General features: G+C 37.6%; 51 protein-coding genes and 4 other annotated features (1 of these 55 running past the window's edge). Of the genes, 7 read left to right on the plus strand and 44 right to left on the minus strand.

Annotated elements, in window-relative coordinates; all coding sequences use genetic code 11:
- Window positions 1–358: 358 nt before the first annotated feature.
- From JOC49_RS08965 to JOC49_RS08990, 6 genes are all read right to left on the minus strand, one after another.
- Window positions 359–937: an indolepyruvate oxidoreductase subunit beta gene (locus JOC49_RS08965; RefSeq protein WP_204664503.1), complete on the minus strand. Its 579-nt coding sequence runs from the start codon at window positions 935–937 to the stop codon at window positions 359–361.
- A 2-nt stretch (window positions 938–939) separates the two neighbouring features.
- The gene (gene iorA / locus JOC49_RS08970) at window positions 940–2,718 is read right to left on the minus strand and encodes an indolepyruvate ferredoxin oxidoreductase subunit alpha (RefSeq protein WP_204664505.1); all 1,779 of its coding nucleotides are present in this window, start codon (window positions 2,716–2,718) and stop codon (window positions 940–942) included.
- A 29-nt stretch (window positions 2,719–2,747) separates the two neighbouring features.
- Window positions 2,748–3,659 carry a bifunctional enoyl-CoA hydratase/phosphate acetyltransferase gene (locus JOC49_RS08975; protein WP_204664507.1) on the minus strand — a complete coding sequence of 304 codons (912 nt, stop codon included), beginning with the start codon at window positions 3,657–3,659 and terminating at the stop codon, window positions 2,748–2,750.
- Between the two features lie 163 nt (window positions 3,660–3,822).
- Window positions 3,823–4,944, minus strand: coding sequence for a tetratricopeptide repeat protein (locus JOC49_RS08980; RefSeq protein ID WP_204664509.1), 1,122 nt, complete (start codon window positions 4,942–4,944; stop codon window positions 3,823–3,825).
- Window positions 4,945–4,955: 11 nt separating this feature from the next.
- Window positions 4,956–5,777: an NAD(+)/NADH kinase gene (locus JOC49_RS08985; RefSeq protein ID WP_204664511.1), complete on the minus strand. Its 822-nt coding sequence runs from the start codon at window positions 5,775–5,777 to the stop codon at window positions 4,956–4,958.
- Window positions 5,774–7,549, minus strand: a complete 1,776-nt coding sequence (locus JOC49_RS08990) for a B12-binding domain-containing radical SAM protein (protein WP_204664513.1) — start codon at window positions 7,547–7,549, stop codon at window positions 5,774–5,776. Before JOC49_RS08990 ends, JOC49_RS08985 begins: the two co-directional genes overlap by 4 nt.
- Before the next feature lie 119 nt (window positions 7,550–7,668).
- On the opposite strand from JOC49_RS08990, the gene JOC49_RS08995 reads away from it, so the two are divergent.
- Window positions 7,669–8,172 (plus strand): hypothetical protein, encoded by a 504-nt coding sequence (locus JOC49_RS08995; RefSeq protein WP_204664515.1) that lies wholly within the window; start codon window positions 7,669–7,671, stop codon window positions 8,170–8,172.
- Window positions 8,173–8,187: 15 nt separating this feature from the next.
- A complete protein-coding gene (locus JOC49_RS09000) occupies window positions 8,188–8,541 on the plus strand; it encodes a response regulator (protein ID WP_204664517.1) in 354 nt (117 codons plus the stop codon).
- Window positions 8,542–8,583: 42 nt separating this feature from the next.
- On the opposite strand, the gene argS is transcribed toward JOC49_RS09000, so the two are convergent.
- Entirely contained in the window at window positions 8,584–10,281 is a 1,698-nt protein-coding gene (gene argS / locus JOC49_RS09005; protein WP_341534672.1) for an arginine--tRNA ligase, read from the minus strand.
- A 46-nt stretch (window positions 10,282–10,327) separates the two neighbouring features.
- Window positions 10,328–10,527 (minus strand) — a binding site (T-box leader).
- A gap of 129 nt (window positions 10,528–10,656) precedes the next feature.
- On the opposite strand from argS, the gene JOC49_RS09010 reads away from it, so the two are divergent.
- A complete protein-coding gene (locus JOC49_RS09010; RefSeq protein ID WP_204664521.1) occupies window positions 10,657–11,475 on the plus strand; it encodes a rhomboid family intramembrane serine protease in 819 nt (272 codons plus the stop codon).
- A 2-nt stretch (window positions 11,476–11,477) separates the two neighbouring features.
- Here JOC49_RS09010 and JOC49_RS09015 read toward each other — a convergent pair whose 3' ends face one another.
- The 28 genes from JOC49_RS09015 to hpt all read right to left on the minus strand — a co-directional run bounded on the left by JOC49_RS09015 (window position 11,478) and on the right by hpt (window position 41,011).
- The gene (locus JOC49_RS09015) at window positions 11,478–12,488 is read right to left on the minus strand and encodes a 5-oxoprolinase subunit C family protein (RefSeq protein ID WP_204664523.1); all 1,011 of its coding nucleotides are present in this window, start codon (window positions 12,486–12,488) and stop codon (window positions 11,478–11,480) included.
- A 19-nt stretch (window positions 12,489–12,507) separates the two neighbouring features.
- Window positions 12,508–13,146, minus strand: coding sequence for a 5-oxoprolinase subunit PxpB (gene pxpB, locus JOC49_RS09020; protein WP_204664525.1), 639 nt, complete (start codon window positions 13,144–13,146; stop codon window positions 12,508–12,510).
- Window positions 13,143–13,877 (minus strand): 5-oxoprolinase subunit PxpA, encoded by a 735-nt coding sequence (locus JOC49_RS09025; RefSeq protein ID WP_204664527.1) that lies wholly within the window; start codon window positions 13,875–13,877, stop codon window positions 13,143–13,145. The genes pxpB and JOC49_RS09025 overlap by 4 nt, the downstream gene beginning before the upstream one ends.
- A gap of 9 nt (window positions 13,878–13,886) precedes the next feature.
- Window positions 13,887–16,256 (minus strand): endonuclease MutS2, encoded by a 2,370-nt coding sequence (locus tag JOC49_RS09030; protein ID WP_204664530.1) that lies wholly within the window; start codon window positions 16,254–16,256, stop codon window positions 13,887–13,889.
- A gap of 75 nt (window positions 16,257–16,331) precedes the next feature.
- Window positions 16,332–16,877, minus strand: a complete 546-nt coding sequence (locus tag JOC49_RS09035) for a cell division protein ZapA (protein ID WP_204664532.1) — start codon at window positions 16,875–16,877, stop codon at window positions 16,332–16,334.
- A 79-nt stretch (window positions 16,878–16,956) separates the two neighbouring features.
- A complete protein-coding gene (locus JOC49_RS09040; protein ID WP_204664534.1) occupies window positions 16,957–17,793 on the minus strand; it encodes a CvfB family protein in 837 nt (278 codons plus the stop codon).
- Between the two features lie 62 nt (window positions 17,794–17,855).
- Window positions 17,856–18,056 carry a cold shock domain-containing protein gene (locus tag JOC49_RS09045; RefSeq protein ID WP_279381208.1) on the minus strand — a complete coding sequence of 67 codons (201 nt, stop codon included), beginning with the start codon at window positions 18,054–18,056 and terminating at the stop codon, window positions 17,856–17,858.
- Between the two features lie 183 nt (window positions 18,057–18,239).
- Entirely contained in the window at window positions 18,240–19,862 is a 1,623-nt protein-coding gene (locus tag JOC49_RS09050) for an ATP-binding cassette domain-containing protein (protein ID WP_204664536.1), read from the minus strand.
- A 92-nt stretch (window positions 19,863–19,954) separates the two neighbouring features.
- Complete coding sequence (locus tag JOC49_RS09055; protein WP_204664537.1) at window positions 19,955–21,298, minus strand: MATE family efflux transporter; 1,344 nt, start codon at window positions 21,296–21,298, stop codon at window positions 19,955–19,957.
- A gap of 97 nt (window positions 21,299–21,395) precedes the next feature.
- The gene (gene pheT / locus JOC49_RS09060) at window positions 21,396–23,777 is read right to left on the minus strand and encodes a phenylalanine--tRNA ligase subunit beta (RefSeq protein ID WP_204664538.1); all 2,382 of its coding nucleotides are present in this window, start codon (window positions 23,775–23,777) and stop codon (window positions 21,396–21,398) included.
- Window positions 23,778–23,786: 9 nt separating this feature from the next.
- Complete coding sequence (pheS, locus tag JOC49_RS09065; protein WP_204664539.1) at window positions 23,787–24,806, minus strand: phenylalanine--tRNA ligase subunit alpha; 1,020 nt, start codon at window positions 24,804–24,806, stop codon at window positions 23,787–23,789.
- Between the two features lie 44 nt (window positions 24,807–24,850).
- Window positions 24,851–25,053: a binding site (T-box leader), on the minus strand.
- A 20-nt stretch (window positions 25,054–25,073) separates the two neighbouring features.
- The gene (locus JOC49_RS09070) at window positions 25,074–25,892 is read right to left on the minus strand and encodes a TrmH family RNA methyltransferase (RefSeq protein WP_204664540.1); all 819 of its coding nucleotides are present in this window, start codon (window positions 25,890–25,892) and stop codon (window positions 25,074–25,076) included.
- Window positions 25,893–25,894: 2 nt separating this feature from the next.
- Entirely contained in the window at window positions 25,895–26,545 is a 651-nt protein-coding gene (locus JOC49_RS09075) for a potassium channel family protein (RefSeq protein WP_204664541.1), read from the minus strand.
- 10 nt (window positions 26,546–26,555) lie between these two features.
- On the minus strand, window positions 26,556–27,908 hold the full coding sequence (locus JOC49_RS09080; RefSeq protein WP_204664543.1) for a TrkH family potassium uptake protein: 1,353 nt from the start codon (window positions 27,906–27,908) through the stop codon (window positions 26,556–26,558).
- Window positions 27,909–28,006: 98 nt separating this feature from the next.
- A complete protein-coding gene (locus JOC49_RS09085) occupies window positions 28,007–28,204 on the minus strand; it encodes an ATP-binding protein (protein ID WP_204664545.1) in 198 nt (65 codons plus the stop codon).
- A 129-nt stretch (window positions 28,205–28,333) separates the two neighbouring features.
- Window positions 28,334–29,335, minus strand: a complete 1,002-nt coding sequence (pta, locus tag JOC49_RS09090) for a phosphate acetyltransferase (RefSeq protein WP_204664547.1) — start codon at window positions 29,333–29,335, stop codon at window positions 28,334–28,336.
- 73 nt (window positions 29,336–29,408) lie between these two features.
- Window positions 29,409–30,875, minus strand: coding sequence for a TrkH family potassium uptake protein (locus JOC49_RS09095; RefSeq protein ID WP_243423669.1), 1,467 nt, complete (start codon window positions 30,873–30,875; stop codon window positions 29,409–29,411).
- Window positions 30,829–32,208 carry a Trk system potassium transporter TrkA gene (trkA, locus tag JOC49_RS09100; RefSeq protein ID WP_204664549.1) on the minus strand — a complete coding sequence of 460 codons (1,380 nt, stop codon included), beginning with the start codon at window positions 32,206–32,208 and terminating at the stop codon, window positions 30,829–30,831. The genes JOC49_RS09095 and trkA overlap by 47 nt, the downstream gene beginning before the upstream one ends.
- Before the next feature lie 123 nt (window positions 32,209–32,331).
- Window positions 32,332–32,685 carry a 50S ribosomal protein L20 gene (gene rplT, locus JOC49_RS09105; protein WP_204664551.1) on the minus strand — a complete coding sequence of 118 codons (354 nt, stop codon included), beginning with the start codon at window positions 32,683–32,685 and terminating at the stop codon, window positions 32,332–32,334.
- Window positions 32,686–32,710: 25 nt separating this feature from the next.
- Window positions 32,711–32,908 (minus strand): 50S ribosomal protein L35, encoded by a 198-nt coding sequence (gene rpmI, locus JOC49_RS09110; protein ID WP_204664553.1) that lies wholly within the window; start codon window positions 32,906–32,908, stop codon window positions 32,711–32,713.
- Window positions 32,909–32,938: 30 nt separating this feature from the next.
- Entirely contained in the window at window positions 32,939–33,499 is a 561-nt protein-coding gene (infC, locus tag JOC49_RS09115; protein WP_204664555.1) for a translation initiation factor IF-3, read from the minus strand.
- A 152-nt stretch (window positions 33,500–33,651) separates the two neighbouring features.
- The gene (thrS, locus tag JOC49_RS09120; protein WP_204664557.1) at window positions 33,652–35,595 is read right to left on the minus strand and encodes a threonine--tRNA ligase; all 1,944 of its coding nucleotides are present in this window, start codon (window positions 35,593–35,595) and stop codon (window positions 33,652–33,654) included.
- Between the two features lie 50 nt (window positions 35,596–35,645).
- Window positions 35,646–35,855: a binding site (T-box leader), on the minus strand.
- Between the two features lie 65 nt (window positions 35,856–35,920).
- Window positions 35,921–36,517: a DUF445 domain-containing protein gene (locus JOC49_RS09125; RefSeq protein ID WP_204664559.1), complete on the minus strand. Its 597-nt coding sequence runs from the start codon at window positions 36,515–36,517 to the stop codon at window positions 35,921–35,923.
- A gap of 5 nt (window positions 36,518–36,522) precedes the next feature.
- On the minus strand, window positions 36,523–37,404 hold the full coding sequence (gene hslO, locus JOC49_RS09130) for an Hsp33 family molecular chaperone HslO (protein ID WP_204664561.1): 882 nt from the start codon (window positions 37,402–37,404) through the stop codon (window positions 36,523–36,525).
- Entirely contained in the window at window positions 37,404–38,156 is a 753-nt protein-coding gene (locus tag JOC49_RS09135; protein WP_204664563.1) for a class I SAM-dependent DNA methyltransferase, read from the minus strand. The genes hslO and JOC49_RS09135 overlap by 1 nt, the downstream gene beginning before the upstream one ends.
- 1 nt (window position 38,157) lies before the next feature.
- Window positions 38,158–39,255 (minus strand): CPBP family glutamic-type intramembrane protease, encoded by a 1,098-nt coding sequence (locus tag JOC49_RS09140; RefSeq protein ID WP_204664565.1) that lies wholly within the window; start codon window positions 39,253–39,255, stop codon window positions 38,158–38,160.
- 8 nt (window positions 39,256–39,263) lie between these two features.
- On the minus strand, window positions 39,264–40,421 hold the full coding sequence (locus JOC49_RS09145; RefSeq protein ID WP_204664567.1) for a M20 metallopeptidase family protein: 1,158 nt from the start codon (window positions 40,419–40,421) through the stop codon (window positions 39,264–39,266).
- A gap of 65 nt (window positions 40,422–40,486) precedes the next feature.
- On the minus strand, window positions 40,487–41,011 hold the full coding sequence (hpt, locus tag JOC49_RS09150) for a hypoxanthine phosphoribosyltransferase (protein ID WP_341534673.1): 525 nt from the start codon (window positions 41,009–41,011) through the stop codon (window positions 40,487–40,489).
- Between the two features lie 188 nt (window positions 41,012–41,199).
- Here hpt and JOC49_RS09155 point away from each other — a divergent pair, with 188 nt between their 5' ends.
- Window positions 41,200–42,375, plus strand: coding sequence for a CD0519/CD1768 family membrane protein (locus JOC49_RS09155; RefSeq protein WP_204664571.1), 1,176 nt, complete (start codon window positions 41,200–41,202; stop codon window positions 42,373–42,375).
- Between the two features lie 55 nt (window positions 42,376–42,430).
- On the opposite strand, the gene JOC49_RS13380 is transcribed toward JOC49_RS09155, so the two are convergent.
- Together JOC49_RS13380 and JOC49_RS09160 are read right to left on the minus strand one after the other, a co-directional pair.
- Window positions 42,431–42,562 (minus strand): hypothetical protein, encoded by a 132-nt coding sequence (locus tag JOC49_RS13380; RefSeq protein WP_279381207.1) that lies wholly within the window; start codon window positions 42,560–42,562, stop codon window positions 42,431–42,433.
- Between the two features lie 9 nt (window positions 42,563–42,571).
- Window positions 42,572–43,672: a polysaccharide deacetylase family protein gene (locus tag JOC49_RS09160; protein WP_204664573.1), complete on the minus strand. Its 1,101-nt coding sequence runs from the start codon at window positions 43,670–43,672 to the stop codon at window positions 42,572–42,574.
- A 158-nt stretch (window positions 43,673–43,830) separates the two neighbouring features.
- Here JOC49_RS09160 and JOC49_RS09165 point away from each other — a divergent pair, with 158 nt between their 5' ends.
- Window positions 43,831–44,364 carry a DUF4364 family protein gene (locus tag JOC49_RS09165; RefSeq protein ID WP_204664575.1) on the plus strand — a complete coding sequence of 178 codons (534 nt, stop codon included), beginning with the start codon at window positions 43,831–43,833 and terminating at the stop codon, window positions 44,362–44,364.
- Window positions 44,365–44,376: 12 nt separating this feature from the next.
- Entirely contained in the window at window positions 44,377–45,588 is a 1,212-nt protein-coding gene (locus tag JOC49_RS09170) for a lectin like domain-containing protein (RefSeq protein ID WP_204664577.1), read from the plus strand.
- 38 nt (window positions 45,589–45,626) lie between these two features.
- Here JOC49_RS09170 and JOC49_RS09175 read toward each other — a convergent pair whose 3' ends face one another.
- A complete protein-coding gene (locus tag JOC49_RS09175; protein ID WP_204664589.1) occupies window positions 45,627–46,913 on the minus strand; it encodes a bifunctional folylpolyglutamate synthase/dihydrofolate synthase in 1,287 nt (428 codons plus the stop codon).
- A gap of 10 nt (window positions 46,914–46,923) precedes the next feature.
- Window positions 46,924–49,563: a valine--tRNA ligase gene (locus tag JOC49_RS09180; protein ID WP_204664597.1), complete on the minus strand. Its 2,640-nt coding sequence runs from the start codon at window positions 49,561–49,563 to the stop codon at window positions 46,924–46,926.
- 44 nt (window positions 49,564–49,607) lie between these two features.
- Window positions 49,608–49,833: a binding site (T-box leader), on the minus strand.
- Between the two features lie 150 nt (window positions 49,834–49,983).
- On the opposite strand from JOC49_RS09180, the gene JOC49_RS09185 reads away from it, so the two are divergent.
- A complete protein-coding gene (locus JOC49_RS09185; RefSeq protein WP_204664599.1) occupies window positions 49,984–50,529 on the plus strand; it encodes a LiaF transmembrane domain-containing protein in 546 nt (181 codons plus the stop codon).
- Window positions 50,530–50,569: 40 nt separating this feature from the next.
- Here the strand turns inward: JOC49_RS09185 and JOC49_RS09190 are convergent, their stop codons facing one another.
- The 5 genes from JOC49_RS09190 to JOC49_RS09210 form a co-directional block, all read right to left on the minus strand.
- Entirely contained in the window at window positions 50,570–52,171 is a 1,602-nt protein-coding gene (locus JOC49_RS09190; RefSeq protein ID WP_204664601.1) for an ATP-binding cassette domain-containing protein, read from the minus strand.
- A gap of 196 nt (window positions 52,172–52,367) precedes the next feature.
- Window positions 52,368–53,594, minus strand: a complete 1,227-nt coding sequence (gene pepT / locus JOC49_RS09195) for a peptidase T (RefSeq protein WP_204664603.1) — start codon at window positions 53,592–53,594, stop codon at window positions 52,368–52,370.
- Window positions 53,587–54,408, minus strand: a complete 822-nt coding sequence (locus JOC49_RS09200) for an aminotransferase class IV (protein ID WP_204664605.1) — start codon at window positions 54,406–54,408, stop codon at window positions 53,587–53,589. Before JOC49_RS09200 ends, pepT begins: the two co-directional genes overlap by 8 nt.
- Before the next feature lie 89 nt (window positions 54,409–54,497).
- Window positions 54,498–55,823 carry an ABC transporter permease gene (locus tag JOC49_RS09205; protein WP_204664607.1) on the minus strand — a complete coding sequence of 442 codons (1,326 nt, stop codon included), beginning with the start codon at window positions 55,821–55,823 and terminating at the stop codon, window positions 54,498–54,500.
- Window positions 55,816–57,671, minus strand: partial view of a COG1361 S-layer family protein gene (locus tag JOC49_RS09210; protein WP_204664609.1) — the 3' portion only. It continues 181 nt past the right edge of the window; only the last 1,856 of its 2,037 coding nucleotides appear in the window; its start codon lies off the right edge, out of view; the stop codon is at window positions 55,816–55,818. Before JOC49_RS09210 ends, JOC49_RS09205 begins: the two co-directional genes overlap by 8 nt.

Genomic DNA, 57,671 nt, shown 5'->3' on the forward strand with positions numbered 1-57,671 from the left:
CGAAACCCGTTATCACTTTTCTTTTGAAGTTTCCCTCAACTGAATTGCGTTTGGTTTTTTTCATTTAAGCTGTTCAATTTTCAAGGTTCTCTTTTTGAAAATACAATCGCCTCATATGTGTTGCGGCGACTCATTTATAATACCACCATTCATTTTCAATGTCAAGATGTTTTAAACGTCTTAACCAAACTTTTTTCACATTGTTTTTACAAGAAGTTTACTTGGAAACGTATGGTGCTTTAAGATAATAACACCCTTCTTTCATCAAGTCAATACTTCTTAAAAAAGTAATATTATTCTGATAATTCACCTAAAAAAAAAAACGCGCCCTAATCCGGACGCGGTGATTTTTTCAACATTAAACTTGAGCCATACCTAATTTTAACGCTTTTATATTAATGTCAATAAACTTCTCTTTAACCGTTTCTTTAATGACTTCTTCCCAGTTTACAACATCTTGAAGATCCATAGCCTTTAACAATGCACCAACAACTATAACATTCATTGTTTTAACATTTCCAAGTTCTTCAGCAAGTTCTGCTGCTTTAAAGACAGTTGTTTTTAATTTCCCTGAAATATCCTCAATCACACCTTTTGGATAATTCACAGCTCCAGTTAAAATTGGCGCTGATGGAATCTGATATGCATTCATTACAACATGACCTTCCGGTTTAATATATTCAAGCCATCTAGATGTTTCCATTGTTTCAAACGAAACAAGTACATCTGCTTGTCCCTTACCTATAATAGGTGAGTGTACTTTTTCGCCATACCTAACCTGAGTCGTAACACTTCCACCTCTTTGCGCCATACCATGAACTTCACTCATTTTTACATCGTATCCCGCTTTAATTAAACCTGTTGCCAATATTTTAGAAGCCAAAATAATACCTTGACCCCCTACGCCGCACAATAAAATGTTCTTATTATCACTCATCTTTATTCACCAACCCTTTCGATTGCATCAAACGGACAAGCTTGAAGACAAACTTCACATCCAACGCACATATACTTATCGATTTTCGCTTTTTTTGTTTCATTGTCAAAACTAATCGCTGGACAACCTGTTTTTGTGCAAATTTTGCATCCGCGACATTTGTCTTCGACAACATGACAAAGTTTTTTCGATAAATCAAATTCTTTTAAGTCTTCTGGTGAAAATGATTTTAGAACACATGGCCAACGTGTAATGATCACAGAAGGACCTTCAAACTCAAAGGCATCATCTATCGCTTGGTTCATTTCATCTAATTTAAGCGGATTTACTGTCACCACATGTTTGATTCCAATCGCTTTAACAAGTGCTGGAATATCAATTGGATTTGTAGCGTCTCCTTCCAATGTATATCCAGAACCTGGGTTTTCCTGATGTCCTGTCATGCCAGTAATTCTATTATCTAAAATCACATTGACAGTATTTCCACCGTTATAGGCGGTATTGATCAGAGAATTTACGCCAGTATGGAAAAATGTTGAATCTCCAATTACAGAAACCACACGTTTGTCCACGTTATGGCGTTCAAATGCTTTTTTAGCACCATGCCCCATTGAAATGGAGGCACCCATACAAATAACAGAATCTGTTGCATTTAAAGGTTCTGATGAGCCCAAAGTATAACATCCGATATCACCGGTGATAACAACATTTTTCTTTTTACTCAGTGTAAAGAAAAAGCCTCGATGTGGACAACCCGCACACAAAGTAGGTGGTCTTCCCACAATCAAATCGTCGTTTGGATGAACTGTTTCACGTTCTTCACCTAGAAGTGCTTTAGCAACAATATCTGGATTAAGTTCGCCAACTCTTGGCACTTTATCTTTACCGATACAAGAAATCCCAGCTGCTTTCATTTGCTCTTCAATGTAAGGTTCGAGTTCTTCAATTACATAAAGTGTTTCAACCTCTTTTGCAAATGACCTAATTTTATCCATTGGCAATGGATGCGTAAAGCCAAGTTTCAAGTAGGACGCACTTTCACCAAACACTTCACGTGCATAAGTATAAGCAACACCAGATGTTACAATACCAATTTTTTTACTGCCCCATTCAATTCGATTTAGTGGTGTCTCATTTGAAAATGCTTCCATTGCTTTCAATTTATCTTCAACAATAGGATGAAGAATTCTAGCATGGGCAGGCGCTGCTATAAATTTTTGTGGTTTTTTTACATAAGGTATAATCGGTACCTCTTGACGTTCTTCAAAATCCACAAGGCCTTTAGAGTGACAAACACGTGTGGTCATTCTAAACAATACTGGAACGTCAAATTTTTCGGATATTTCAAAAGCCGACTTCATGAAATCTTTTGATTCTTGAGAGTCACTAGGCTCCACACATGCAATTTTTGCAAATTTAGCATAGTATCTGTTGTCTTGCTCATTTTGTGAGCTGTGGCATCCTGGATCATCAGCAGAAACCAAAACTAGGCCTCCCGTAATACCTGTATAACCAATTGTAAACAGCGGATCTGCAGCAACATTCACCCCAACATGCTTCATAGCAGCCAAAGTTCTTACACCTGCCATTGATGCCCCAATTGCCGTTTCTAGGGCAACTTTTTCATTATTCGCCCATTCCGCAGTCAATACATCTTTGTATTGAGCCATATTTTCCAAAATCTCTGTACTTGGCGTTCCAGGATATGCACTGGCATATGATACACCTGCTTCATAAGCACCTCTTGCAACCGCCTCATTCCCTGTCATTAAATGCTTCATGTTATTATTCTCCTTATCTTTTGATCCATTTACTTAGAATTCGCCGCAATCACACTGCCCAAAGCAATGGAATTCAATTTCGCTTCATAACTATCTGCTCTAGAAACCAAGACTACAGGTACCTTTGCCCCCATAATAACACCTGCAGATTCAGCCCCAGCCAAATAAGTCAAAGTTTTTCCAATACCATTGCCAACTTCAATTGTCGGTACCACCAAAACATCTGTGTCTCCAGCAATTTCACTTTTAAAATTTTTAATTTGAGCTGCTTCTCTTGACACAGCCAAATCCATTGCCAAAGGACCTTCTATAATAACACCCTCGCCAAAGTAACCTTCTCTTGAAAGATCTTGAAGTTTACGTGCATCCACTGTTGCCAGCATCTTCTCGTTAACTTTTTCTTTGGCCGCCAAAGCTGCCACCTTAACCACTTGAGTCCCCATAGCTCTACAAGCATCTATAGCATTTTGAGTGATTTTAACCTTTTCATCAAATCCCGGTTCAATATTCATGCCACCATCTGTCAAGAATAAGAGTTTATGATAGTGAGGCACTTCATAAATCATAACATGGCTTAGTAACCGGTCTGTTCTTAAGCCAATTTCCTTATCTAAAACTGCCTTTAAAAGGATAGATGTATCAATAAGGCCTTTCATTAGAAAATCGCCTACGCCATCGGAAACCAATTTTACTGATTTTCTAGCAGCCTCCACTAAATCTGGTTCGTTCAAAAGTTCATAAGAATCAATACGCAATGACTGTTCTTTTGCAATTTGCTGAATTGCCCCCGCATCTCCTACGAGTATTGGTTTGACCAACCCTTCTTCAGCTGCTTTACAAACAGCATAAAGCACATCTGCATCTTGAGCAGCTGCGACTACAAGAGTCATGGTCTCTCCGGTTTTAGCCGCGTTCAATAGATCACTGACACTTTTAATCATAGACACCACACCTTCTTAAAATATTTTGTATGTGTTCAACTTTTTTTTGAAACTCAATTCATTTTACACTATAATTAGGCACACATCAATAGATGGAGCTGTTAAAACTATGTCAAAATTTAAAATCCCAGAATCACATACCTGACTCTGGGATTATAACCCTTTAATTCAACTGACTGTTAAGGTGATTCAACCACATTTTAGCAACATCATCATTAGAATTGATTTCCAAAGCTTGATTAAACCATGCTCTTGCTGCATCTATTTCACCTATTGTAAAATCGACAATGCCTATATTCACAATAAACTCCGAACTATTTGGTGCTATACGATGTGCTTCTTCGAAATAGGATCTGGCCATTTTAAAATCACCAACTGAAAGGAAACAAATACCAACCTCATTCATACTCTGTACATGGCCAGTATTTAATGTGAGCACTTTCAAAAAGTAAGGAATTGCATCGTCATATAGTTCTTTCATGCGATAAGCAACGCCTATGAAAAAATTTAGTTCCCACCAATCATCATGATCTTCCTCAAGTGTTTTTAGGAGTTCTAACCCTTCTTCAAGCCTTTGTGCCAAAATCAAATTTCGGCCATTTTCAAATAGGGCTTTATCTCTAACACGTCCCATTGCCTCTACGATTTCAGACCGCCTATCGACGCTTATGTCGCCCCCTAATGCTTTGCGCCATGCTGCTTCAGCCTTTAAAAAAGAAGCTTCATTATAATAGCAAAATCCCAGATGATAATACGCATCGTAAAAATTTGGATGGTTATCAACTGTTTGTTCAAAATATACCTTAGCCATACGCTGGAGTTCTTCCGATTCTTTCTTGAACGATAAATCCATATAGCATCGCCCAATATTGAAAAGTGCATCTAAATTAATCGGATCAATTGCAAGCACAGCATTAAAATACATTATGGCCAATTCATACGCTTCATTTTCGGCATAGAGCACTGCATCATTTAAGATCAAACCTAAAACATTCACATCCAGTGCCTGTATTAATTTTCCATAGTAGGGTACAAATGTCTTTTCATCTTTTCCTACACCCAAATAAATAACAATCCCTTTGATGAGAGCCACAGGAGGTATCTGTTCGTATGACTGGCTTTTTATATTTGATGCTAGATCTTCAACACTAACTGGCAGCGGAATTTCTGGATCTAACATCATGGTCCCCACCTGTATATGAGAATCTGATTTTAGCTCTATGAAAACGATACGGTCAAGTTGCTTTTCTAGAAATTTTTGTTGATATGCTTTGTACGAAGCCATTTCAATCTCCTTTATTCTAAAACTCGTCTAATATTCTTATCAATAATTTTACGTTTAAAAAGATCAAAGTAATCAAACGCATCAGATTTAATAACATGAACTTTCACATCATCTGCTACTTTCACATGAATGTCTTCTATATACTCATCAGACAATTTGTTGCCATCACACGCTACGATAACTTTTCTTTTATGTGCATTTACAACCTTGATATCAATGTAAGTGTCCTCAGGAAGAATCATAGTTGAGCCCATAGGACGGTTCACGCTGTTATCATTTGGTGTTAATGGCGTAATCTGAAACACAGGTAAATCTGTGTGCATAACAGCACCACCAGCCCAAATTGCATATCCAGTTGCACCTATAGGTGTAGATATAATAAACCCATCCCCAGTAAAATAATTAAATGCCCTTGAGTTAAAATAAACTTTAGCTTCCATCAATTTAGGCTCAACATGTTTAATAATTATTTCATTAAACGCATAGTCTGTATAGACTTCACCGCTCAAAGTTCTGGAATTTACAATAAGAAGTGGGTATTCTACAACCCGATAGTTTTTCCCATCTAGCACTTCAAAAATCTGATCGATTCGATCTGGCATAATCGTTGTCAAAAATCCTAAAGTTCCTGTGTCAATACCAACAAAAGGTGTCTTAAAATGCTTATACCGTCTAATGGCACTTAACATAGTCCCATCACCGCCAATTACAACAATCACATCAGGATTCTCTCTGACAATCATTTTACCGCTTTTTTCAAGCAAAGGTACCAACTGATTCTTTACCTGTATGGATATTGGCCTACTATTTGAATGTATTAAAATTCGTTTCATGAGGCATCTCCTTTAAATAACTGAATTCCCAATTTTAAAAATGCGTAAGGTTTTTTCATGTTGAATACAACAACAGAATTCGTCTCCGGAATAAGGGATGAAGTCTCTGAAATCCATCCGACCACATCGTGTTTAAAAACGACAAACTCCAAATATTTCAGCATTTCTTTTGGCGTCACAGGGTCATCTTCATCTACAAAATGATTTTTAACGTCTTGCATATCCAATATTTCAATACGTCGTTTGTTGAATCTGGGAATATCGGGATAATGGAATAAGTCCCTCTGGCCTCTCAGTCCAGAAGCATAATAATCATATTTCAATAAGTCGTTAAATACCTGCTCATCTCCAGAATCCACCACGGATTTGTAATAAGCGTCTAGATAGAGGTATAAGTTAAATGTTGAAATAGGTACATTTAACAATCCTCTGCTAAAAAACCATTTTCTTAAAGAAAGAAAAAGTTCACTGGGTTTATTTCCCGTTTTCATTAATAACCATTTAAAAGAGACCTTAAACCGTTCAGAATTATGATACCACTCCACCAATTTTTCCACTTCTTTCAAGACAGCAAGATCATCAAAAGAAATATAGTTATTTTCCAACACTTCATAAGGTGTCTCTCTACGAACTTTGTAACCATACCTGTCTTTTTGACCATATAGAGCAGTCCCTTTAAGCACCTTTAAAAAACCAAGTTGCAGTTGATTTGCGCCTAAATTATAAGCATCATCAAAAGATTTTAAAAACCGTTTGTAAGACTCTAGAGGCAAGCCTGCAATCAAGTCCACATGAACATGTGTTTTTTGAGTTTTTATGAGTTCTTGAATATTTTCCTTCAACTGTTCAAAAGGTATATTTCTATTAATCGCTGTTAGTGTTGATGTACATGTGCTTTGAATGCCAATTTCAAATTGGAACAATCCTTTTCGGCCTTTTGAAACAAGCGCAAAATAATCAGAGTCCAACAAATTGCCATTGATCTCAAAATGAAAATTGGTAACCCCATTATCATGGTCTACGAGATACTGCATAATAGAAAGTGCATGTTTTTTATCAAGGTTAAATGTGCGATCCACAAATTTAACTTGAGGGACTTGCCACTCTAGGAACTTTTTCATATCACTGTACACACGTTCAAGCGATAACCGTCTGACCCCTTTAAGTGAAGACGATAAACAATATGAACATGAATAAGGGCATCCTCTTGTGCTTTCATAATAGACAATTCTATTTGAAAATGCATCCATACTCTCATACGGAAAAGGAAGACTGTCCAAATCAGAAACAATTACTGGTGTTGGCGCCACTACTGAATATCGAGTTGCAATACCGGGAATATGATGTAATGTATCCAGAGCATTGCCACTTAAAAAATGTCTCACTGCAGCCGTAAAACTTTCTTCACCTTCACCACAAAAGACCCCATGTATAGCGGGTAAATTAGACATTTGTTCAAAGGGATTATACGAAACTTCAGGCCCTCCCAAAAAAATCAAAGTTTCGGGATTCAATCTGTTATAGTTTTCAATTAAAACTGTCAGAAGTTCAATATTCCATATATAAGCAGAAACAAATACGACGTCATATCGCCCCCTATGCATCTCTGATAAAACTGGATCCATATCGTTGTTAATTGTAAATTCTCTCACGTCAATTGTCACATTTGAGTCAGGTTTTTTAAGGTTTTGAACCCAATATCTATAAATAGAGTGTATGGCTAAATTTGAATGTATATATTTTGAATTTAAGGTCATTAAAAGTATTTTCATATTCGCTTCCTTTCCTTAATCAAGTATAACATGAGATTCAAGTGACTGGAATTTATAATTTCATTATGACACGATAAAATAATATGTTATACTTTAAATATATAAGCAGGAGGTATTTTATGGCAATTATGTCTTCAAGACTCATCCGACACGAGATCTGCAAAGAAGAATTTCAAAAAATGGGTGCTCGAGTTATAGACATCCAGGGCATTATGTTTTTAGTGAAATTCGATCTTGGTGGCAATCGTATTACGTATGCCTACCATTTAAATGAAGACAATACCTTCTTCGTTGAGAGAATCAAACCCTATTTATTGAGTATTGGAGACTTTCAGTACGAGGAAGATATCGTCGACATTATCCGTGTTGATGTTGAACAATTTAGAAACGCAATGAATTCATCGAATTTTAAACAATTTATTGAAATAGACAATCACTTGACCAAACTGGTCAGATTGTTCGAAGACCTTTATTTGTACTACAATATTAGCAAAGAAGACTTAAAAGTCCTCGACGGCTCTGTAGACTGCGTCTTAGAGAGCATCAAAGATATTATGCGTCATTCTGACCGCGTCTACACCAAAAAAGATCCTGAAGTATTAAGAGAGGATATTGAATTTTAAAAACAGGGGGTGGAAATGAAAATACTTCATTTTGAGTACAGTGTCTTTTTTAGAAGAGTCATCCACGATATGATTACCAATCAAGGACATGACTATACCGGCACTGACACAATTGACTCATTAAAGAAACTTCTGGTTGAAAATCAATACGATGTCATATTCACTGGTATGGAATTAACAGACGGTAGTGCAGAAGAATTGCTAGAAAAGCTCAAACACCTAGCCCACCCAAAAATTCCTGTTGTCATTATTACATCAAGCGAGGTAAAAGACGTTACCCATCGCTTGAAAAATTTAGATTTTAGTGATTTTATCCTCAAAGAAAATCTAACCAAAGATACTTTGAACCGGTGTCTCAGAAGACTATAAAAAAACACCAACCTATTCCAAAATTATAGGTTGGTGTTTTTCTTACATTTGTTCAGGTGCATCAAGGCAAACCAAATGCAACGCATTCTTTAAGACAATTTTACTGCTATAAACAAGTGCCAATCTTGCATTTCTTAGTGCTTTATCTTCCACAAGTATTGAGTTGTCATGATAAAAACGGTTAAAGGCTTGAGCAAGATCCACTGCATATCGCGCCACAGTATGCGGTTCATAGTTCTTATGTGCCAGCACAACAATTTCATTGAACTTCGCCAAAATTCTAACAACTTCTTTTGAAGCAGGGTCTGACAAAACACCATACTCTATATCTGAAAGAGGATCAAACTCAGCTTTTCTCAAAACACTGCAGGCACGTGCATGTGTATATTGCACATAAGGTCCCGTTTCCCCTTCAAAAGATAACGTTTTATCTAAGCTAAACGCATAGTCTTTTGTTCTCGAAGTATACAATTCTTGGAAGACAACAGCCCCAATGCCAATAGATTTAGCCACCGATGCTTTATCAGACAAGTCTGGATTTTTTTCATTAATTATCTCAAGTGTCTTCTCAACTGCTTTGTCTAAAACATCTTCTAAAAACACAACATTTCCTTTACGTGTGGAAAGGGACCCTTCTTCTAAGGATACCATTCCAAATTCAACATGAACACAATCTTTACTCCAAGCATGTCCCATCAGTTCAACAATTTTGATCCACTGCTGAAAATGAAGTTTTTGAGCACTGCCAACCACATATATGTTTTTATCAAAATCATAAGTGTCTTTCCTATATTTTGCTGCTGCAAGGTCCCTTGTCATGTATAGGGTTGAGCCATCTTTCTTAGTAATTAAAGCTGGTGGCATACCATAGGGTTCAAGGTCAACAATTTCTGCTCCCTCTGATTTTTGAACAATTTTCTTTTCCCTAAGTTCATCCAAAATGGCCTGCATTTTATCTGAGTAAAAGCTTTCCCCAGCATAAGAGTCAAAAGTAACGCCTAGCTTATCGTAAACCCGATTGAATACTTTCAAAGACATTTCTTTAAAAAGTGTCCAAAGCTCAACAGCTTCTGGATCGTTATTCTCTAATTTTGTAAACCAACTTCTCGCTTCATCTTCAAGTTCTGGGTTTTCTTCAGCTTCCTGGTGAAACTTCACATAAATCTTAAGCAGTTCAGGAATTGGATCTTTTTCAATGGTCTCTCGATCTCCCCAAAGTTTAAAAGCGACAATTAGTTTTCCAAATTGAGTTCCATAATCTCCCAAATGATTAATGGCAACCGTATCGTATCCTAGAAAATCATAAATTCTTCTGAGCGACTCACCAATCATAGTACTTCGAATATGGCCCATATGAAATGGCTTTGCAATATTTACAGATGAATACTCAATAATTGTTTTTTTATCTTCCCCGACATCAGAACTGCCATAATACTCTTTTTGTGCCATAACCGCTTCTAAAATATTTTGTGCAAAGTGACTTGTACTTACTTTAAAATTTAAAAACCCAGAAATAGCTTCAACTGACGCCAGTGTATCTGGCAAATTAATTTGATCCACAAATGTCTGTGCAATAACTTGTGGCGCTTGTCTCATTTCCTTCGAAAGTTTAAAACAAGGAAAAGCATAGTCACCCATATCTGTGTTTTTGGGATGTTCTACTAGATTTCGAATTTCCTCCAGTGTCATACTTGGCACTAAAGGGTGTAGCAGTTCAGCAATACTCATTTTATAATCGATCATAATGTCCTCCTTTTATCAAAAAAATAAAAACGCCTCTTGATTGACAAGAGACGAATAATCCGCGGTACCACTCTAATTGAAATTAATTTCCACTTAAGACCGTATAACGTCGGTTAACCGTTCTTCAACCAGGGCCAAAGAATTCTCATGGGCTCTCTTCACAAATAAATATTATCGAACTTCCACCGTCTTCGACTCGCTATTAAGGAATTTAAGTGCTACTGTTCCAATCATAGAATACATATGAATTTGAAATTAATTTTAGCATAACAAATTAACGTTTTCAACCATTTGTGTAAAGTTTTTATGAATTTGTTATAATCGCATTCAATATCCGTTATAATACTACTATCACTTAAAAGGAGCTACTATATGGCAAATTTAAATTATTACAAATCCAAACTCAAACACTTAACATTGACAGAATGGCTCATTGGCATAAACATTTTCATGTTCTTGCTGACACAAGTCATTGATTTCACTTCAGGTGGCGCACTTATTAAATTGGGCGCAAAAGTGAACTTTCTCATTGGTATGGGCGAATTTTGGCGCTTACTTACATCCATGTTTCTTCACGCTGACTTGATGCATTTAATTTTTAACATGCTTGCGCTTTATATTCTTGGAAAGGATATTGAACGTTTCTTTGGAAAAACAAAGTTTCTAATTTTGTATTTTGTTTCAGGTCTAATTGGATCTGCATTTAGTTACCTGCTTGTAAGCAATGTTTCAGTTGGGGCTTCAGGTGCTATCTTTGGTCTAATGGGTGCAAATTTATTCCTGTATAAAATCAATCCAACTGTCTACAAGCGTATTTATGGCACTGACTTTTTAGTCCTGATTGGTCTTAATCTGATTTTAGGATTGATTAGACCAAACATAGATATGGCGGGCCATGTCGGCGGATTAATTGGCGGCTTTACAACTGCATTTGCCCTAGGGTTGCGCCATGAATCCATGAAATCTAAAAAAAGAATCCCTCTTCAAATTGCCGTCGTTCTAATTTTATTAGTGCCTGTTACCATTGCGACTGGTATTCAAAGGCGTAAACCAGAAACTTTTGCCAGCGCAGCTTATTATCATTATTCCGTTGGACACATAAAAACTGCGCATCGTTACATTGATCAAGGTATTGATAAATTTCCTGAATTAGATGACTTAAAATTAATCAAAGATGCTTTAAACCCATAAAATTATAACTTGATTTCCTCTACGCGGGTATTATACGTCATGCCATTTACTTGGATGCGCAGGTCCTCAAAGGCAATCAAGTCTTTTTTTTCGACTTCAGGAAAAGGCATCGCAAACGCATGGTCAACCCACTGGAATTGGATTTGATCGTGTGGCTTTACTTGAGCCATAATGGGCAAATCTGCTGATAGTATCGTCCCAATTTTTGTATACCCACCTGTGGTTTGTCGATCTGCCATCATAATTATGGGGTGTCCATCACCTGGAATCTGGACACTTCCAAAAGCGATGGCATCCGACAAGATGTCTGGTCCCTTTAGGTGTTTCAAAGGATCCCCTTCTAGCCTAATTCCCATTCTGTTGCTCTCATTTTTCACCGTATAAACCTGATTCACAAAAAGCTTAAGTGCCTCTACCGAAAAATAAGTGTCCTGCGGCCCTTTTATAACTCGAATCTTTTTTATTGAACTGTCCAACATTTCAAAATAGCGTCTGTATGGGTTCAATAAACGCCCCTTAAATGGATATATATTGGTATTGGTATTGGTCTCTACTTCTATTTGCATGCCTGAACTGAGCGCTTTTCCATCAATCCCACCAAGTTTTGATTTTTGATCAGTTGCACACGAGCCCAAAAACCAACTTAAATTCTGCCAAATTCCATGAATTGCAAGATAAATTCTAAGTCCAGTAATCATGCTGCCAATCGAAACCTTATCACCTCTTTTTAACGGATAGGATGTCCAACCTTTAACCGAAACCGAATTGATATATATTTCTGCATTTCCACCCGTTATCGCAATTTGAATCGGCTTGTCCGCACGAAACTCAAAGTGTCCCCCAACAACTTCAATTACTGGTGTATGGCAATCATTTCCAGCTAAACTATTGGCGGCAAAATAAGCGTATGCATCCATTACCCCTGCTTGAGAAACACCTTGATCCAACCCCTGAAAACGTCCTTCATCCTGTATCGTGCTAGAAAAACCAGGTTTAATAATCGTTATCGCCATCTTTCCACACCCCACTGCCCTATATAGAACTAAATTTTACCCATTGACCTGCTCGCAAATAAAACGGATTTTTCGACTCTGCATCGAAAAGTTTGACCTTTGTTTTCCCTATTATTTGCCATCCTCCGGGTGAATCTACTGAGTAAATCCCAGTTTGATGATCTGCAATCCCAACAGAGCCTGCAGCTACTTTTAATCTTGGCGTTTTTCGTCTAGGCGTTGCAAGTTTAGGATCCATACCACCTAGATATGGAAATCCAGGTGTAAACCCTATCATATAAATTCTATAAATCGGTGCTGTATGCTTTAAAATAATTTCTTCAACAGAAAGTCCTGTATGTTTTGACACAAATTCCATGTCCTCACCACAATAGTCAACAGGAATCTCCACAATCTCCTTGGTTGTCAAATCAATTAAATGATCTCTACTAAAAAATGAATGGACAAATGCTAGTAATTCTTCTCTCCTAAAAACAGTTGGGTAAAAAAACACACTCACTGAATGATACGTTGAAACAATTGCTCTAACCCCTTTTATATCCTGCTTTAGCAAATTATCTTTAAGCAAAACAACATGTGCATTCATCATAGGGTCTATATGATCTTCTAAATAAATTGTAAGGGCCGAATCCCCCATTAACTTCCAATACCACTTCATATGTTTTTCTCAATCAAAGCATTATTTAATCGTTTGGCTAATTCTAAGGCATGTACACCATCACCATGCAAACAGACTGTGTCTGCTTTTAATGTAATAATTTGCCCATCGACACTTTCAATTGTGCCTGTTTTTATTAAGTGTATCATTCGATTCACTGCCTCATCTACCGAGGTCACAAAAGCGCCTTCAAGTGACCTTTTAACAAGGTGGCCACTTGAATCATAGCCCCGATCCGAAAAGACTTCAGCGTAGAATTGTATGCCAATCCTTTCTGCTGCCACTTGCATTTCACTCCCTGATAACCCATACAATATTATATTCGGATCTAGCTTATGTAGGGCTATGGCAAGCGCTTTGGAAGCTTTAAAATCCCTTGCCAAATCCGTATAAAGTGCACCATGTGGTTTTACATGGGTCAATGGTACAGATAAAAACGTACAGATACCCTTTAGTGCCCCCACTTGGTACAAAACACTATTTACCATCTCGTCAATTGTTAACTGTATTTTCCGTCTACCAAAACCTTGTAAACCCATATACCCCGGGTGTGCACCAACCCGAACCCGATTTTCTTTACAAAGTTTGACCGTATGATACATTACATTTGAATCCCCTGCATGAAATCCACATGCAACATTAGCAGACGTAATAAATGGTATTAAAAGTTCATCGTTTCCCAATTGATATATACCAAAACTTTCCCCCAGATCGGCGTTTAAATCAATCATAGCGTCCCCCTATTTCAGTTCAATGACTGTAGCCCCATTTCCACCCTCATTATAAGCAGCAAATTCATAATGTTTCACATGAGGGTGTCCTCTAAAATGATCCTGCAGTCCTTTTCTCAAAACACCCGTTCCCTTACCATGTATAATACGAACATGACTTAGACTTGAAAGTGCTGCATCATCTAAATACTTGTCCACCTTTAAAATCGCATCTTCTAGATTTTCACCTCTAACATCGATCTCAGGATGAATGCTCATACTGGAAGCCCGTGCTTGTTTTAACTTATTATAAACAGAAGCGTCTTTCTTTTTCTTAGATATGAGAACCAATTGTTTTATATTGACCCCCATTTTCATCAGTCCAACTTGTACAGTCAACTCGCCCTTTTCATTTGGAAGTGTTAATACTGTTCCTTCTTGATTAATGCTGAGAACGCGCACTGAATCGCCAACAATGACATTTTCAGGCGCCATATCGCTTTCTGCATCTGCATCTATTACCTGATCTGCCACATTCCCAAGCTGATCTTGTAGCCTTTTTCGCATGCGCTCTATCTCTTTATTTTTGTCATTTGCATTGGTTTTTTTAATTTCACGCATACTTTTTACAATTTCATCCACTTCATTCTTTGCATTTCTAAGAATATCTTTTGCTTCTTCACGCGCTTTTCGCATCATTTCGTCTCGTTTCAATAACCACTTGTCTTCTTTATCCGATAAAGAAGACTTGAGTTTTTCAACTTCTAATTTTAACCGAGTCGCTTCATTACGTTCAGCCTCTGCAATCTTTCGACTCTTTTCAATACTGGCAATAATGTCCTCAAACTCGATATTATCTTGATGTACATATGCCTTTGCCTGCTCAATAAGGCCATTTCCCAAACCCAATTTTCTCGAAATTTCAAATGCATTGGATTTTCCGGGAATCCCAATTAAAAGTTTATAGGTTGGACTTAAAGATTCTACATCAAATTCAACACTGGCATTTTCAATCCAACTGTTTGAGATGGCATATGTTTTCAGTTCAGAATAGTGCGTGGTTGCTAGGGTTCGTATTTTGCGCTTACCAAGTTCATCCAATATAGCCATTGCAAGAGCTGCACCTTCTGTGGGATCCGTTCCAGCACCCAGTTCATCAAAAAGGACCAGCGATTCAGGTGTGATTTCTTTTAAAATCGAAACAATATTTGTCATGTGGGATGAAAAAGTACTCAAACTCTGTTCGATACTCTGTTCATCACCAATATCTGCAAAAATTTGATCAAATACTGCAATTTCCGTCCCATAGTCTGCAGGAACATGGAGACCAGCCTGAGCCATTAGGGTTAACAAGCCAACCGTTTTAAGTGTTACGGTTTTCCCGCCTGTATTTGGCCCAGTAATCAGCAAAGTGTTAAATTGATCCCCTAGCCATACATTTGAAGGCACAACTTCATCTTTTGGCAAAAGAGGATGCCGCCCATTTTTGATTCTAAAGCTAAGTTTATTGGATAGTTCAGGTTTTACCGCTTTCATTTCCAAAGACAACTTGCCTTTCGCAAAAATAAAATCCAGTTGTCCCAATGTCCTCATATTCAGCTCGAGGTTAACGGCATTATCTGCGACAAATCCTGTTAAAACTCTTAAAATACGCTCAATTTCTTTTGCTTCATCAAGTTTTAGATTCCTCAGCTCATTATTAAGTTCAACCACTGCAATTGGCTCAATATAAACCGTACTTCCTTTGGCAGACTGATCATGTACCAAGCCCTTTACTTGATTTTTGTGCTCACTTTTTACTGGAATCACAAACCGATCTTGTCTGATGGTTACTAAAGTATCTTGTAAATATTTTTGATAAGTTGCAGAAGTAATCATAGATTCAAGCTTGCTTCTTATGCTGGCATTCTTGCTTTCAATGGTCCGTCTAATCCGTTTCAATTCTGGCGAAGCATGGTCTGAAACTTCAGTTTCAGATACAATACAACGCTCAATTTCCTTTTCAAGTTCAGATAAAACATGTAAAGAAGACCCATAATTTGATAAAATACTATATTTCTCAGCATAATTAGCATGTGTCGTCATATATTTTTTTAGGACTCTTGCCGTTCTTAAACTGTCTCCAATTTCCATAAGTTGTTTGGGAGACAAAACGCCTCCAATTCGCGCCATTTTAAGCGAATTTTCTTGATTATAGATCGGGCCAATTGGTGGCGTTCCAAACTGAATCATCATATCTACTGCTTCACTGGTTTCATTTTGCATTTCGCGAATAGAGTCAATCGCTTTTTCTGGCTTTAAAGTTTCACATAGAGTCTTTCCCAGGGTAGAAGTTGCTTTTCCGGAAAGCATAGTCATTATTTTAGTATATTCCAATACGCGCAAAGTACGTTCTTTCATGTGCATTCCCTCCAATCAATTGAAACCAATTATAGCTATAAAAAAAGTGCCCAAAACAGGCACTTTTGCTCCGGACTATTCATCTGATTCTTCTTCAAAATCTATCATACCAACGTGCATGTCAGTCGACGAAATTTCTTTTTCCAATTCAAGGACTTCATCGCGTGACTTTTTAAGGTTCTCCTCTTTCTGTTTAAGATCGTAATCCAACTTTTCCATTCTACGTCTCAGTTGCGAAACCCCTGTTTCATAAATACTAGAACTGTCAATCAATTTTGAAAACTCTTTCACCATTTTTTCATACGCCTGACTGCGTCTTTCAAACTCAGTAACGACAGCATCTAACTCATCTCTAGCACTTTTTAGTTCATATTGAGGCGAATTAATTCGACGTTCAAGTTCTTCTTTTTCTGATTTGATTTTATGGTATTCATCCGCCACATTTAATGCTGTCAAAACACCTATCATAGATGTGCTTAATTTTTTATTGCCGTCAAAAATTTCACGCATTTTGTCATCCACATAATTTGCAACCTTCTGCATATGCTCTCTGGAATCATCACTGACCAGTGTATAGTCCCTATCCATAATTTTAACTGTGACTTTGTTTTTTTGCGTCATAAGAATACTCCTTGAACTTTTGTCATCCTCTTTTTATTATACTAAAAAATAACAAGTATGACACAACTATTTGAAGAAATTATGAGATTAATCGGATTCCATCTTCAAAAAGTTCGATTTTTCCTTCTTTCAAAAGCTTTCCAACGGCTCTCTTAAAGGCTCTTTTACTAATGTTTAGTCTCTTTTTAATAATTTCCGGCGGGGTATCATCGTTGAGGTACAAAATACCTTCAGATGACTCAAGTGCATCTAAAATCAATTGAACATCGTCGTTGATTTGAATCTGCGCCCTTTCGCGTATGCTTAAATTTATTTTCCCATCTTCTCTAATTTTTGTAATTCGGGCCGTAATTTGGGCACCTTCTTTAATTTCTTTATAAATTTCATGTTTTGGAATCATGCCATGAAACTGATTCTCTACGGCTACAAACGCACCCATTTCATTTGAAAGTTCATAAACGGTTCCCTTAACATGGTCACCCACTTTCATATTTTCTTGTACAGTTAAATGGTTATAAATCTTCATGGTTCCAAACAATTTTTGTTCTGAATCTATCTCAATTCTAACCAAACATTTCTGGCCTTTTTGTGGGTTTCCTTTGGTTTCGTTGAATGGCATAAATAAGTCTTGCCCGACACCCATATCAAGAAATGTTCCAGATTTAATACTTCCAGTTACAGGGAGCATTCCGATTTCACCCAGCTGTAGTTTGGGAACAGATGTGGTTGCAACAATGCCTTGTTCTATGTCTTTGTAAACAAAAACCGAAATTTCAGAATCTTGTTTCAAATTTTGATCTATTCCTTTAGCAGGAAGTAATATTTCATTTTCGCCATTAATCTCATCGCTTAAAAAAATACCATAATTTGAAATTCGATTGACATATAATTTTTGTATTTTTCCAATTTGGATCATAATTTTATCCTTTCACGTCATTCATTTAAAAAAGCCTCGGCTATGCCGAGGCTTTGGCTTAACTATCTGATTGGTGTTACGTTCTCAGCTTGAGGACCTTTAGGACCTTCAGCGATTTCAAAAGTAACAGCTTCGCCTTCTTCCAAAGACTTAAAACCTTCTTTGTTGATTTGTGAGAAGTGTACGAAAACATCTTTTCCGTCTTCTCCAGTGATAAATCCAAATCCTTTTTCTGAGTTAAACCATTTTACAGTGCCGTTCATCATGACGTGCCTCCAAATTTTAATATTTCCTTAAAAACCTGATAGAAAAAATATTAATAAAATCCTGGAAGCTAAAACTCTAAAAAGAATCTGGCTTTCCTAACTTTTAAATTAATCTTTTTTTCTTGTGGATCTAAGGTACGTCTTAATAATACACTTTTTGCATCGAGTTTGCAAGGGTTTTTAAGTGTTTGGATACATTCCATCAATCTGCAATTGTATTTCTTCAGACTCAAGGAAAACGTCAAAATCAATTTCTTTATCAAAAATACCTGTCGGTGTAATCTCAATAACACGATTTGCTAAAGTTTCGATAAACTTGTGATCATGTGACGTGAATAACATGGTACCCTTGAAAGCAATCAGGCCATTGTTCACTGCTTCAATGGATTCTAGATCCAAATGATTTGTTGGGTCATCCAATAGCAAGACATTTGCTTTTGATAGCATTAATTTTGAGAACATACATCTGACTTTTTCACCACCAGATAAGACATCACATTTTTTAAGAGGCTCATCACCTGAGAAAAGCATTTTGCCTAAAAAACCTCGGATAAACGTTTCTGTCTTTTCTTCAGAAAACTGTCTCAGCCAGTCAATCAAATTGTATTCTACACCATCAAAATACTCTGAATTGTCTTTTGGTAAATAGGCTTGAGATGTTGTAACACCCCATTTAAAAGACCCTTCATCTGGCTCTTCTTCACCCATCAGAATTTTAAAAAGTATTGTCTTCGCATTGTCGTTACGGCTCAAAAAAACAACCTTATCTCCTTTATTAATCGTAAAAGAAACATTATCAAGAATTTTTTCACCATCAACGGTCTTAGAAATACCTTCCACAAGCAAAATGTCTTTGCCCGCCTCTCTCTCAGGCGTAAAACCTACAAAAGGATAACGTCTCGAAGAAGGCTGTATGTCTTCAATATTGATTTTTTCAAGCATTTTTTTTCGAGAAGTTGCTTGTTTTGCCTTTGATGCATTGGAACTAAACCGTGCAATAAAGTCTTGCAGTTCCTTGACCTTTTCTTCTTTTTTCTTGTTTTGTTCTTTGATCAATCTCGACATCAGTTGACTGGATTCATACCAAAAATCATAGTTACCAACAAACATTTTTGCTTTTCCAAAATCAATATCAACCATATGCGTACAAACTTTATTTAGAAAATGTCTATCGTGTGATACCACAATAACAGTTTTATCATAAGTAATCAAAAACTCTTCCAACCAAGCAATCGCTCTAAAATCCAAATGGTTGGTTGGCTCATCCAAAAGCAAAATATCTGGTGCACCAAAAAGTGCCTGAGCCAGCAAAATTTTCACCTTATCATCAGGCTGAACATCTGCCATTTTTCGACTAAAGTTTGAGTTGTGGACGCCCAAGCCATTCAGCAATTTTTCGGCATTGGACTCAGCGTCCCAGCCTTCCATTTCTGCAAATTCACCTTCCAATTCAGCAGCTTTCATGCCATCTGCTTCACTGAAGTCTTCTTTCATATATAAGGCATCTTTTTCTTTCATAACTTCATATAGCCTTTTATGCCCCATAATTACAGTGTCTATAACTGTAAAAGCATCAAATTGGAAATGATCCTGCCTCAATACCGCAAGACGTTCTCCCGGTGTCATGAACACTTCCCCATCCGTTGCATCAATTTCTCCAGATAATATCTTTAGAAATGTTGACTTTCCAGCACCATTGGCACCAATAACACCATAACAATTGCCAGGTGTAAACTTTAAATTCACTTCATCAAATAACTTTCGATCACTAAACCGAAGTCCTAAATTGGTTACTTGTATCACGTCATAACCGCCTTTCAATCAAAATCCTATTGGAACACTCAACTACAAATTATATCATGAATAAAAATAATCACAATGGTTGTAAAGAAAAGTTAATGATTCTCTACAATTTGTTTGCCACGCCAATTTCCACGCATCAATCTAACAAACATAATAATCCCTCTTAAAATTTCATCTGCTGCCATGGCAACCCAGATTCCCACAAGACCAAATCCCAAGTGTACGCCAAGTATATAAGCCCCTAATGTGCTGACACCCCACATGGAAAATATCCCAATAATTACAGGAAAATACACATCCCCAGCTGACTTAAAAGCGTTTATAATCACTAAATTAAAAATTCGACCCAGTTCTACAAAAATGTCCACAAGCAAAATAGTCGCCCCCATTGCAATAATCTCAGGATCTGAAGTGAAAATTGAAATCAAAGGTTTTCTAAACAGAATAAAAACAAAAGACATGGTCAATGTAATGATCACAGAGTATCTTAAAGATCGGAGTGTCAACCGATAAGCAGCATCTTCTTTTCCCGCCCCAATTAAATGTCCTACTATAATGGCATTGGCCTGAGCAAGTGCCAGACTGGCCAAATAGGTAAACCATACCAGTATTTGAACATATATTTTTGTCGTCACAGCCGTTGTCCCCATTAAATTGATCATAGAAAAAATAACCATTTGAGAAAACTGATACGACATGGGCTCACCTGCAGACGGTAGACCCAATTTTACAAACTTAAGAACTTCTGCTTTCGACAACTCAAAATAATGTTTTAATTTAATTCGAATTCTATAATGGCGAATTAAAATATACAACATCACCACAAGCGCAAAACTCCTACTGACTACTGTTGAAATAGCAACGCCACGAACACCAAGAATTGGCAAGCCAAATGGCCCAAATAAAAACACAGCATTTCCCACAACATTTAGAAGATTCATACCAATTGCCAAAAACATCGTTACTTTTGTTTGACCGTGACTCTTTAATATCACAGAGGACACCGTAAAAAGTGCTGGTACAAACAAAAATCCTAAAGTAACATTTAAGTATGCTGCAGTATCTGAATACAATTCCTGCGGCATATGAATCCAACCAAAAATTGCAACTTGAAAAAAATATAGTAACAAAGCAATTGCGCCCGCCAAAAGCACATTAAACCCAAATGCCATGGCATAAATCTGATTAAGCACTTCATTTTTCCGAGCACCTAAATATTGTGTAACCATAATTCCAGTTGCGGCTGACGTCACATTAAATACAATGAGTACAGTGTTTAAAATTTGGTTGGCATTACCCACCGCTGCAACTGCAATATCAGAAAAACGACTGAGCATCATTGTATCTACATTTCCCATAATCATAAACAGCAATACTTCAATAAAAATTGGTATAGCCATTTTAACAACGTTTGTCTGTTCATCAATTCGAATCATTTCTTAGCCTCGTTTCATTTATGTCCGCATAATTTGAACCTTTCTGCTACAGAAGAAAAAGTGCTTTACTCGATTCAAACAAGTAAAGCACTTTGTTCTAGCGCAATTGTGCACCCAGTTCAGCCTCTAATTCTTTTAAAATTTTCGAGAACACACCATTCACCTCATCATCTGACAAAGTGCGATCTTCTGCTCTAAATATTAAAGCATAGGCCACTGATTTATGACCTTCCGAAATTTGTTTGCCTTTATACATATCAAACATTCTTATAGATTCTAATAATTTTCCCCCAACACGCCTTACAATTGTCTCAATTTGGCGTGAAGTCACCTCGTCCCTTACCAAAACTGCCATATCCCTTTCCACCGCAGGATACTTTGGAATTGGCGTAAACAGTACATCTTCAGTGGTCATTTGCATGAGTAAATTAAAATCTAAATCTGCAACATAAGACCGTACACCGATGCTGTATTCTTCTTGCACAAGGGGATGGATTTCGCCCAGTGTACCAACCAAGTGCTTACCCACAAACAAATTGGCACATCTTCCTTTATGATAAGTTGGCGCATTGGCTTCTTTCTCAAAGAAATAGTCCTTTACATGCATGCCATCCAATAAACTCTCAACAATACCTTTTAAGCTATAAAAATCTTCTTGTTCACCGAAAATTCCAATTGTCAGCATTTTCCGTTCAATTGGAAGGTCATTTTCTCTTGGCAAAAAGACACTGCCCATTTCAAATATTCTAACCGACTGATTTTTACGGTTGTAATTTCTTGAAAGGACTTCAAGTACATTTGGCACCAAAGAGCTTCGCATAACACTAAACTCTTCACCCAAAGGATTAATTAGTTCAACTTGATTTCTAAGATAACTGTTTTCGCCAAGTCGAATTCTGTCCAAATCTCTCTTTGAAACAAAGGAATACGTTAATATCTCATTAACCCCTGAGGCAAGTAATTCTGTCTTAGCCGTTTTTTCAATCCTCTGACCATTGGTTAAAGCCCCCCATGTTGCCGCTTTGGGAAGTGTCATTTGAATCTTATCATACCCATATAAGCGGGCTACTTCTTCAACCAAATCAATTTCTTTATCAAGGTCTAATCTGTAATGTGGTGGTACAGCAACAAGGCCATCTTCTCTTTCCACACGAATATCTAATTTTTTAAGAAAACCTATGACGTCTTCTTCTGTTAAATCCGACCCAATCACTTGATTAATTCTGCTTATCCTAAATGGAATACGGACCTTATCTTTTGGGTTTGGATAGACATCAATTAAACCAGGGACAACTTTTCCAGCACCTAAGGCTTCAATTAAATGACAAATTCGATTGACTACGATTAAGGGGAGTTGGTCACTCACACCTTTTTCATATCTGGATGAAGCTTCAGATCTAAGGCCAATTTCTTTGGATGTTTTTCGGATGGACGTTTTATCAAATGTTGCCACTTCCAAAAGTACACGTTTGGTCTCAGGTGTAACTTCTGTATTGGCACCACCCATTACGCCTGCAAGGGCAATTGCCTTCTTAGGGTCTGCAATTACAAGCATATCCTCTTCAAGAGCCCGTTCTTTATCATCTAGTGTCACAATTGTTTCGTTTGGTTTTACACGTCTTACAATGATTTTACCTTCATCCACACTGTCAAGATCAAACGCATGAATCGGTTGGCCATATTCCAACATAACATAATTTGTAATGTCTACGATGTTATTAATTGGACGCATACCAGCCTGCATCAATCTAATTTGAAGCCACATTGGTGAGTTTTCAATTTTAATATCCTGTACGACTTTTGCAGTATATCTTGGACATAAATCCGGATCTTCTATGACAACAGAAGCATATTTTTCAATCTCTGAAGAAGCCTTGTCTTCATATACTTTAGGGTGTACAAGCGTTTGATCAAATGACGCGGCAACTTCTCTTGCCATCCCAATCATACTCAAACAGTCTGATCGATTTGGCGTAATTTCAAAGTCTATAATAGGATCACTCAATTTTAAAGTTTCAAGGAAGGGCATGCCCAGCGGGTATGCTTGATCCAAAATTAAAATGCCATCGTCAAATTCTTTTGGTATAACCGAACCATCAAACCCAAGTTCGTCAAAAGAACAAAGCATACCATTAGATACTTCTCCACGCAATTTCCCTTTTTTGATTTTAACGCCACCTGCTATTGTCGAGCCGTGTAACGCAACAGGTATATAGTCCATTTCGGATATATTGGTTGCACCTGTAACGATTTGAATCACTTCTGCCCCTACATCAACTTGGCATACCACCAGTTTATCTGCATTCGGGTGTTGCTTGATTTCAAGAATTTTACCCACAACAACATTTTCAATTTGCCGTGTGAAATCCGTTATGCCTTCATTGTTTGAACCAGTCAACACCAATCGGTCCACCAATGTCTTTGTTTCAATTCCATCTATATTGACATAATCTTTCAGCCATTCTACAGGTACTCTCATTACTGCCTCCTAAAATTGCTTAATCAATCGCACATCGTTTTCAAACAGAATGCGAATGTCATCTATTTCATATTTTAACATTGTAATACGGTCCAAACCCATTCCAAATGCAAAGCCTGTGTACTTTTCAGAATCAATACCACATTCTTCAAGAACGTTTGGATGCACCATACCACACCCCAAAATTTCAATCCAACCGCTGCCACTACAAAACCGACAGCCTTCCCCACCGCATTTAAAACAGGACACATCCACTTCACCACTCGGCTCAGTAAATGGAAAATAATGGGGTCTAAACTTAGTCTTGGTCTGGTTCCCAAAAAGACGTTTCGCAAACATATCCAATGTCCCTTTTAGATCCGCCATTGTTACATTTTCATCGACGACCAACCCTTCAATTTGATGAAACATTGGAGAATGCGTTGCATCTATCTCATCATTTCTAAAACATCTTCCAGGTGCAATAATCCTTATTGGTGGTTTTTGTTGTTTCATTGTCCGCACTTGAATGGGTGATGTTTGCGTTCTAAGCAATAGATCTTCAGTAATATAAAACGTATCGGATAAGCTTCTTGAAGGGTGATCAATAGGTGCATTTAGGGCATCAAAATTGTGATAAACTGTATCCACTTCAGGCCCTTCTGCAATTTTAAACCCCATACCTAGAAATATATCCATAATTTCATCTAAGGCTACATTTAACGGGTGTTTATGTCCCCTTTCATGTTTTTTAGACGGCATCGTCACATCGATGCCTTCCTTTTCAAGTTGCGCATCCATTTCCACTTTCTTTTTTTCTTCTTTTACCTGTTCCAATATAATTTCAATTTCTTCACGTACGGAATTTGCCACTTTCCCAATTGCAGGGCGTTCTTCAGCAGACAGATCCTTCATATTTTTTAAAACTGACGTAATTTCACCTTTTTTTCCCAGATATTTAACCCGAATCTCTTCAAGTTCTTTCAGCCCCGGCGCCGAATGGATTTCTTCTGTTGCACTTTTCAGCAACTGGTTCAAAATCTCTTTCATTTAAATTTCTCTCCTTTACAAAAAAATAAAAAAACCGCATCCCTGAAAGGGACGAAGTTTATCCGCGGTACCACCCATTTTGACTCAGCTGAGTCCTCTCAAAGCCTTAACGCGGCACACGGCGCTCCCTACATATCAAAAGCGCATCTCCAGAGTGAACTTCAACTGATTGGTTTTAAAAAGCTTTCACCCCTGCTTTTCTCTCTAAAAAAACCGCCAAGCCTACTCTCTCCATCTTCGACATTTATTTTCAATACAGCAATAATATCACAAATTCAAATCAGACTCAAGCATTTTATATATTAGAATACCAGCGGCGACACCTGCGTTAAGTGACTCCGCCACACCTCTGATTGGAATTTTAACCCGAATATCAGACGCCTGTAGAAGCATATCCGATATACCATTTCCCTCATTTCCAATAATCAAGCAATTGCGTTTGGAAAAAACAGAATTCCTCGAATACGCTACAGCATTTTCAAGGGCAGAAGCAACAATCAAATAGCCAAATTCTGATAAAGCAGTGACAAACGCTACCGGATCTTCCACTTCGTAAAAAGAAACATTAAAAATAGACCCCATTGTACTGCGCATAACTTTATCGTTAAAAATATCAACACACCCTTTGACAAGGACGATATCTTGAATTCCGGCCGCCTCGGCAGTTCGGATAATGGTTCCCATGTTCCCAGGATCTTGAATTCTATCCAGCATTAAAATAGAGCCCATACGCGTTTCTATCTGAATTCGATCAAAAAGTTGTTCCTGCTTCATTTTAAGTGGCATTTCCAGAACGCCAATAACACCTTGAGGCGTTTCTGTGCTGGTAACTTCTTTAAGAACAGCCTCTGAAATCAAATGCACACGATTAACTTTTTCGAAAAGTTCTGGCAATTGGCTTCTTAAACTTTCTAACCCTTTTTCAGTCAGATAGACCCCATAACAGGTTATACCAGCTTTTATAGCCAATTCCAAGGTCTTGATGCCTTCAACAATGAATTTAGACTCACGCTCTCTGTGCTTCTTTTGATGTAGAGATTTCAAAAATTTCACTTGGGGATTTTTTGAAGAAGCAATTTCAATCACTTTTACCTCTTTTCAATTTTTTCTAAATCTTTATTATGTCCTACAACAACAAGAATATCATCTTTCAATAAGACTTGATCCGGCTCAACATTGATGTCCATTTCGTCCCCTCTGCGAATGGCAATTACAGAAATGGAATACCGCCTTCTCATATTAATTTCAACCAATGTTTTTCCAATCCACTCATCATTCATGTTAATTTCAAGAATGCTGTAATCAGGTGCTAAATCTATAAGTTCCAGAACATTACTAGAAATTAAGCTCTTTGCTACCTTAATGCCCATTTCTTTTTCAGGAAAAACAACTCGATTGGCACCAATTTTATAAAGTACTTTTGCGTGCATCGTGTTTTGTGCTTTTGCCACAATATGCTTAATGCCCATCTCTTTAACCATTAGGGTCACTAAAATGGATGCTTGTATGTCAGACCCAATCGAAATAATTGCAACGTCAAAATTTCGAATTCCAAGCGCCTTAATGGCATTTTCATCTGTTACATCTGCTTGAACCGCGTATGTCACTTTATCGGAAATGTTCTGTATAATTTCGGCACTTGCATCCACCGCCATTACTTCACTCCCCATTTCAGCTAACTTTACAGCTAAGCTTTCTCCAAATCTCCCACACCCTATAACTACAAATTGTTTTCCCATTCTTATCTCCTTATCCGACTATGATTTTACCTTCTGGATACCGAATCAGTTGCTTTTTAATGTGTCCAGGATGGCTTAAAGCCAAAACAATGGTGAGCGGTCCAAGACGTCCAAAGAACATTAGTATCGTGATCATAAGTCTACCGACTGTACTTAATTCCGCAGTAATGCCCAATGAAAGACCAACGGTACCAAAAGCACTTAATGTTTCAAAAAGTATTTCTTCAAACGCAAGCCCAGTTTCAGTATAGGTCAAGAGTAAAAACATGACAAATACAACAGCTGCTGAAACAAAAATAACAGCTAAAGCTTTATTTATAGTGCCTTTTGAAATTCTTCTTTTGGAAAATTCAATATCATCCACCCCTCTTGCCACTGCAAGGATTGTTAAAAACATGAGACCGATGGTGGTTGTCTTTACACCACCTGCAGTAGACCCTGGAGACCCACCAATAAACATCAGTAACATTGTTAAAACTTTGCTGGGCGTTGTAAGCGAAGCCATATCTAGGGTGTTAAAACCAGCCGTTCTAGGCGTGACGGCCTGAAAAGAAATGGCGGTTAACTTCTCGAAAATAGGCATATTCCCAATGGTCGCTGGATTGTTATACTCAAAAATGAAGAATAAAACAAAGGCAACCCCAAGAAGCACCCCTGTGATTTTTAAAACCAACTTGGAATGTAACGTAAGCTTTGAAAATTTTTGCGTTCTAAATAGGTCCACCATAACCGCAAATCCCAGACCCCCCGTAATGATTAGTCCAATAATTACAAAATTCACAAGTGGATCCCCTACATAACCGGTTAGACTTGCACCATTTCCCATAATATCAAATCCAGCATTACAAAAGGCAGAAACCGAGTGAAATATAGCGTAGTAAATGCCATTTTTAATGCCCATTTGTGGAATAAATCTAAAACTCAAAAGCAAAGCCCCTAAAGATTCAAACACCATTGTAGAGATAAAAACATATTTGGTTAAACGAATAACCCCTGCAATTGAAAACTGATTAAAGGCTTCCTGCATTAAAATTCGATTTCTCAGTCCGATTTTTTTTCCCAGTAAAATAGCCACTGTTGTTGTTAAAGTCATTAAGCCAAGTCCACCAACTTGAATTAAAAGTAAAATAATTGTTTTCCCAAAGACACTCCAGTAGGTTCCAGTATCCACAACCACAAGCCCAGTCACACAAACAGCAGATGTTGACGTAAACAAGGAATTTACAAAACCTGCGGAATTGCCATTTACTGTACTCATTGGGAGCATCAATAGAACAGTGCCAATCGCAATAACCGACAAAAAACTAAATACGATAACTTGTGCAGGCTTTAATGCTTTATTTGGATTTAATGATACGTTCATAGGCTCTCCTTATGTCTTCATTTCATACGTTTAATTGTATCAAATCTCCATTTACTTTTAAAGCAAAAAATCGGACTGAAATTACAGTCCGATTTTCATTATACATTTATCATGGTAACAGCACCCATTGGACAATAATTCAAACACTTTCCACATCCTGTACAGTCTTCTTCAGATACTGTAGGGGCTTGAAACATAGATCCTGTAACAGCTTTAACAGGACAAACCCGCTTTACAGGACAAAATGGTGATCGATCACACCTTCCATGGTCAATTCTTGCAACTTTTCTACCCATTCTATTATCACCTCTCAAAATAAAATTACAAGAACAAGTATACCCCCCTGTAGGCGGGGTGTCAATGGGTTAGCATGTTAAAAAATCGACGTATTTAGACTTCGCAAATATACGCCGATCCATTTAATACTATTTTGATTGCATTTGCGCTTGTAAAGCGGTAAGGGCTACAGTTCCAACGATATCATCAGCATAGCATCCTCTAGACAAATCATTTACAGGCATTGAAAGTCCTTGACATACAGGGCCATAAGCATTTGCACCAGCCAGTCTTTGAACAAGTTTATAACCGATATTGCCTGCATCTAAGTCAGGAAAAATAATAACATTGGCTTGCCCAGCAACTTTAGATTCCGGTGCTTTACTTTTGCCTACTTTTGGAACAATGGCTGCATCCAATTGAAGTTCCGCATCCAGTTGAAGGTCAGGTGCCAAGTTTTGTGCAATTTTTCCAGCTTCAATTACCTTATCAACATCCGGATGCGCAGCAGATCCCTTTGAAGAAAAAGAGAGCATGGCAACTTTCGCCTCTTTATGTACCAAGGACTCAAATGTTTTTGCAGAACTAATGGCAATATGTGCCAGTTCTTCAGACGTTGGATTTGGATTAAGGGCACAATCCCCAAATATAAAAATCCCTTCTTCTCCCAGGTCACAATTTGGCACTTCCATTAAGAAAACAGCAGATACCAGTTTTGTCCCTGGAGCAGTTTTTAAAATCTGAAGTGCAGGTCTTAAAACATTTGCAGTTGAATTTGCAGCGCCTGCAACCATACCACCAGCGCGTCCCATTTTAACAAGCATGACACCAAAGTATAAGGCATTCTCCAGCAGAAGTTTTCGAGCCTCTTCTTGGGTCATTCCTTTACTTTTTCTGAGCTCCGCTAAAGCTGCAGCATACGCATCCAATTCCTCAAATGTTTCAGGATTGATGAAAGTTGCATTTTCAATATTCCACTCGCCAGAGCCACTCAAAATTTCCGTCTTATTACCAACCAATATTACATCGGCAATCCCTTGTTCCAAAATTTTGTGTGTTGCTTCAATTGTTCTCGGGTCAAAAGCCTCTGGAAGTACAATTGTTTGAACATCTTTTTTTGCAATTTCAATTACCTTGTCTAAAAAAGCCATGTTACACTCTCCTTATCAATTATTTGCACCTTAATTATATGATAAAGCACCTGTGTATACAAGATACAGATTATTAATCTTTCCGCCAGTGATTTGGTGTAAACAGTAAAAAGATTGTAAATAACTCCAATCGGCCGAAAAGCATTAACACAGATAAAACAATCTTACTGGGCGACGATAAAAAAGCATAGGTTTGTGTCGGACCAAGACGTCCAAATCCCGGGCCAATATTGCCAAGAGAAGCTGCCGATGCACTTGCAGCACTTACGAAGTCTACACCCTCAATGGAAATAAACAAAGTCCCCGAAATAAACAAAAGAACATACAAAAAGAAAAAACCAGTTATATTGGCAATCACATCGGATGACAGCATCTTACCATTTAATTCAACAGGGACCACGGCACGTGGATGCATCAGCTTTACAAATTCACGCTTTACTAACTTGTACAAGATAACCAACCGAATTACCTTAATAGACCCACCAGTTGACCCCGCACTACCACCAATAAACATGACAAAAAAGAGTAGAGCCTTACTAAAATTGGGCCATAAGTCAAAATCTGCAGTGGCATAGCCTGTAGTTGTCATAATAGAAGCCACTTGAAAAAAACCATGTTGTATGGCATCAATAATTGAATCATAATACCCCAAAAGACTTATGGACATTAACGTCGAAATCGCTAAAAAAATAGAGATATAGACTTTAAATTCAATATTCTTAAAAATATTCCCAATTCTGCCACGATACAATTCATAATACAAGGCAAAATTCACACCAGAAGCCACCATAAAAAATGTAATTACAGTGTAAATATACCTACTGTTGAAAGCTGCAATGCTTGCATTCCGCGTTGAAAATCCACCTGTTCCTACAGTCCCAAATGTATGAATCAACGCTTCATATAAATTCATGCCGCCAACCATTAACAAAAGAGTCTCTATAACCGTAATCCCTAGGTAGGCAATATAAAGTATTTTTGCAGTATCTTTCATTTTAGGAACCAATTTGTCCGATATTGGTCCCGGACTTTCGGCTTTAAAGATTTGGAATGCCCCTACGCCAAGTGTTGGCATGATAGCAAGTGCCAGGACAAGAATTCCCATCCCCCCCAACCAATGAAGGAGAGACCGCCAAAACAGAATGCCATAAGGCAACACTTCAATATCATCTATCACAGTGGCACCAGTCGTTGTAAGGCCTGAAACTGTTTCAAAAAAAGCGTCCACATAATTGGGAAGCGCGCCAGATAGAACAAATGGTAAAGCGCCAAAAGCACTTACCACAATCCAACCCATTGTCACAATTGTAATGGCCTCTTTTGTTTTAATTCTTTTGGATCGAACTGGTAGCTTTGACATGGCATAGCCAAATGTCAAAATCAATACAATGGTCATTAAAAACGCATTAAAATCGTGTTGACCATAGAAAAAAGAAATCCCTAATGAGGGCAATAAGGCTGCTGCCTCAAACATCAACAAATTTCCTAAGACCCTATTTACCATGCCATAATTCATTAATGAACCCTCTCTTCGTTCCATAGAAAAACTCTTCCAAACGATGTGTTTCTTCCTTTAAGCAGAAAACAATCACACGATTTCCAGGTTCAATAACTGTTTCACCGTTTGGTATATATACTTTTCCATTTTTCACAACTGAACCAACAATAATGCCCTCTGGTAGGTTTACAGAATACAAAGGCTGGTTAACCACCAAGGACTTTTCATTTACAATAATTTCAACGACTTCAGCTTGGCCCCCTAAAAGCATGGCAATCGATAGAATTTTGCCCCCATAAATATTTCTCATAATACCTGAAGCAGTTACTAAAATTGGGTTGATCACATGCTCTGTTCCTAATTGCTCAATAATATCAACATAATTTGACTTGCTCACTTTTGTTACAACTTTAGGAACACTGTTCTTTTTAGCAACCATTGACAGAAGTATGTTTTCCTCATCAAACCCTGTTAAGGTGACGACAGCATCCATGTCTCCAATACCTTCTTCTATAAGTAAATTGATGTCTGTGGCATCGCCATGGATGACGAGAACTCTTTTCAGTTCTTGAGCCAAGTACTTGCAGCGCTCTTTATCGCGCTCAATAATCTTAACCGAAACATCTGTCTTTAATAATTTTTTTGCCAAATAAAACGCTGCCTTCCCACCGCCAATAATCATGACGCGTTTGGCAGACTTTTGTGCCACAGAAATACCATTTTGCTTTATAAACTCATGAACCTCATCTTTTACACCTATAACATATAGGATATCCTCTTTCAAAACAATTGTATTTCCATGTGGAATAATCATAACGCCACTTCTTAAAATACCAATGATCAATACTTTATGGGGCAAATCAATTCCTTTAAGCGGTTGATCAATCAAAGCTGATTTGTCAACCACCTTCATATCACTCATAATAACCTTACCTTTGGCAAAGTCCTCTGTGTTTACACCTTCTTTTTTAAAGAGTGTCTTAAAGATTTCCTTGGCTACTTCAAATTCAGGATTTGAAACATAATCTATGTTCAAATTTTGTTTTAAAAATTCCAATTGATCCATATGTTCTGGATTACGAATTCTAGAAATCACTTTTTTACACCCAAGTTTTTTTGCCAATGTAGCAATAAGCATATTGAGTTCGTCGCTACTGGTCACTGCAATTAAGACATCTGCTTTTTCAACGTTGATTTCTTGTAAACTCGACAAATTAAGGCCATTGTCATTTACCGTTAAAAGATCCAAGTGTGCACTTGCTTTGAGAAGGGCCTCATTGTTAATGTCAATTAGGGCAACATTATTGTCTTTAAGTGAAAAGAGTTCTGACAATTGATAACCCAATTTTCCAGCACCCACAATTATTACATACATACAACGCCTCCAAATCATATACTTCGAGTACATTCAGTTTAACAAAGCCCAAGTGGTCTGTAAAGGCAATAAAAAAGTCGACGGTTAACCGCCGACCAAACATACATATAACAGATGCTTAAACTAGATGTGTGTCTTTGCCACTTCAACCAATTTAGCAAAGTCCTCTGGATGATGAATTGCCATTTCTGACAAAACTTTTCTATTCATGTCTATATTCGCTTTTTTAAGTCCATTCATGAATTTAGAATAGCTTAAACCATTTTGTCTAGAAGCTGCATTGATACGTGCAATCCATAATTTTCTAAAATCTCTTTTTCTAAGTTTTCTACCAACATAAGATGATCTCAAAGAACGCATAACTGCTGGATTAGCAGCTCTAAATACAAGACTTTTTTGTCCATAAAAACCCTTTGCGAGTTTCAGTACTTTTTTATGTTTTTTCTTGGCGTTTACGGCGCCTTTTACTCTAGCCATTTCCGATACCTCCTAAAATTTCTTCCTATAAATAAGGCAATAATGTTTTTACACGCTTCATATCTGAAGCGCTAACTACTGTAGACTGTCTCAATCCTCTTTTTCTCTTAGAAGACTTCTTAGTTAAGATATGGCTTGTAAAGGCCTTACTTCTTTTAAGTTTACCGCTACCTGTCTTTTTAACTCTTTTAGCAGCACCACGATGTGTTTTCATTTTTGGCATAATGATGTTCCTCCTTCCGGTGATCTCTAATTATTTTTTAGGCGCAATGGTTGCTACCATGCTTCTACCTTCCATTTTTGCCGGGGTTTCTACAGTTCCAACTTCATCTAGCACTTCTATGAATCGCTTTATGACTTCATACCCTTGTTGTGTATAGCCCATTTCTCGACCTTTGAATCTTAATGAAACTTTCACTTTGTCCCCACTTTGCAAGAACTTGGAAGCGTTTTTGGCTTTGGTTTCCAAATCATTTTTTTCAATGTTCAGTCCTAAGCGTATTTCCTTAACAGCAGCGCTCTTTTGCTTCTTACGCGCTTCCTTGTCACGCTTTTGCTGTTCATATCTGAATTTACCGTAGTCCATGACTTTGCAAACCGGTGGTTTCGCATTTGGCGCAATTTTCACAAGATCCAACTTATGGTCAAGTGCAATTTTATAAGCCTCTTTTGCAGACATAAGTCCTAATTGCTCACCATCATCTCCAATAACTCTTACTTCCGCGTCGCGAATCTGTTCATTAATTTCAGCTGTTTTGATAATATACACCCCCTGTGTACGATAGAAAAATAAAAACGGCAGATGAGAATTCATCCGCCGCAAGTCGTCTTTATCAATGCATGATAAACATACAAATCAAAAATCGTATTAACCATATGAACGCAATTGTTATATGGTGAGAAGCGGACTTCTTCTTCCTGTCACATTGACTCAATAAATATACCATCTCTATAGTAAGTTGTCAACTATTGTTCTTCATTTTTATTGAAAAAAGATTTTAACCCACGTTCTGAAATTTCATCCAATAAGGATTTTGCAAACACTTCCAATTCAAGACTTCCCAATTCACCAATGTCTCTTGACCGAACTGAAACTCTATTCTCTTCAGCTTCTTTATCCCCGATAATCAACATATATGGGTTTTTCTCAAGTTGAGCTTCCCTAATTTTAAATCCAATTTTTTCGGCCCGGTCATCAAGGTTGACACGTATGCCCATCCCCTTAAGGCGGCTGGCTACTTCTTTAGCATGTGGAATGTGTCTGTCTGCAATTGTAAGAACCTTAACTTGAATTGGCGCAAGCCAAGTTGGAAATTTCCCAGCAAACTCTTCAATCAAAATGCCCATAAATCTTTCTACGCTACCAAAAGCAACTCTGTGAATAACAATGGGTTGATGCTTTTCACCATCTTTCCCAATATAGGAAAGTTCAAATCTTTGTGGCAGTTGCATATCCAATTGAATGGTACCACATTGCCAAGTTCTGCCCAGTGAATCTTTTAAGTGGAAATCAATTTTCGGGCCATAAAACGCCCCATCACCGGGATTCAATTTATATGGCATCTCCAGTTCCTCTAGAGCAGCCTGTAAGGAATCTTCAGCATGTTTCCAATCTTCATCAGAACCCATTGATTTTTCAGGACGTGTAGACAACTCTATATGATAACTGAAACCAAATTTTTTGTAGACTTCATCAATCAAGTTAACAACGCCAATAATTTCGTCTTTAATCTGCTCAGGCAACATGAAAATATGCGCATCATCTTGTGTAAAAGCCCGAACCCGCATTAAACCGTGAAGGGCTCCAGACAATTCATGACGGTGTACCCTGCCAATTTCACCAACCCGCATAGGCAGATCTTTATAAGATCTTAAATCTGTTTTATAGACCAACATGCCCCCTGGACAATTCATCGGCTTGATGGCATAATCTTCTTCATCAATTCTCAAAGAATACATATTTTCTTTATAGTGAAACCAGTGGCCAGACGTTTCCCACAAGTGTCTATTTAGAATCATTGGGGTTTCAACCTCAACGTATTCGGCACGCTCATGTACTTCTCGCCAATATTTAAGCAGTTCATTTTTAACCACCATACCGTTTGGTAGCATAAACGGAAAACCAGGCCCTTCTTCCATTAAAGCAAATAATTTGAGTTCCTTACCTAATTTTCTATGATCGCGTTTTTTTGCTTCTTCAAGCATTGTCAAATGTGCTTCCATCAAAGATGCTTTTGGGAAAGAAGTTCCGTAAATCCGCTGTAGCATTTTATTTTTTTCATCACCTCGCCAATAGGCACCCGCCAAGCTTAAAAGTTTGATACTTTTAACTTCTTTTGTGGACTGAACATGACATCCCGCACACAAATCCACAAATTCACCTTGCTTGTAAAATGAAATAATTTCATCTTCTGGCAAGTCATTTATAAGTTCAACTTTGTAAGTTTCGCCTTTTTCAGCCATAAATGCAATGGCTTCATTCCTTGGCAGCTCAAATCGCTCGAGCACCAAATTCTCTTTGATGATTTTTTGCATTTCTGCTTCTATGCGTTCTAAATCTTCTGGAACAAACTTATGGTCTGTGTCAAAATCATAGTAAAACCCGTTATCAATTGCAGGACCTATCGCAAGTTTTGTTCCTGGAAACAATCTTTTAACAGCCTGAGCCATAATATGCGAACTGGTATGTCTAAAGGCATGTGCACCTGCTTCATCTTCAAACTTAAACAAACTCAAAGTAGAATCTTCCATAATTGGATAAGAAAGATCAACTGTTCTTCCATTAATTTCACCCACAATTGCTTCTTTTGCCAATCTACCTGAAATGGATTTGGCAACTTCATAAACTGTTGTGCCTTGATCATAATCTCTAACTGAACCATCTTTTAATGTTACTTGAACACGCTTCATATTAACGCCTCCTTTTAAGAAATAAAAAAACTCTCATCTCTAGCATATTTGCTAGGGACGAGAGTTGCTCGCGGTTCCACCCTAGTAGTCAATTTGACCACTCGATACTTTTAACGCGGTAAGCGTTCTGCTTTCATGGGCTACTCACAGAAATGCTAAAAGTTAGTTTTCCTCCAAATTAAACATATTCTCCATTTCAGCCACGTGAAGAACTCTCTAAATGCCTCTGTTGAAGTACTCTTCTTTATAATCGCAAAATTATTAAATATTAAAACAATGATAATTCAAAATGTCATTTTTGTCAACGGGTCATTTATGAATTCTTTTAAAACAAATGTAAAACAAAGAATCCTTGAATTAGGCCAATAGCAAATCCTATAAGGCCACCCAATAATTCAATGTGTTTAAGTTCTCGTTTTGCAATGCGTAATGTCAACCGTTCAATTTCTTTAAAATCATACCCGTTAATCTTCGATTCAACCATTTGACTGATATCTATGGACTTAACAGCTTCATGACTTAATTTTTCAGCCATTTCAACCACCAGCTGGTCGCCATTTTCATCAATAATTTTTTCGATATTTTGTAAGATCATACCTTTAAACATTGAAGGGACCATGGCAGGCATTTTTGCGTCGGCAAGTGCCACAACCTTATCTTTAATAATGGAAACAACCCGCCTTTTGTCTAAGTCTTCCACAAAATCATCAACTATTTGCTCGATGGATAAGAGTTCTTCAGCAACAACATCACCTATCGTTTTTGCAATTTCAGTTTTTCTTTTGGGAATCATGCCTTGGATCACCAAAAAGTTACCCATAATGTGTACTGGTTTTACTGGTCTAAAGAGAAGTTTAATTGCAATTACATTTGTCATCCAACCAATAAGCGCACCCACTATTGCCAAAATCAATAATTTCATCTTCTTTACGCCATACTTTCTATTAGTGTCTTTAGGTCATTCCTGCTAAATTGATATTTTGTATTGCAGAAATGGCAAGTGAGTTCAGCACCCCCATCTTCTGTCAATATTTCTGTAAGTGTGGATTTGCCAAGCGATTTTAAGCCCGCACCCATTTTTTCTTTTGAGCAATCGCACTGATAATAAAGTGGATATCTTTCAAGTTCATCAAGACCGAGTCCAGCAAAGACTTGACCTGCAATTTGTTCTATTGTTAAGCCTTCTTCAAACAACTGGGTAATGGATTTCATGCCGCTTAAATTAGACTCCAGTTGCTCAATGGTTGCCTCTGAAGCCTCAGGAAGCAACTGCACCAAAAATCCACCAGCCGATTTAACCCTAGCATCTGGTGTTAAAAAAACACCAAGGCCAATTGCCGTTGCCTGTTGCTCAGATTGACCAAAATAATAAGTTAAGTCTTCCGCAATTTCACCTGAAACCAAATCAGACTGACCAATAAACGGATCTTTCATCCCCATATCACGGATTACAACAACTTGGCCTTCTTTGCCAACAGCTTGCCCCACAGCAATCTTTCCCAAATCATTGGTTTGGAGGCTTGCATGGGGTTCCGATGTATAGGCTTTTACATGTCCCTTGGTGTCAGCAACTGCCACCATCAACTGAATCTCTCCAGAACCCTTAATTTGCAATGTCAGCTTTTCTTTTTCTATTTTACTCATCATTCCCATCATCGCTGCGCCAGTTATCGTCCGTCCCAAAGCAGCAGTAGACATTGGTGACAAATCATGTGTTTTTTGAGCAGAAGCCACCATTTCCGAAGTTTCTGCAACATAAATTCGAACTTCTCGATTGGTGGACATCCCTGTTAATAAATTTCCTGTCATTAAATTTGTTCCTTTCTTTTTGCAATAAAACAAATGCGATGCGATTCTGGATGCACCGGTTTAAAACTATCACCATCCAAAATTTCTAACAGTTCAAACTGATTGTAAAGCAAGTCTTTAATTTCGTCAATCCCATAAGCCCGCTGCAAATGATACTCCTCATATCTGGAATAACCTGCCGAACTCTCAACAAAAAGTGTCAATAAAAAACTCAACTGTTTTAAGTTGGCATCATATTCATTTTCCCAAATATAGGCAGCGTTTTCAAAAGTTTCGGCAAAAGTAGAATTGCCAATAACTTGTTTAAATTTATATTCCGAACTTAAATCAAATATAAGGAGGCCCTCGGGATTCAGGTGAGATGCAGCTGAATCCAGCATACTTCTAAAATCTTCTGTTTCGACCAAATAATTCATTCCATCGCAAACTGAGAAGATAACATCATAGTTTTTCTTTGTGTTAAACGTTTTCATGTCTTGATTATAAAATCTTATTCTGAGACCTGCTTCAGAAGTTTTTTGAGAGGCAACAGCAAGCATCTCTTCAGACAGATCTAATCCTTCTAAAATATAAGACCTTTTAGACAATTCAATTGCCAAATTGCCTGTACCTGTTGCCAATTCCAAAAGTTTGCGGCTGTTGGGTTTTAGCGCTTTAATTTTGTCGTTTAACCGGTCTGCCCAAGCGGTGTAGTCCACATCATACTGCATGATGTCATATACAAACGCAAACTTATCATACGGCACACTCATGCTACACCCCCACCACATACACACTATAAATCACATACCCGTAAAAAATAAGGGTCACAGCCAATGGCAACAACTTCATCGCATTTACACGTATGCCATCACCACGCCAAATCTTATACTTGGAAACTGCTTTAACCTCTTTTAAACGTTGAAGATCTGTAACCATTGGTACAATTGGACCAGAGGTTGTAAACCTAGGCTCAATATGAAGGGTCTCATCTTCAACAGTAATTATTTCATAGGGTTTCGCTTTAACAAGCAAGGTATCTCCTACTTCATATCTTGGATAATACCGCATTATTCTTGAAAGCATTGCCTTAACACCTACAAAAGAAGCAATTGATAAAATAGCATAAAATACAATGACGCCTAAAATCACTTCGGGTGCATCTAAAACAGGATCTGACTGGAAGCCTTCCACATATTCTGATGATACACCGTTGCTGCTAAGGTTCACAACAAATCCAATAATAACTGCAACGGCATTGTTGGCTGCATGGGCAATTACCCCGGCCCAAATAGAACCTGTCAGTTGAACCAAGTAACCGAATATTAGGCCAAGTGTAATGGGTCCCAATAGATTTTGAGGATTAAAATGAAAGACACCAAATAATACCGCGCTAAAAATTACCGCACGTTTCATATCAACTTCATTCTCATAAGCGTTTAACACCATGCCTCTAAAAAAGAATTCCTCACAAACACCCGCGGTAAAAGAAATAACAAAAAGATAGAGGATCAAATCGCCTAAACTTGTGGCTGTTGGAATCGGCACTGCCACAGATGTACTGAACAATTCAATAATAAACAAAGCAAGCAAATTCACCAGTGCAATTACTGGAACTAGAAAAAGTGCCATAACCACTATCAAAATAGCGACTTTAAAGGGAATCTTTTTAAGTCTAAAAACACGCTTTATGTCTTTTTTAGTTGCCCATGCATAAATTAAAATGGGTAAGAGCAATATGCCATATTCGGTAATAATCAGTCCAATAATTGTATCCACACTTTGAACATAAGCACCCAATGTCAGAAACACAAAAGCCAACACAAGAAAAAGCAGATTGGCTTCACTAATTTTAAAATGATTCGTGTTCACTTCCTCACCTACCTCTCATCTTTTATGCTATTCGTGTACTTTAGCAACCGAATATAACTTTCGATGCCATCCATTAAAGCCTGTTCATCCAAATTGAATTTTGGATGGTGTAAGGGATATACAAACCCCTTTTCTTCATTTCGTACACCTAAGAAATAAAAGAGTCCAGGCACTTTTTTCTGATAATATGAAAAATCTTCACTGATCATTTGGGGCTTTTGAATGGTTGCAAGATCACCATTAACCTTTTTAAAAGTCTCATAAAGGTTTACATCATTTACAACAGGCGGATACAAATCTCGTATTTCGAGTTCGTATTCAATCGCGTAGGCTGCTGCTACGCCTTGGACATATGTTTTAATCCGATTTATAATAACTTGAAACACATCCTGATTGTAGGCTCTAATGGTGCCTTCCAAATTTGCAGTTCCTGCAAGAATGTTTCTCCGTTCCCCTGAAGTGAATTTCCCAACCGTTAACACTGCAGGTTCTATTGGGTCAATATTTCTGGAAACGATAGACTGAAGTCCTAAAACCATTTCAGATGCAATTAAAACAGCATCTAATCCCATATTAGGCATGGCACCATGTGCAGATTTAGCAATAAGTTTAAGATCAAATTCTCCCACCATGGCCATCATAGGGCCAGGACAACTGGATACTTTTCCCTGCGCCAATTCTGGGTAAACATGAATGCCGTAAATTTCATCAATTTTGTACGTCTCAAAAATACCCGCCTGTATGAGTGGGTCTGCACCACCAGGTCCTTCTTCTGCAGGCTGAAAAATCAGAACAATATGATTCATAACGCTTACTTCCGGATCTGATAAATACTTTGCAAGACCAAGCAGCATTGCCATATGTCCATCATGGCCACAAGCATGCATCATGCCTGGATGTTCTGACTCAAAACTTTCGCCTGTTTCTTCACCAATTGGCAAGGCGTCCATGTCTGCTCTAAAGGCTAGAGTTTTTTGAGGTCTTATGCCTTCAATAAAGGCAACAATTCCTGTTTCAAGAACAGATTCATAACGGATGCCCATTTGGTCCAGTTGAGATTTTATAAAGGCCGATGTTTTGTACTCTGCATGTCCTAACTCTGGTATCTTATGAAGCGTACGTCTCATTGTTTTAACATATGTTAAGCGTTCAGTATGCGATTTCATTCTATTGCGCCCCCCATTCAGTTCAAATAAACACCCTGCTTTCAATTTGAAAACAGGGTCTACCATCAATCTACAAAAGCAAAAACATGATCGATATTTCTAAAATAATCACCATAATTCAACCCATATCCCACAATAAATTGATCTGGAATCTCAAAGCCAACATAATCCGGTTCATAATCCACCTTACGTCTGCTCGGTTTATCCAAAAGAACACAAGCTTTAATGCTTTTAGGATTTCTCTTGCTTAATATTTCTATAACACCAGTCATGGTCAAGGCCGAATCGGTTATATCATCCACGATAAGCACATCATATTCTGTTAAATCTACGTTTATATCTTGTACAATCTTAACTTTACCGGTGGTTTTTTCACCATGTCCATAACTTGAAGTGGTCATGAATTCCACTCGAACAGGAAGATCAATTTTCCTTACCAAGTCCGCGGTAAAAATAAAGCTTCCCTTTAAAAGTGAAATAACAAGCAAATTTTTATCCTGATAAGCAATCGATAAATCACGTCCTAACTCAGCCACTCTTTTGTCAATTGTTTCCTTTGATAGGAGTACTTCTCGTTTCTTATTTTCTATACTCATGTTAGCCTCCATACATTATTTGATTTAACTTTTATTTTATCTTATAAGATACCAATTTTCAAGCATTCAAATCACACTTAACCCATTACGGGAAATTAATATTTTTCAGAATTGAAACTCATTGCATTGTTGCTTCATCAAATAGTAAAATGAAATCATAAGTGTATTAAGGGGGGTTATATATGGAGCAACACGTAACAAAGCAAAAGAAGGCTATTACCCTAGAAACATTTGTTTTTCTATTTTTGTTTGGGGCTATAGCTGTCTACTTATCACTTGAAATGGGCGTTGATAAGATGTTCAACACCATTATGAACACAGCGCACTATCTCTTGATTGACGTTGTGTTTTTTATTATGGCTGTTGCAGTTTTAGCAGGCGCATTTGCAGCGCTTTTATCTGAATTCGGGGTCGTTGCTTTGATTAACAAGATTATTTCTCCAATCATGAAGCCTGTTTATGGCCTTCCTGGTGCTGCATCTCTAGGAATGCTCACCACCTACCTATCCGATAATCCAGCCATTATTTCACTGGCTCAGGACAAGGGGTTTAAGAAGTATTTCCTAGACTACCAACTGCCAACCCTATGTAATCTAGGGACCGCTTTTGGAATGGGTCTCATTCTAACCACCTATATGATTGGATTGGGAGATGGTGTTGAATACATCATTCCTGTACTTGTGGGAAATGTTGGTGCAGTGATTGGCAGTGTGTTCAGTGTCCGAATTATGATGGTTCACACAAAAAAGTTTTATGATGTGACACATAACAAAACTGAGATTATTCCGGCAAATGATAACTTAAACAAATTAAGAGAAGTACGCGTTGGTAATATTTTCGAACGGGTCCTTGACGCAACACTTGAAGGTGGTAAAACAGGTGTTGAATTGGGACTTGCTATTATTCCTGGCGTTGTCATTATTTGTACACTGGTTATGATATTTACTTTTGGTCCTTCTATAACACCAGAAGGTCTTGAAGTCTACACAGGCGCAAAAAAAGAAGGGGTTGCATTGTTTCCGAAATTCGGTGCACTTTTAAGCCCAATTTTAAACCCGCTATTTGGTTTTACAAGCGCCGAAGCTATTGCTTTCCCCATTACAGCTTTGGGTTCTGTAGGTGCAGCTATGGGCCTTGTAAAAGATTTCATTGCTAAAGGGCTTATTGGGCCTAGCGATATTGCTGTCTTTACCGCTATGGGCATGTGCTGGAGTGGTTATCTTTCCACCCATGTTGGCATGATGGATGCGCTGGGCGTGAGAAAACTCTCCTCAAAAGCTATTTTATCGCATACAATCGGTGGGGTAATGGCCGGCATCTCCGCTCATTATTTATATCTATTAACCACTCTTTTATAAAAAAAATTGGCACTTGAGGAACGAAGACGTTTCTAAAGTGCCTTTTTTTATGTAGTTATTTTCGGCGATACAGTTCGCTTTTTATTTCTTTTAAAATAAACAATATTTTGTTTAATGTGTATTGAATCGATACAAGTACAATGAAAAAAAATATAATTCCAATCCACTCAAATTTCAGCAATTCCATAAGGCCTCCTTATGACTCTGGATCATATAAAAAGAGTTCAAGTTCTCCAAGTTTATCCATGTTGATAGACTCTGAAAATGCATTTGGTACAGAAACTCTGTTCGCAAGTCCATCACTTATAAATCGTTTTTCAGGCGTCTTTTCATATTGATTAAGCCACCACGTTAACTGCATGTCCCCATCACCACTTTGAACGCGATGTACCCTTGAAGGATCAAACCCACTTGAATATATTGGTCGCGTTGGTTTCCACCCTACTTTTAAGACAATTTCATTATGATACGCAGCCGTTTCATAGTCGCCTTCTACAACATATTGCCTCAACAAATCCGAACTGGGTGCTTTACCATATGGAAGGGCTAAAGAAGCCATTTGCAGTTGTGAATTGATTTGATTAAAATGTTGAACATTTCGACCTAAAGCCTTCTGAATGCCTTCAGCGTTAAGGACACTTAAATCTTCATGATCGTATGCGTGATTTCCAATTTCATACCCATTGTCATACAGATACTGTAGTTTTTCTTCAATGTATTCAGGCTGACCGAAAGGATTCCCAGCATTTAAATAAAATACAGCTGATCTGCCAAATTCGGGATTTCTTTCATAAAAATCATCCAAAATGGCCACCACACAATTGGGATCAACTTCTATTTCACCCTCTTTTTCTAGATAATTGAAATTTGTCCTATGTCCATCGTCAAAGGTAAGGACCACTGGCGTCCTTCCCGCAGGCACGTCATAACTGCCATTTATAAAAGCTGACATTGGAATTGTTGTAAATCCCATATCGTACAATCTTTGAAGATCAGATTTAAAAGACTCAACTGTACGTGCATACTCAGAATTGCGTTCACTTAAATTATGATACATAACAATCATAATTTCTCCCGATTCATTCGGTTTAATGGTTTTGTAATCCACTGGAGGTTCTGTTTCCAGTTCTGTTTCCGGTTCTGTTTCCGGTTCTGTTTCTGGTTCTGTCGTAATTTCAGTTGTTACTTGAGGACTTTCACTTGCTATTTCTGACACTTGAGTCTCTACTTGAGCAGCACAACCCATTAGGCCACCAAATGTAACTAAAAACAAAAGTCCCAGCAAAATCTTTTTCATAACTTTTCAGCCTCCCTTCAGATGTTATTTTTATTATACCCTCAAATCCGTGATTTTCATACCTGAATCATTGTTTTCTTTTGTGTTTATATATGGATTGTGCTATACTATTCCATAGATTTTAGGTAATCGCAAGAAATTAAAGGAGGGATTTATTTTTGAAAATAAGTCCAGATCAACAACTTAAATCGAAAATTAAATTGCTCTATATTCTCAATCAGTTTTCAGTGCCCCTAACCAATCAACAAATGACTGATTTTGTGCTGGAGCATGATATCATGAATTATTTTGATTTGCAGCAATACCTTACTGATTTGGTAGACTCCTCCATGTTGGAATATTCAGACAGCGAAGGCGAACACTATTATATCATCACTGAAAGTGGCAAAAACACTTTGGAGCTCTTTTCAGATCGTGTCTCTCAATCTCTTAGACGCAAGATTAATGACAGTGTTGATTCAAAGAAAAAATCATTTGTGATAAAAACTAATATTACAGCAGATTATACCAAGGAAGATGACAACGATTACATGGTTCATCTGAGCGTTAAAGAAGGCATCTACACTTTAATGGATATCAAGGTAAACGTGGTGTCAAACAAACATGCAAAAACCATATGCGACAATTGGCAAAAAAAAGCGCAGTACCTTTATGGAGATATCCTAAATAAATTGCTAGATTCATCAGATTAAATGGAGTTTTATATGAATCGATTTCTTGCAACACTAACGGCAACTTTTGTTGTCGTTTTGAATATGCAAATAACTTTACCCAAACAGATGCCGACTCACTTTAATATGCCCTTGACTTACAATACATATGAAACGGTGGACATCAAAGACTTCTCGACAGATCAAGGCAGTTCAAGCAATTGCTGGGCTATTGCAGCAAATACTGCATTTCGCCTTTATGTCAAAAAGCATTTTAATACCCTTTTGTATTTAGATGACCAGCATATAATTGATGCGTCCCCAGTCCCGGTCACCAACACTTCCGGTGGTCATTTTAAATACGCGTCGACCTACTATTTAAACCACACAGGCCCTATTGACAATGATGGCAACATGCCCTATTGGTTAAGCGCATATGAAAACATATCCAATCAACCACAAGCTATAAAATGGCACATTCAAAACCAGGGTAGTGTAATCGCATCGGTTTTTTACGAACCCAATAGGACAGGTTTTTTCAATGAACCCGAAAGCGCTTATTACAACCCTTCTACCAATAATCCAATGACACATAATGTTTTGCTTGTTGGCTGGGATGATACCTACAGCAGGCACAATTTCAGAAATAAACCCAAGCAAAACGGTGCATTTATTGCACAAAACAGTTTCGGTTCCAACTGGGGGAAAGAAGGTCTTTTCTATATTTCTTATGAAGACGCCCAGGTTTTATCTGAAGTCTATGCTCTGACAAAAATAAAGCCTGCAGACAAGTCACAAGTCCATTATTATGATGAAACTGGCGTCACCCATTTTGATGGGTTTGGGGCACAAAGCACAGTTTGGGCGGCAAACACCTATACCGCGTCGAAACACCATCCGACTCATTTATACGCCATAGGCTTATACACAGATGGTCCGACACATATAGAAATTTATACAGGTCATAAGTCTGCAAAAGACAGCGAAAACACATTTGACTCAAAACACTTCATTAGATTTCCTGGATATCACACAATTGAACTCAAGAATCCACTTGCTTTAGATATCAATCAACGTTTTCATATTAAGGTGATTTTTAAGGGACAAACACCTTTCCTTATTCCAATTGAAGCCCCTTATCCCCACATGTCTTATACCGTAACAAGTGCCCCACAGGAGGGCTATCTTGGGTATGACACTTATAAGGTTTCCAATCAAGACTTTAGATCAAATTCAAGCATTGCAATTCGCGCTTATACAAAATAAAGTACACTTTTTTCACCGGGAAAAAAGTGTACTTTTTATTAGGTCTTTTCAATTATCCATTTTCTTGCCCTACCTACCATATACAGAGAACCAAAACATACGATTAAAGGCGGTTTTCCATAATCAGCCTCAATTTTCATAGCCAGTGCCATCGCTAATTCAACAGAGTCAAAGGCCCCAAGCACCGGTACACCTTGAATCATCTTTTTTAAATCTTCTGCAGCCATCGCTCTTGGATTGTCTGGTTTTGTTGTTATAATGCCTTGAAGTTCTGGGACAATTATATCCAACATATGGGTCACATCTTTATCTTCTAACACACCCATAACCCCTACAACAAAATAATCTTTCCCATGCAACCGCAACATCTCTCTCAAACCAATTATACCATGAACATTGTGAGCACCATCTATTATAACCAAAGGGTCGCTTGAGACGCGCTCCATCCGTACCATCCATTTGGCTTCTTTAAGCCCTTGCTGTAAAGCCAAATCAGAAATAGAATACCCAATTTCCCTTAACACATCGATGGTTTTTATGGCTACAGCTGCATTTTCAATTTGATAAGGTGCAATGAGAGACAATTGATAAGGTTTGCCCTCAAATTCAAACCGCTGATATTCTAATGTAGAGTTACGATTCTTAAGCGTTTCAAACGAAACTTCAGTCAGCACAGCTCCACGGCCTTCACAAACCCTTTTCACAACAGCCATCGCTGACTCTTTTTGTGGGTAAGAGACAACATGGCATTTTTCTTTAATAATCCCTGCCTTTTCAGCTGCTATTTGTTCAATTGTGTCTCCCAGATAAGCAACATGGTCTAAATCAATCGGGGTAATTACAGCAACTTCGGGCGAAGTCACTACATTTGTAGCATCAAGTCTCCCCCCTAAGCCAACTTCTAAAACCACCACATCACACTTGTTTTTTTCAAAATACAAAAACCCAATAGCCGTTACAATTTCAAATTCAGTAGGATGGGCCCGTCCCTCTGACACCATTTCTTCAACCTTAACTTTTACAATTTCAGTGAGTTGGGCCAGTTCTAAATCAGAAATCATAGTCCCATCAATTTGCATGCGTTCATTAAAAACTTCAATAAATGGAGATGTATACAAGCCAGTTTTGTAACCCGATTTCCTAAGAACTGTTGAAATCATCGAAGAAGTTGATCCCTTACCATTTGTCCCCGCAACATGAATAACCTTAAGCCGCTCTTGAGGATTATCCAGCCGATTCAATAGGTCTTTAATGTTATCAAGTCCCAGTTTACTGCCAAACTTATAGGTTCCATGAATGTAGTTCAAAGCTTCTGAATAGTTCATTTTATATCCCTCATAGCTTCTTTTCAATTTGTGCAATACGATTATTTACTGTTTCTAACATCTCTTCATACTTCTGTTGCTTTTCTTTTTCTTCCTCAATTAAGTGGGCAGGGGCTTTTTTTACAAAGCCTTCGTTGGCTAACTTTTGAACCACTCTTGAAACTTCTTTTTCTAATTTTACTTTTTCTTTTGTGAGACGGTCCATTTCTTTCACATAGTCCACCAAATCGTCTAAAGGCAAGAACAATTCAGCGCCGTGAATAACAGTCGATACCGCTTCTTCTGGAACTGCATTTCCTTCATCAGAAAGAACAACATCCGAGCAAGAGGCAAGCGCTATCAAATACTCAGATTGTGCGACCAACAGCGCCCCAATTTCAGGGTCAGATGCTTTAACAATACATTTGGCCTTGCGTGACTGTATTACATCCATTTCCGCACGGACATTACGAATGTTTCGAATTGCATCCATCAAAGATGCCATTTCAGATTCTGCTTTTTCGTCTAACCATTTTTCTTCTGAAACTGGCCAATGGTCTGTCACCAAGAGCGTTTTTTCGCCTGGCATAAACCGCCAAATTTCTTCAGTTATAAATGGCATAAACGGATGCAACGCTCTTAAGATGTCTTTTAAAACTTTAACAAGTACTTTTTGAACCGTACGTTTTTCATTTGGATCTTCTCCGTAAAGTCTTTTCTTAGCAAGTTCAATATACCAGTCACAGTATTCATTCCATGTAAACTCATATATTTTCCCAGCAGCAAGTCCAAGTTCAAATTTTTCAAGTGTTTCCGTCACTTCAGATACAACATTTGATAAACGGGATAATATCCATTTATCTGCCAAAGTAAAGACCTCTGTTCCGTCAAAATCAGTATCGGTATTATCCAATCCCATAATTACAAACCGAGAAGCGTTCCAAAGTTTATTTGCAAAATTCCGAGACCCTTCCACACGTTCAATTTGAAACTTTAAGTCATTGCCCGGACTGTTTCCAGTTGCAAGCATAAATCTTAAAGCATCTGCACCATATTGATCGATAATTTCAAGGGGATCTACACCATTTCCAAGTGATTTACTCATTTTTTTGCCAGAAGCATCACGAACAAGTCCATGTAAAAACACATGGTCAAATGGTAGTTTGTCTGTCAACTCAAGACCTGAAAATACCATCCGTATAACCCAGAAAAAGATAATGTCATATCCAGTAACCAAAACATTGGTTGGATAAAAATAGTCAAGTTCAGGTGTTTTATTGGGCCATCCCAATGTTGAAAAAGGCCATAAAGCACTAGAAAACCAAGTGTCCAGCACATCTTCATCCTGTCTAAATCGGCTCCCCCCACACCCTGTACAGACATCAGGCATTTCTTTGGCAACATGCATCTCACCACATGTTTCGCAGTAATAAGCTGGAATTCGATGGCCCCACCACAGTTGTCTAGAAATACACCAATCTCTTATATTTTCAAGCCAGTTTAAATAAACCTTTGTAAAACGATCCGGAATAATATTAAGGGATTTATTTTGAACCACATCAATTGCAGGTTTTGCAAGAGGTTCCATTTGGACAAACCACTGGTCAGATACTCTTGGCTCAATAACTGTATGACATCTGTAACAAGTACCTACATTGTGTGGATGGTCTTTCACCGAAACCAAATACCCTTCAGATTTTAAATCTTCAACAAGTACTTTCCGGCAAGCATACCGGTCTAATCCCTGATATTTTCCAGCATTTTCATTCATCGTCGCATCAGGATTCAAAATATTGATTTGCGCTAGGTTATGTCTCTGACCGATTTCAAAATCGTTTGGATCATGTGCAGGCGTTACTTTTAGAGCCCCTGTTCCAAACTCTAAATCCACATAATCATCCGCAACAATTGGGATCTCACGATTCATAAGTGGCAGAACACACATTTTCCCAACCAAATGGGTGTATCGCGTATCCTTTGGATTTACAGCAACTGCCGTGTCCGCCAACATCGTCTCTGGTCTCGTAGTGGCAATTTCAAGATATTCATTTGTCCCTTTCACTGGGTACTTAATATGCCAAAAATGACCTGGTTTTTCTTCATGTTCAACTTCAGCATCAGATAAAGTCGTTTTACAATCTGGACACCAGTTGATGAGCCTATTTCCCCGGTAAATCAAGCCCTTTTCATAGAGCTTTACAAAAACTTCTGTCACAGCATCATTACAGCCCTCATCCATTGTAAATCGCTCTTTGTCCCAATCACAGGAAGACCCTAGTTTTTGCATTTGATTTACAATAATTCGACCATAATCATCACGCCATTGCCAAGCCCGCTCTAAAAATGCTTCTCGACCAAGTGCTTCTTTTTTTATGCCTTCTTTTTCTTCAATTGATTTTAAAACACGAACCTCTGTTGCAATACTTGCGTGATCCGTTCCTGGAAGCCAAAGGGCTTCATAGCCTTGTAACCTTTTAAAGCGTATTAAGATGTCTTGAAGTGTTTGATCAAGTGCATGTCCCATATGCAATTGTCCTGTAATATTTGGTGGTGGCAGCACAATGGTATACGGTTTTTTATCCGGATTCACTTTTGCGCTAAAACTCTTTTGATCCAACCACGCTTGATAGATTCTGTCCTCAAAGTCTTTTGGATTGTACTTACTCTGCATAATGTCCTCCCAAAAATTTTCATAAAAAAAGCCCATTCATCCCACAAAGGGACGAATGGACCGCGTTACCACCCTAATTTCAGTTCATTTGAACTGACACTCATGACAAATATAACGGTTTTAACCGGATTTACCTACTATACTTACTATACGTTCAGTAAATCGCCTCAAATGCTACCTTCAATGCCTTCCAGCAAAAGGGTCTTACAGCCGACGAACCCTTCTCTCTATTACTTAAGTACATTTACTCCTCATTGTCACAGGCTTTTATAAAATTGTTTATATTATAATCAATCCAATGCCCCTTGTCAACAGGTGTTGCTTTGAATTAAAATAGGGGTGTCAATATAATCCTATTTTAAGTAATTTCTAACGTATTCTTAACCCATTTAAATGATAATAAGAAAGGAGGTAATTATTATGACACATAAAAATCGTTTTTTGGGAATCCTATTAATCTTAACTGGTGGTCTATTAATTTTAAATCACTACAATCTTGTACATATTAACATATGGGATTTTTGGCCTTTAGTCCTCATCTACATTGGAATTCGGGCTGAAAATGACTACTTTCAAGGAATTGGCGGAAGCAGTAAACTTATGACAGCACCTATTATGGTCTTTATTGGCACCTATTTTTTAATGCACCAGTTTCTACCAAACTTTTTAGAGGACTTATTCTTTCCTGTACTCTTATTGGGCATTTCAATTGGTGCTTTTCAAAAAGCTTACTTCGGTTATAATCGCAAACAAAACTACAGAACAGGTGTCATTATCGGCGTTATATCTGCGCTCCTTTTTATTGAACATTTAAGTATTTTCGATTTGGATCTTTTAGTCTATGCCGCCTTTATTTTAATCGGTTTATTCCTCTTAAGAAGAACCCATTATGATTTTGAACTGGATGTAGAAGAAGAGGAAGAGGAAGAGGAAGAGTCTGAAGAACGCTATTACACCAAACAGTAAGACACTTGTAAGGGTGGGGATTTACAAATCCCCACCCTTTTTATGACTTTAAGACTATAAATTCATCAACGATATCAAATAAAGTTTCATTGTGACTAATAATCAGAGTAATCATTTTATGTTTACGCTTAAGCAATTCTTCTTTAAGCGTTTCAACACCCTCAGAATCTAGCGCAGAAACAGGTTCGTCTAGAATCAACACTTCAGATTCTTTTAAAAGTCCCCGAATCAGTGCGACCTTCTGCTTTTCACCACCTGATAAATGATCCACGTCATCATGCGCAACACTATCTTCTATATGAAAGGCTTGACACAAGGCGTGCAATTCATTGAGTTCATATTCAGATATCCCTCTCGTTAAATTCTTTTTTACAGACATTCTTTGAAGTATTGGCTCCTGTAATACAACAGATATCTTTTCACGCCGAATGCTTCTCATGTTTAAACATCTTATGTCACATGCGTTAAAAAATAAGTTGCCATTAAATCTAGAATTAATACCTATCAAAATATCAATCAATGTTGTTTTCCCTTGGCCGTTCTCTCCCTTTATGCAATAGATTTTCCCTTTATTAAAGGAAAAAGTTTTCCCTTCAAATAAGGGGGCGCCTTCAACATATTGAAATCCTAGATCTATAGCATCTACAGACACGATATGATCTATACCCTCGCTGCCATTAGGCTCGCATTCCATAGCATAAAATTCTTTTAACCGTTTATAGCACAATAAGGCGTGCTGGTACCCCTGCCCAAGTTTCAAAAAATAATCAGAGTTGCCAATACACATATGTGTGTATGTCGTCACTAAAATCAATTGTCCAATGGTAATCCCATCATTTAAAACTAAATTTCCACCAATCAAAATAACCAACATTAAAGATAGATTATGGGTTAAAACGCCTATATTTTCTATGGTAGCCAGTACTTTTGCCATTGCTATTTCTTTGTCTAACAGATCTTTAAAGGTGGTGTTCATTTCGATGCCAGAACTGTCATACCAAGAATTCACTTTAGTTTCTCTAATTGTAGACAATCTGTCGTAGTGTTTTGCATGGTACATGTTCGTCTGATCTCTTACTGCATAGCCTTTACGATATACCTGCTTATTCGTTATGATGATGCCAATAATATTTGCAACCAAAGCCACCACCACTGCAAAAATAAGCAAATAACTGACCTTATAAATCAAATAAAATAGCACACCTGTGCTAATTAGTTTAATTATCGCAACCAAAAGATTGTCAAGTGCAAACTGAATGCATGTAATCGCATCGTTAAACAGTCGATTATTCAAAGCTGCTGGATTGTATTTTTTTAGTTCTGCAAGTGGTGCGTTCTCAATTTTCTCATCCAAGGCATTGATCATATCATTCTTAACCTTTCCACTTACATATGTAGAAACAAGGCCATAAATATATTTGGCTACAATTATTAGAATTGCCAAAAACCCAATTCTAATAATCGAACGCCCGATAAAGCTTGTGTCCGTTATTTCGGGGTTCCAACCTGTAATCGCGTCAATAAAATCACTAAAAATAAGAGGAATAACGATTTCACCGCTATATATTAAGAGAAGCAATAGGTTCATTAATATAAGATGCTTCCCATAGTGCCAACTCATTGCGTAAATTCTTTTTAGCATATTTACAGACCTCCATCTAAAGTGATACTATAATTCTACAACAATCACCCATTAATACTAGACTGCAATTCATTTCTGTGTTATATTATCATTAACGGGCAAAGGAAATTTTCAAAATTTCATTGCCTGTTTTTTTACGCAAAAAAAGAAATCGTATCCTAAAGCAACGATTTCCTTTTTTATAAATCACCTTATTTTATTGAGCGTAGATTTTTACAATTTCAATCAAAACTGAAACGGCTTTTTCCATTGACTGAATTGGAATATATTCATACTTACCATGAAAATTATGTCCCCCTGTGAAAAGGTTCGGACAAGGCAGTCCCATATAAGACAACCGTGCACCATCTGTCCCGCCTCTAACTGGAACAATAAGTGGCTTTATATTCAACTGTTCCATAGCCTTTTGTGCATTTTCAATGAGGTGGAAGTGCGGAAGTATTTTTTCCTTCATATTAAAATAAGAGTCTGTTATGCCTAATTCTACCGTATTAGCCCCATATTTTTGATTGATAAAAGTTGCAGCAGATTCAAAAAGACTCTTTTTCCGATTAAAAAGTTCTAGGTCATGATCTCTTATAATATAAAGCATGGATGCTTCTTCCACTGAACCGCCAAAATCATTCAAATGGGAAAATCCTTCATATGCTTCAGTATATGCTGGATTTTCAAATGCTGGAAGCATTTGGTGAAATTCCATCCCAATTAATAAAGCGTTTTTCATTTTCCCTTTTGCAGAGCCTGGATGAATATTACTGCCATTTATCTTAATCTTCGCAGTTGCTGCATTGAAATTTTCATATTCAAGTTCTCCCAATTCGCCACCATCTACAGTGTAGCCAAAATCAGCATCTAATTTGTTCAAATCAAAACGATCTGCACCCCTACCAATCTCCTCATCTGGTGTAAACGCAATCTTAATTGGACCATGTTTGATGTCAGGACTCTGTATCAAAACTTCAGCCATAGTCAAGATTTCAGCAATCCCTGCCTTGTTATCTGCACCAAGAAGTGTTGTCCCATCGGTTACAATTAAATCATCCCCGACATACTGCCCCAAATGCTCAAAATCTTCAGGGGCTAATATTATATTTTTTTCAGCATTTAATACAATGGGCTCACCAGTATAATTTTTAACAATTCTAGCTTTAACATTTGCACCTGATAAATCCGGGGAAGTATCCATGTGTGCAATAAAAGCAAGTTTAGGATAGGTTTCACACCCGTCACTTGCCGGAATCACCCCGTAAACATAGCCATTAGCATCCATTTCTATCTGTTGAATGCCTATGGACTTCATTTCATCGAGTAAATGGTATCCCAAGTCTTTTTGCTTTTCAGATGAAGGACACGATTCAGAATCGGGATCAGACTCTGTATCAAAAGCAACATACTTCAAAAAACGTTCATGAACTTTAGTCATTGTAAAGCCTCCTTGTGGTTTCAATATCTCTAGATACTGTTTTACCAAAACCATCTACAAGCGCTTGAATAACCGGATTTTCGACAGATAAATAGTCAACATGATCAATCGATCGAATCGGCAACACATGTACACTGGTTCCAGACATAAAACAAGCATCAAATTGCGTTATTTCATTAACATATATATCTTGTTCCACCAATTCAAATTTCAATGTTTTTAACACTTCTATAATTTTTTCTCGTGTAATGCCCAAGAGAATATCTTTTGATTTTGCTGAATACAGGGTCTTATTTTTTACAAAAAAAATATTGGACCTGCTGCCTTCAGAAAGTTTGCCACTTGAATCATGCAATACGATTTCATAGGCATTTTTTTCAGCTTTCAACTGATTAATTTGATCTTGATACGTTTCATAGAACACTTTTGCATGTGGATTTTGTCTAACAACCATTCCCAATGAAAGTGTCACACCTTTCCCTCTCATTTCATCTGTTGGATAAAAAGACGGCACTGGAAATATTAAACAGCCTAGGTTACCAGTTTTATTTATTCCAATTTCAATCCTAAAATTGTTGTTCTCAAGTTCGGTTTTCACAACAAGTTTTTTTATAGCTTTATAGAACGTGATTTCATCATAGCCAATGATCAAATGCACAAGTTTAAGAGAATGATACAACCTAATCATGTGTTCCTGGAAAAAAAGAGGTTCCCCATCTATCACACGTATAACTTCATAAACCGGCGGTGTTTCAAAGCGGGGTTTCTCTTGTTCAAATTCTAAATCACCATTATACCAATATAGGGTCATCATTTTACACCTCCAGTAAAACCGTTCCTTACTAGTATATCATATTGCATAAAAAAAACACTGCTCTAATTCTGTGAGCAGTGTTCAATTTATTATTCAGTTCTTATGGCCTCTAATGCACTGAGCTTTGTTGCCCTAACTGCAGGATAATAGCCAGCAATAAGCCCTATCATCGTTGCAAATCCAAGGCCAGCAAGTGCAAGCCAAGCTGGTATATAGGACAGTATCGACGCCCCCATATACCCCATTTCGCCGCCCATACCTGACACCAATTTGTTAATGACAAGTGAGATGCCATAGCTGATTCCTATGCCAAAGGACCCCCCTATAAGGCCAAGCATTGCTGCTTCAAAAAGGAATAGTCTTTTAATATCTTTAAGTTGCGCACCAATGACCTTCATGACACCAATTTCTTTAGTCCGTTCATAAATAGACATAACCATTGTATTTGTAATCCCAATTGCCGCAACAAAAAGTGACACACCCCCAATACCACCTAAAATCATTTGAATTAAACTGGATGTTTGATTCATGTTTTCAAGTGCATCTGTCAGTGAATAGGCTTCAAAGCCCATATCTTTAATCTGTTGTTGTACTTCTTGGACGTTATCCACTTCATCAACACTGACTTTCATTTCATCGTATTGATTTTTATCTTCCTCTTTACGTCTAGACCCGCCATTTTGAGTGTCAGAATTTGTACGATTTTTCCGATCAAAGTCTGCTTTAAGCTTCTCAAAAGTCTCATAATCCATGAAAATATCCCACGCATAATTCCAGTCATCTTCCGAAGTGATTCCAGTTGGATTGAGTACATAGCCTCTTGGACGACGCCCTTCAAAATACTGACTGGTTGGTAAAAGTTCTATTTTTGATTCAAAGATATCAATCTGTGGTGGATTCATATAAGGCGTTCTTGAATTTGGGTCATAAAAATTCTGGGAAACTTGAAATCCAAATAAAGCTTCATACTGACCCTCTTTGCTTGGCATTGTGCCCTGACTTAGGTCAATCCCCATTAAAGCCAATTTATCAAAATCCACACCTTTAACATTGGTATAGCTTTCATATTTACCCGAATAAATTTTTGAGTCAAATCGCTTAAAGCCAATGGCAAACTCCACATGATCCATTGCTTCAATTTGTGCAATTGCATCATCATTAAGGTAAAGTTGACCTTCGCTACTGCTACCATCCCCTGACATTTCATACATCATATTATTGTAAATATCAATCAAAGTCAGGCTACCATAAGACTCTAATTGCTGCTCAAAGGCACGGTCCATACCGAGCCCCAGTGACACCATCACCACAATGGATGCAGTGCCAATCATGACACCAAGAACAGTTAAGATGGTTCTAGCTTTTCGGCGCAAGAGGTTCTTGATGCCCATTAAAGCCAAATCCAAACTATTCATCAAACGCCTCCAATTCGCGGGCAAGTCTTTTCTTTCTACGAGATTTCCATACAAAGAATAGAATTACTGCAAGAATTGCTATGCCTGCAATAATGTATTTTCCAATATTACTTTCTGTTTCTTCCATTGGCATTTCTGGTTCCATAGGCTCCATCGGATATTGTTCTTCAAAATTCATTGCTTCCATTACAACATAAGTAAAGGGTTCTTCCATAGTGGTTACATTTCCAAGAGCATCTTCAAAACTATATACTAAAGTGCCACTAAATTCACCCACTTCACTTGGATAAACTTGTGCGGAAAAATAATCGCTTCTGCCCGCATCAAAATTCCCCACGAAATAACTGCCTTCATTGGTTTCGACATCTTCTAATTTAACCATCATATTGTACATAGTTGATTTTCCCATATTATAAAACTCTTGTTCAATATAAAATGGTTGTCCAGAATAAATTTCAAATGGAACCGATAATTCTGATGTTTCAAGCCTTACAGGCTGTGCAACCGCCACACTTAAAGATTCAGTTTCTTCATATGGATTCTTGTTCTGATCATAGGCGTTTCCATCACTATCTTCATAATCCATTTTAACTGTGAGAGAATAAATCTTTACATTGGCATCAATTTTTGTTTTTAAATCAATTGCATGCTGGTGAACTTCGCCAGGACCAATTGCAGGTATGAAAAATGAACTGGATGACTCAACAGGTGTAAAAACATTTTCTTCACTTGTCAAAGTCACTTTAATATTTCGCGTTCCAGTTGAATTGCTTGTATTCTTAATCTCAAGATTCAGAACATATGGATTACCTGCATAAACGTATTCGCCACCATATTCGTAATTGTCAATAATGAGTTTTGGTTTGCTCGCGCCCTCATTGGCACTTTCCACATAAAGACCTACATACTCCTGAGCTCTTTGTGCCGTTTCAAAAGACCCATCCTCACCATAAAACACGGATTCAATATAAGCATGGTAGCTTTCTGTCTCAGTTTCTTCACGCGCCATAATTTTGTAGCTAAAAGACTGTTTTTCACCTGGATCTAAATCCTTAACAATAACTTTTGAAGATGATTTAGATATAAATTCACCTGGATATGTCAATGTCAATTCAGCTCTTTCAATTATGCCTTCACCTGTATTTACAACGTCAAATGAAATTTCAGTGTCAGTTCCTGGAATTATTTTTGACGGAACCTTCAAATTTTCAATTGCCATCTCCACATCAAGTTCTTCCTCTTCAGGAGCGTTCAATGTGAGATATGATGTGAATTTTTGAGTGTACGTGCCTCCAAAGTCATCATTGTAAGCCACTTCAATGTCTACTGGAAAAGTCCCAGACTGCATATCTTTTCCTGAAATAATATTAAAATAGACCAAACTTGTTTCATCAGCCCCAAGTTCCTTTACAGCTTTAGTTTCTACATCATTGTAGAGCACAACACCTTGATTTGAAAAACCACTGGCCGTAATTCTAAGGTCTTTTGCAGCGACAGTTCCTGTATTCTTCAACTTAAATGCAACAGAAGCTGCCGTGTCTGGCTCAATAACGGGATCTGAATTTGGTGTTTTAACCAATCCAATAATTGGCTCCACATTGTCATTTTCCACCTTTACATACCCTTTTTCTACTTTTGAATAGGTAGAATCATAATAATTATAATATTCTAGAACAATATCAAAGTCATATATTCTTGAAGCAACAGTTGGACTTAAGTCCGCACTAAATGTCACGTCTTTACTCGTGTTTGGATTTAGATACGTAATACTCTCAGTTAAGTCATTAATATCACTTCTAAACGGGTGGTCGCCTGAAAGTGAAACACGAACCATACGGGCCGCCATAG

The sequence above is a fragment of the Fusibacter tunisiensis genome (assembly GCF_016908355.1).
GTDB lineage: Bacteria > Bacillota > Clostridia > Peptostreptococcales > Acidaminobacteraceae > Fusibacter_D > Fusibacter_D tunisiensis.

Bases quoted from the DNA above. Each gene is read 5' to 3' on its own strand.
- JOC49_RS08965 (WP_204664503.1), bottom strand. From the start codon at position 937: ATGAGTGATAATAAGAACATTTTATTGTGCGGCGTAGGGGGTCAAGGT.
- iorA (WP_204664505.1), bottom strand. From the start codon at position 2,718: ATGAAGCATTTAATGACAGGGAATGAGGCGGTTGCAAGAGGTGCTTAT.
- JOC49_RS08975 (WP_204664507.1), bottom strand. From the start codon at position 3,659: ATGATTAAAAGTGTCAGTGATCTATTGAACGCGGCTAAAACCGGAGAG.
- JOC49_RS08980 (WP_204664509.1), bottom strand. From the start codon at position 4,944: ATGGCTTCGTACAAAGCATATCAACAAAAATTTCTAGAAAAGCAACTT.
- JOC49_RS08985 (WP_204664511.1), bottom strand. From the start codon at position 5,777: ATGAAACGAATTTTAATACATTCAAATAGTAGGCCAATATCCATACAG.
- JOC49_RS08990 (WP_204664513.1), bottom strand. From the start codon at position 7,549: ATGAAAATACTTTTAATGACCTTAAATTCAAAATATATACATTCAAAT.
- JOC49_RS08995 (WP_204664515.1), top strand. From the start codon at position 7,669: ATGGCAATTATGTCTTCAAGACTCATCCGACACGAGATCTGCAAAGAA.
- JOC49_RS09000 (WP_204664517.1), top strand. From the start codon at position 8,188: ATGAAAATACTTCATTTTGAGTACAGTGTCTTTTTTAGAAGAGTCATC.
- JOC49_RS09010 (WP_204664521.1), top strand. From the start codon at position 10,657: ATGGCAAATTTAAATTATTACAAATCCAAACTCAAACACTTAACATTG.
- JOC49_RS09015 (WP_204664523.1), bottom strand. From the start codon at position 12,488: ATGGCGATAACGATTATTAAACCTGGTTTTTCTAGCACGATACAGGAT.
- pxpB (WP_204664525.1), bottom strand. From the start codon at position 13,146: ATGAAGTGGTATTGGAAGTTAATGGGGGATTCGGCCCTTACAATTTAT.
- JOC49_RS09025 (WP_204664527.1), bottom strand. From the start codon at position 13,877: ATGATTGATTTAAACGCCGATCTGGGGGAAAGTTTTGGTATATATCAA.
- JOC49_RS09030 (WP_204664530.1), bottom strand. From the start codon at position 16,256: ATGAAAGAACGTACTTTGCGCGTATTGGAATATACTAAAATAATGACT.
- JOC49_RS09035 (WP_204664532.1), bottom strand. From the start codon at position 16,877: ATGACGCAAAAAAACAAAGTCACAGTTAAAATTATGGATAGGGACTAT.
- JOC49_RS09040 (WP_204664534.1), bottom strand. From the start codon at position 17,793: ATGATCCAAATTGGAAAAATACAAAAATTATATGTCAATCGAATTTCA.
- JOC49_RS09045 (WP_279381208.1), bottom strand. From the start codon at position 18,056: ATGAACGGCACTGTAAAATGGTTTAACTCAGAAAAAGGATTTGGATTT.
- JOC49_RS09055 (WP_204664537.1), bottom strand. From the start codon at position 21,298: ATGATTCGAATTGATGAACAGACAAACGTTGTTAAAATGGCTATACCA.
- pheT (WP_204664538.1), bottom strand. From the start codon at position 23,777: ATGAGAGTACCTGTAGAATGGCTGAAAGATTATGTCAATATAGATGGA.
- pheS (WP_204664539.1), bottom strand. From the start codon at position 24,806: ATGAAAGAGATTTTGAACCAGTTGCTGAAAAGTGCAACAGAAGAAATC.
- JOC49_RS09075 (WP_204664541.1), bottom strand. From the start codon at position 26,545: ATGGGAAAACAATTTGTAGTTATAGGGTGTGGGAGATTTGGAGAAAGC.
- JOC49_RS09080 (WP_204664543.1), bottom strand. From the start codon at position 27,908: ATGAACGTATCATTAAATCCAAATAAAGCATTAAAGCCTGCACAAGTT.
- JOC49_RS09085 (WP_204664545.1), bottom strand. From the start codon at position 28,204: ATGGGTAGAAAAGTTGCAAGAATTGACCATGGAAGGTGTGATCGATCA.
- pta (WP_204664547.1), bottom strand. From the start codon at position 29,335: ATGGCTTTTTTAGACAAGGTAATTGAAATTGCAAAAAAAGATGTTCAA.
- JOC49_RS09095 (WP_243423669.1), bottom strand. From the start codon at position 30,875: ATGGAACGAAGAGAGGGTTCATTAATGAATTATGGCATGGTAAATAGG.
- trkA (WP_204664549.1), bottom strand. From the start codon at position 32,208: ATGTATGTAATAATTGTGGGTGCTGGAAAATTGGGTTATCAATTGTCA.
- rplT (WP_204664551.1), bottom strand. From the start codon at position 32,685: ATGGCTAGAGTAAAAGGCGCCGTAAACGCCAAGAAAAAACATAAAAAA.
- rpmI (WP_204664553.1), bottom strand. From the start codon at position 32,908: ATGCCAAAAATGAAAACACATCGTGGTGCTGCTAAAAGAGTTAAAAAG.
- infC (WP_204664555.1), bottom strand. From the start codon at position 33,499: ATGAATTCTCATCTGCCGTTTTTATTTTTCTATCGTACACAGGGGGTG.
- thrS (WP_204664557.1), bottom strand. From the start codon at position 35,595: ATGAAGCGTGTTCAAGTAACATTAAAAGATGGTTCAGTTAGAGATTAT.
- JOC49_RS09125 (WP_204664559.1), bottom strand. From the start codon at position 36,517: ATGAAATTATTGATTTTGGCAATAGTGGGTGCGCTTATTGGTTGGATG.
- hslO (WP_204664561.1), bottom strand. From the start codon at position 37,404: ATGACAGGAAATTTATTAACAGGGATGTCCACCAATCGAGAAGTTCGA.
- JOC49_RS09135 (WP_204664563.1), bottom strand. From the start codon at position 38,156: ATGAGTGTGCCGTATGATAAGTTTGCGTTTGTATATGACATCATGCAG.
- JOC49_RS09145 (WP_204664567.1), bottom strand. From the start codon at position 40,421: ATGAAATCGCATACTGAACGCTTAACATATGTTAAAACAATGAGACGT.
- JOC49_RS09155 (WP_204664571.1), top strand. From the start codon at position 41,200: ATGGAGCAACACGTAACAAAGCAAAAGAAGGCTATTACCCTAGAAACA.
- JOC49_RS13380 (WP_279381207.1), bottom strand. From the start codon at position 42,562: ATGGAATTGCTGAAATTTGAGTGGATTGGAATTATATTTTTTTTCATT.
- JOC49_RS09160 (WP_204664573.1), bottom strand. From the start codon at position 43,672: ATGAAAAAGATTTTGCTGGGACTTTTGTTTTTAGTTACATTTGGTGGC.
- JOC49_RS09170 (WP_204664577.1), top strand. From the start codon at position 44,377: ATGAATCGATTTCTTGCAACACTAACGGCAACTTTTGTTGTCGTTTTG.
- JOC49_RS09175 (WP_204664589.1), bottom strand. From the start codon at position 46,913: ATGAACTATTCAGAAGCTTTGAACTACATTCATGGAACCTATAAGTTT.
- JOC49_RS09180 (WP_204664597.1), bottom strand. From the start codon at position 49,563: ATGCAGAGTAAGTACAATCCAAAAGACTTTGAGGACAGAATCTATCAA.
- JOC49_RS09185 (WP_204664599.1), top strand. From the start codon at position 49,984: ATGACACATAAAAATCGTTTTTTGGGAATCCTATTAATCTTAACTGGT.
- JOC49_RS09190 (WP_204664601.1), bottom strand. From the start codon at position 52,171: ATGCTAAAAAGAATTTACGCAATGAGTTGGCACTATGGGAAGCATCTT.
- pepT (WP_204664603.1), bottom strand. From the start codon at position 53,594: ATGACTAAAGTTCATGAACGTTTTTTGAAGTATGTTGCTTTTGATACA.
- JOC49_RS09200 (WP_204664605.1), bottom strand. From the start codon at position 54,408: ATGATGACCCTATATTGGTATAATGGTGATTTAGAATTTGAACAAGAG.
- JOC49_RS09205 (WP_204664607.1), bottom strand. From the start codon at position 55,823: ATGAATAGTTTGGATTTGGCTTTAATGGGCATCAAGAACCTCTTGCGC.